At 68.9% G+C, this 53,643-nt stretch carries 67 protein-coding genes and 1 pseudogene (2 of these 68 cut by a window edge); 22 read left to right on the top strand and 46 right to left on the bottom strand.

Going from position 1 to position 53,643, the window contains the following annotated elements; translation table 11 throughout:
• Both OG595_RS14940 and OG595_RS14935 read right to left on the bottom strand, forming a co-directional pair.
• Positions 1–536, bottom strand: the 5' portion of a protein-coding gene (locus OG595_RS14940) for a L,D-transpeptidase family protein (RefSeq protein WP_443073032.1). The gene continues 298 nt to the left of window position 1, outside the view; only the first 536 of its 834 coding nucleotides appear in the window; it begins with the start codon at positions 534–536; the stop codon falls past the left edge of the window.
• Positions 537–809: 273 nt separating this feature from the next.
• Positions 810–2,240, bottom strand: a complete 1,431-nt coding sequence (locus OG595_RS14935) for an FAD-dependent oxidoreductase (RefSeq protein WP_329272149.1) — start codon at positions 2,238–2,240, stop codon at positions 810–812.
• A 74-nt stretch (positions 2,241–2,314) separates the two neighbouring features.
• Here OG595_RS14935 and OG595_RS14930 point away from each other — a divergent pair, with 74 nt between their 5' ends.
• From OG595_RS14930 to OG595_RS14920, 3 genes are all read left to right on the top strand, one after another.
• Complete coding sequence (locus tag OG595_RS14930; RefSeq protein ID WP_329272147.1) at positions 2,315–3,004, top strand: TetR/AcrR family transcriptional regulator C-terminal domain-containing protein; 690 nt, start codon at positions 2,315–2,317, stop codon at positions 3,002–3,004.
• 124 nt (positions 3,005–3,128) lie between these two features.
• Entirely contained in the window at positions 3,129–4,115 is a 987-nt protein-coding gene (locus OG595_RS14925; protein WP_329272145.1) for a glycosyltransferase family 2 protein, read from the top strand.
• A complete protein-coding gene (locus OG595_RS14920) occupies positions 4,112–5,461 on the top strand; it encodes a polysialyltransferase family glycosyltransferase (protein WP_329272143.1) in 1,350 nt (449 codons plus the stop codon). Before OG595_RS14925 ends, OG595_RS14920 begins: the two co-directional genes overlap by 4 nt.
• A gap of 66 nt (positions 5,462–5,527) precedes the next feature.
• Here OG595_RS14920 and OG595_RS14915 read toward each other — a convergent pair whose 3' ends face one another.
• The 3 genes from OG595_RS14915 to OG595_RS14905 all read right to left on the bottom strand — a co-directional run bounded on the left by OG595_RS14915 (position 5,528) and on the right by OG595_RS14905 (position 9,374).
• The gene (locus OG595_RS14915) at positions 5,528–6,724 is read right to left on the bottom strand and encodes an acyltransferase family protein (protein WP_329272141.1); all 1,197 of its coding nucleotides are present in this window, start codon (positions 6,722–6,724) and stop codon (positions 5,528–5,530) included.
• A gap of 284 nt (positions 6,725–7,008) precedes the next feature.
• Complete coding sequence (locus OG595_RS14910; protein WP_329272139.1) at positions 7,009–8,388, bottom strand: polysialyltransferase family glycosyltransferase; 1,380 nt, start codon at positions 8,386–8,388, stop codon at positions 7,009–7,011.
• Positions 8,388–9,374 carry a glycosyltransferase family 2 protein gene (locus OG595_RS14905; protein WP_329272137.1) on the bottom strand — a complete coding sequence of 329 codons (987 nt, stop codon included), beginning with the start codon at positions 9,372–9,374 and terminating at the stop codon, positions 8,388–8,390. Before OG595_RS14905 ends, OG595_RS14910 begins: the two co-directional genes overlap by 1 nt.
• A 198-nt stretch (positions 9,375–9,572) precedes the next feature.
• Here OG595_RS14905 and OG595_RS14900 point away from each other — a divergent pair, with 198 nt between their 5' ends.
• From OG595_RS14900 to OG595_RS14885, 4 genes are all read left to right on the top strand, one after another.
• The gene (locus OG595_RS14900; protein WP_329272133.1) at positions 9,573–10,889 is read left to right on the top strand and encodes a DUF6716 putative glycosyltransferase; all 1,317 of its coding nucleotides are present in this window, start codon (positions 9,573–9,575) and stop codon (positions 10,887–10,889) included.
• A 50-nt stretch (positions 10,890–10,939) separates the two neighbouring features.
• Positions 10,940–12,256, top strand: a complete 1,317-nt coding sequence (locus OG595_RS14895; protein ID WP_329272131.1) for an N-acylneuraminate cytidylyltransferase — start codon at positions 10,940–10,942, stop codon at positions 12,254–12,256.
• Positions 12,257–12,268: 12 nt separating this feature from the next.
• A complete protein-coding gene (locus OG595_RS14890) occupies positions 12,269–13,204 on the top strand; it encodes an N-acetylneuraminate synthase family protein (protein ID WP_053745842.1) in 936 nt (311 codons plus the stop codon).
• A 101-nt stretch (positions 13,205–13,305) separates the two neighbouring features.
• Complete coding sequence (locus OG595_RS14885) at positions 13,306–14,541, top strand: hypothetical protein (protein ID WP_329272127.1); 1,236 nt, start codon at positions 13,306–13,308, stop codon at positions 14,539–14,541.
• Between the two features lie 30 nt (positions 14,542–14,571).
• On the opposite strand, the gene OG595_RS14880 is transcribed toward OG595_RS14885, so the two are convergent.
• The gene (locus OG595_RS14880) at positions 14,572–14,958 is read right to left on the bottom strand and encodes a VOC family protein (RefSeq protein WP_329272124.1); all 387 of its coding nucleotides are present in this window, start codon (positions 14,956–14,958) and stop codon (positions 14,572–14,574) included.
• A 40-nt stretch (positions 14,959–14,998) separates the two neighbouring features.
• The gene (locus OG595_RS14875; protein WP_329272122.1) at positions 14,999–15,706 is read right to left on the bottom strand and encodes a class I SAM-dependent DNA methyltransferase; all 708 of its coding nucleotides are present in this window, start codon (positions 15,704–15,706) and stop codon (positions 14,999–15,001) included.
• A 315-nt stretch (positions 15,707–16,021) separates the two neighbouring features.
• Between OG595_RS14875 and OG595_RS14870 the strand changes: the two genes are divergently transcribed.
• On the top strand, positions 16,022–17,278 hold the full coding sequence (locus tag OG595_RS14870; RefSeq protein ID WP_329282882.1) for a M20 family metallopeptidase: 1,257 nt from the start codon (positions 16,022–16,024) through the stop codon (positions 17,276–17,278).
• 244 nt (positions 17,279–17,522) lie between these two features.
• On the opposite strand, the gene OG595_RS14865 is transcribed toward OG595_RS14870, so the two are convergent.
• The gene (locus OG595_RS14865; RefSeq protein ID WP_329272119.1) at positions 17,523–18,230 is read right to left on the bottom strand and encodes a DUF6445 family protein; all 708 of its coding nucleotides are present in this window, start codon (positions 18,228–18,230) and stop codon (positions 17,523–17,525) included.
• 745 nt (positions 18,231–18,975) lie between these two features.
• Here OG595_RS14865 and OG595_RS14860 point away from each other — a divergent pair.
• From OG595_RS14860 to OG595_RS14835, 6 genes are all read left to right on the top strand, one after another.
• Complete coding sequence (locus tag OG595_RS14860) at positions 18,976–20,037, top strand: BMP family lipoprotein (RefSeq protein WP_329272118.1); 1,062 nt, start codon at positions 18,976–18,978, stop codon at positions 20,035–20,037.
• Between the two features lie 168 nt (positions 20,038–20,205).
• Entirely contained in the window at positions 20,206–21,789 is a 1,584-nt protein-coding gene (locus OG595_RS14855; protein WP_443073339.1) for an ABC transporter ATP-binding protein, read from the top strand.
• Positions 21,786–22,913: an ABC transporter permease gene (locus OG595_RS14850; RefSeq protein ID WP_329272115.1), complete on the top strand. Its 1,128-nt coding sequence runs from the start codon at positions 21,786–21,788 to the stop codon at positions 22,911–22,913. The genes OG595_RS14855 and OG595_RS14850 overlap by 4 nt, the downstream gene beginning before the upstream one ends.
• Positions 22,913–24,199, top strand: coding sequence for an ABC transporter permease (locus OG595_RS14845; protein WP_329272112.1), 1,287 nt, complete (start codon positions 22,913–22,915; stop codon positions 24,197–24,199). The genes OG595_RS14850 and OG595_RS14845 overlap by 1 nt, the downstream gene beginning before the upstream one ends.
• On the top strand, positions 24,196–24,597 hold the full coding sequence (locus tag OG595_RS14840; RefSeq protein ID WP_329272110.1) for a cytidine deaminase: 402 nt from the start codon (positions 24,196–24,198) through the stop codon (positions 24,595–24,597). Before OG595_RS14845 ends, OG595_RS14840 begins: the two co-directional genes overlap by 4 nt.
• A 96-nt stretch (positions 24,598–24,693) precedes the next feature.
• Positions 24,694–25,977, top strand: a complete 1,284-nt coding sequence (locus OG595_RS14835) for a thymidine phosphorylase (RefSeq protein WP_329282877.1) — start codon at positions 24,694–24,696, stop codon at positions 25,975–25,977.
• A gap of 80 nt (positions 25,978–26,057) precedes the next feature.
• Here OG595_RS14835 and OG595_RS14830 read toward each other — a convergent pair whose 3' ends face one another.
• Positions 26,058–26,978, bottom strand: a complete 921-nt coding sequence (locus OG595_RS14830; protein WP_329272108.1) for an AEC family transporter — start codon at positions 26,976–26,978, stop codon at positions 26,058–26,060.
• A gap of 129 nt (positions 26,979–27,107) precedes the next feature.
• Here OG595_RS14830 and OG595_RS14825 point away from each other — a divergent pair.
• Positions 27,108–27,380 (top strand): annotated as a pseudogene (locus OG595_RS14825) (hypothetical protein); the annotation flags it as partial.
• 30 nt (positions 27,381–27,410) lie between these two features.
• Here the strand turns inward: OG595_RS14825 and OG595_RS14820 are convergent.
• Together OG595_RS14820 and OG595_RS14815 are read right to left on the bottom strand one after the other, a co-directional pair.
• The gene (locus OG595_RS14820; protein ID WP_329272106.1) at positions 27,411–28,451 is read right to left on the bottom strand and encodes a sigma-70 family RNA polymerase sigma factor; all 1,041 of its coding nucleotides are present in this window, start codon (positions 28,449–28,451) and stop codon (positions 27,411–27,413) included.
• 320 nt (positions 28,452–28,771) lie between these two features.
• Positions 28,772–30,052 (bottom strand): MFS transporter, encoded by a 1,281-nt coding sequence (locus tag OG595_RS14815; protein ID WP_329272103.1) that lies wholly within the window; start codon positions 30,050–30,052, stop codon positions 28,772–28,774.
• Between the two features lie 63 nt (positions 30,053–30,115).
• Between OG595_RS14815 and OG595_RS14810 the strand changes: the two genes are divergently transcribed.
• Entirely contained in the window at positions 30,116–31,069 is a 954-nt protein-coding gene (locus tag OG595_RS14810; RefSeq protein WP_329272100.1) for a LysR family transcriptional regulator, read from the top strand.
• Positions 31,070–31,159: 90 nt separating this feature from the next.
• On the opposite strand, the gene OG595_RS14805 is transcribed toward OG595_RS14810, so the two are convergent.
• On the bottom strand, positions 31,160–31,921 hold the full coding sequence (locus tag OG595_RS14805) for a prolyl oligopeptidase family serine peptidase (RefSeq protein ID WP_329272098.1): 762 nt from the start codon (positions 31,919–31,921) through the stop codon (positions 31,160–31,162).
• A 146-nt stretch (positions 31,922–32,067) separates the two neighbouring features.
• On the opposite strand from OG595_RS14805, the gene OG595_RS14800 reads away from it, so the two are divergent.
• The 6 genes from OG595_RS14800 to OG595_RS14775 all read left to right on the top strand — a co-directional run bounded on the left by OG595_RS14800 (position 32,068) and on the right by OG595_RS14775 (position 36,707).
• A complete protein-coding gene (locus OG595_RS14800; RefSeq protein WP_329272096.1) occupies positions 32,068–33,234 on the top strand; it encodes an adenosine deaminase in 1,167 nt (388 codons plus the stop codon).
• Positions 33,153–34,844 carry a recombinase family protein gene (locus tag OG595_RS14795; protein ID WP_329272094.1) on the top strand — a complete coding sequence of 564 codons (1,692 nt, stop codon included), beginning with the start codon at positions 33,153–33,155 and terminating at the stop codon, positions 34,842–34,844. The genes OG595_RS14800 and OG595_RS14795 overlap by 82 nt, the downstream gene beginning before the upstream one ends.
• Positions 34,845–35,075: 231 nt before the next feature.
• Complete coding sequence (locus OG595_RS14790) at positions 35,076–35,357, top strand: hypothetical protein (protein ID WP_329272092.1); 282 nt, start codon at positions 35,076–35,078, stop codon at positions 35,355–35,357.
• Between the two features lie 123 nt (positions 35,358–35,480).
• Positions 35,481–35,843 carry a hypothetical protein gene (locus OG595_RS14785; protein ID WP_329272089.1) on the top strand — a complete coding sequence of 121 codons (363 nt, stop codon included), beginning with the start codon at positions 35,481–35,483 and terminating at the stop codon, positions 35,841–35,843.
• Positions 35,844–35,923: 80 nt separating this feature from the next.
• Entirely contained in the window at positions 35,924–36,316 is a 393-nt protein-coding gene (locus tag OG595_RS14780; RefSeq protein ID WP_329272088.1) for a hypothetical protein, read from the top strand.
• Positions 36,317–36,386: 70 nt separating this feature from the next.
• Positions 36,387–36,707, top strand: coding sequence for a hypothetical protein (locus OG595_RS14775; RefSeq protein WP_329272087.1), 321 nt, complete (start codon positions 36,387–36,389; stop codon positions 36,705–36,707).
• 47 nt (positions 36,708–36,754) lie between these two features.
• Here the strand turns inward: OG595_RS14775 and OG595_RS14770 are convergent, their stop codons facing one another.
• The 34 genes from OG595_RS14770 to OG595_RS14605 form a co-directional block, all read right to left on the bottom strand.
• Positions 36,755–38,266: a hypothetical protein gene (locus tag OG595_RS14770; RefSeq protein ID WP_329272085.1), complete on the bottom strand. Its 1,512-nt coding sequence runs from the start codon at positions 38,264–38,266 to the stop codon at positions 36,755–36,757.
• The gene (locus OG595_RS14765) at positions 38,263–38,460 is read right to left on the bottom strand and encodes a hypothetical protein (RefSeq protein ID WP_329272083.1); all 198 of its coding nucleotides are present in this window, start codon (positions 38,458–38,460) and stop codon (positions 38,263–38,265) included. The genes OG595_RS14770 and OG595_RS14765 overlap by 4 nt, the downstream gene beginning before the upstream one ends.
• Before the next feature lie 2 nt (positions 38,461–38,462).
• Entirely contained in the window at positions 38,463–38,669 is a 207-nt protein-coding gene (locus OG595_RS14760; protein ID WP_329272081.1) for a hypothetical protein, read from the bottom strand.
• Positions 38,666–38,905 carry a hypothetical protein gene (locus OG595_RS14755; RefSeq protein WP_329272079.1) on the bottom strand — a complete coding sequence of 80 codons (240 nt, stop codon included), beginning with the start codon at positions 38,903–38,905 and terminating at the stop codon, positions 38,666–38,668. Before OG595_RS14755 ends, OG595_RS14760 begins: the two co-directional genes overlap by 4 nt.
• Positions 38,902–39,372 (bottom strand): hypothetical protein, encoded by a 471-nt coding sequence (locus OG595_RS14750; protein ID WP_329272078.1) that lies wholly within the window; start codon positions 39,370–39,372, stop codon positions 38,902–38,904. The genes OG595_RS14755 and OG595_RS14750 overlap by 4 nt, the downstream gene beginning before the upstream one ends.
• An 8-nt stretch (positions 39,373–39,380) precedes the next feature.
• Positions 39,381–39,677, bottom strand: a complete 297-nt coding sequence (locus OG595_RS14745) for a hypothetical protein (protein ID WP_329272076.1) — start codon at positions 39,675–39,677, stop codon at positions 39,381–39,383.
• A gap of 8 nt (positions 39,678–39,685) precedes the next feature.
• On the bottom strand, positions 39,686–39,934 hold the full coding sequence (locus OG595_RS14740; protein WP_329272074.1) for a hypothetical protein: 249 nt from the start codon (positions 39,932–39,934) through the stop codon (positions 39,686–39,688).
• A complete protein-coding gene (locus OG595_RS14735; protein WP_329272072.1) occupies positions 39,931–40,428 on the bottom strand; it encodes an HNH endonuclease signature motif containing protein in 498 nt (165 codons plus the stop codon). The genes OG595_RS14740 and OG595_RS14735 overlap by 4 nt, the downstream gene beginning before the upstream one ends.
• A complete protein-coding gene (locus OG595_RS14730) occupies positions 40,425–40,940 on the bottom strand; it encodes a hypothetical protein (protein ID WP_329272070.1) in 516 nt (171 codons plus the stop codon). The genes OG595_RS14735 and OG595_RS14730 overlap by 4 nt, the downstream gene beginning before the upstream one ends.
• A gap of 9 nt (positions 40,941–40,949) precedes the next feature.
• A complete protein-coding gene (locus OG595_RS14725) occupies positions 40,950–41,663 on the bottom strand; it encodes a transglycosylase SLT domain-containing protein (protein WP_329272068.1) in 714 nt (237 codons plus the stop codon).
• An 83-nt stretch (positions 41,664–41,746) separates the two neighbouring features.
• Positions 41,747–42,028: a hypothetical protein gene (locus tag OG595_RS14720; protein ID WP_329272066.1), complete on the bottom strand. Its 282-nt coding sequence runs from the start codon at positions 42,026–42,028 to the stop codon at positions 41,747–41,749.
• The gene (locus tag OG595_RS14715) at positions 42,025–42,774 is read right to left on the bottom strand and encodes a peptidoglycan recognition protein family protein (protein WP_329272064.1); all 750 of its coding nucleotides are present in this window, start codon (positions 42,772–42,774) and stop codon (positions 42,025–42,027) included. The genes OG595_RS14720 and OG595_RS14715 overlap by 4 nt, the downstream gene beginning before the upstream one ends.
• Complete coding sequence (locus tag OG595_RS14710; RefSeq protein WP_329272062.1) at positions 42,774–43,079, bottom strand: hypothetical protein; 306 nt, start codon at positions 43,077–43,079, stop codon at positions 42,774–42,776. Before OG595_RS14710 ends, OG595_RS14715 begins: the two co-directional genes overlap by 1 nt.
• A 14-nt stretch (positions 43,080–43,093) precedes the next feature.
• The gene (locus OG595_RS14705) at positions 43,094–44,599 is read right to left on the bottom strand and encodes a fibronectin type III domain-containing protein (protein WP_329272059.1); all 1,506 of its coding nucleotides are present in this window, start codon (positions 44,597–44,599) and stop codon (positions 43,094–43,096) included.
• A 24-nt stretch (positions 44,600–44,623) separates the two neighbouring features.
• Positions 44,624–44,794 carry a hypothetical protein gene (locus tag OG595_RS14700; protein WP_329272057.1) on the bottom strand — a complete coding sequence of 57 codons (171 nt, stop codon included), beginning with the start codon at positions 44,792–44,794 and terminating at the stop codon, positions 44,624–44,626.
• Positions 44,791–45,195: a hypothetical protein gene (locus OG595_RS14695; RefSeq protein ID WP_329272054.1), complete on the bottom strand. Its 405-nt coding sequence runs from the start codon at positions 45,193–45,195 to the stop codon at positions 44,791–44,793. The genes OG595_RS14700 and OG595_RS14695 overlap by 4 nt, the downstream gene beginning before the upstream one ends.
• A gap of 1 nt (position 45,196) precedes the next feature.
• Positions 45,197–45,445, bottom strand: a complete 249-nt coding sequence (locus OG595_RS14690) for a hypothetical protein (protein WP_329272053.1) — start codon at positions 45,443–45,445, stop codon at positions 45,197–45,199.
• Positions 45,446–45,557: 112 nt separating this feature from the next.
• The gene (locus OG595_RS14685) at positions 45,558–45,809 is read right to left on the bottom strand and encodes a hypothetical protein (RefSeq protein WP_329272050.1); all 252 of its coding nucleotides are present in this window, start codon (positions 45,807–45,809) and stop codon (positions 45,558–45,560) included.
• A 1-nt stretch (position 45,810) separates the two neighbouring features.
• Positions 45,811–46,104, bottom strand: a complete 294-nt coding sequence (locus OG595_RS14680; RefSeq protein WP_329272048.1) for a hypothetical protein — start codon at positions 46,102–46,104, stop codon at positions 45,811–45,813.
• Positions 46,105–46,109: 5 nt separating this feature from the next.
• Positions 46,110–46,670: a hypothetical protein gene (locus OG595_RS14675; RefSeq protein ID WP_329272045.1), complete on the bottom strand. Its 561-nt coding sequence runs from the start codon at positions 46,668–46,670 to the stop codon at positions 46,110–46,112.
• Entirely contained in the window at positions 46,667–47,407 is a 741-nt protein-coding gene (locus tag OG595_RS14670; RefSeq protein ID WP_329272043.1) for a hypothetical protein, read from the bottom strand. Before OG595_RS14670 ends, OG595_RS14675 begins: the two co-directional genes overlap by 4 nt.
• 5 nt (positions 47,408–47,412) lie before the next feature.
• Positions 47,413–47,604, bottom strand: a complete 192-nt coding sequence (locus OG595_RS14665; protein WP_329272040.1) for a hypothetical protein — start codon at positions 47,602–47,604, stop codon at positions 47,413–47,415.
• On the bottom strand, positions 47,601–47,873 hold the full coding sequence (locus tag OG595_RS14660; RefSeq protein WP_329272039.1) for a hypothetical protein: 273 nt from the start codon (positions 47,871–47,873) through the stop codon (positions 47,601–47,603). Before OG595_RS14660 ends, OG595_RS14665 begins: the two co-directional genes overlap by 4 nt.
• A gap of 2 nt (positions 47,874–47,875) precedes the next feature.
• The gene (locus OG595_RS14655; protein WP_329272037.1) at positions 47,876–48,244 is read right to left on the bottom strand and encodes a hypothetical protein; all 369 of its coding nucleotides are present in this window, start codon (positions 48,242–48,244) and stop codon (positions 47,876–47,878) included.
• A gap of 117 nt (positions 48,245–48,361) precedes the next feature.
• Positions 48,362–48,649: a stage V sporulation protein S gene (locus OG595_RS14650; protein ID WP_329272035.1), complete on the bottom strand. Its 288-nt coding sequence runs from the start codon at positions 48,647–48,649 to the stop codon at positions 48,362–48,364.
• Between the two features lie 65 nt (positions 48,650–48,714).
• Positions 48,715–49,293: a hypothetical protein gene (locus OG595_RS14645; protein ID WP_329272033.1), complete on the bottom strand. Its 579-nt coding sequence runs from the start codon at positions 49,291–49,293 to the stop codon at positions 48,715–48,717.
• Position 49,294: 1 nt separating this feature from the next.
• Positions 49,295–49,762, bottom strand: a complete 468-nt coding sequence (locus OG595_RS14640; RefSeq protein WP_329272030.1) for a hypothetical protein — start codon at positions 49,760–49,762, stop codon at positions 49,295–49,297.
• On the bottom strand, positions 49,759–50,667 hold the full coding sequence (locus tag OG595_RS14635) for a hypothetical protein (protein ID WP_329272028.1): 909 nt from the start codon (positions 50,665–50,667) through the stop codon (positions 49,759–49,761). The genes OG595_RS14640 and OG595_RS14635 overlap by 4 nt, the downstream gene beginning before the upstream one ends.
• Positions 50,649–51,014 carry a WhiB family transcriptional regulator gene (locus OG595_RS14630; protein ID WP_329272026.1) on the bottom strand — a complete coding sequence of 122 codons (366 nt, stop codon included), beginning with the start codon at positions 51,012–51,014 and terminating at the stop codon, positions 50,649–50,651. Before OG595_RS14630 ends, OG595_RS14635 begins: the two co-directional genes overlap by 19 nt.
• Positions 51,014–51,328, bottom strand: coding sequence for a hypothetical protein (locus OG595_RS14625; protein WP_329272024.1), 315 nt, complete (start codon positions 51,326–51,328; stop codon positions 51,014–51,016). Before OG595_RS14625 ends, OG595_RS14630 begins: the two co-directional genes overlap by 1 nt.
• Positions 51,328–52,374 (bottom strand): hypothetical protein, encoded by a 1,047-nt coding sequence (locus OG595_RS14620; RefSeq protein WP_329272022.1) that lies wholly within the window; start codon positions 52,372–52,374, stop codon positions 51,328–51,330. Before OG595_RS14620 ends, OG595_RS14625 begins: the two co-directional genes overlap by 1 nt.
• 202 nt (positions 52,375–52,576) lie before the next feature.
• Positions 52,577–52,987: a hypothetical protein gene (locus OG595_RS14615; RefSeq protein ID WP_329272019.1), complete on the bottom strand. Its 411-nt coding sequence runs from the start codon at positions 52,985–52,987 to the stop codon at positions 52,577–52,579.
• Positions 52,984–53,316: a hypothetical protein gene (locus OG595_RS14610; protein WP_329272018.1), complete on the bottom strand. Its 333-nt coding sequence runs from the start codon at positions 53,314–53,316 to the stop codon at positions 52,984–52,986. Before OG595_RS14610 ends, OG595_RS14615 begins: the two co-directional genes overlap by 4 nt.
• Positions 53,317–53,380: 64 nt before the next feature.
• Positions 53,381–53,643, bottom strand: the 3' portion of a protein-coding gene (locus OG595_RS14605; RefSeq protein ID WP_329272016.1) for a DNA polymerase. The gene runs 1,621 nt beyond the window's last position; 263 of the gene's 1,884 nt are visible here — the last part of the coding sequence; its start codon lies beyond the right edge, outside the window; its stop codon occupies positions 53,381–53,383.

Here is a 53,643-nt window from a genome sequence, read left to right as displayed (position 1 = left end):
ATCATCCAGCGCAGCGTCCGGCTCGTCTTGCTGATGCACAGCACCCGGCCCGTGAGACAGCGCGGGTCGGGGTAGGCGGCCGGCTGCCCGCCCATCAGATACAGCTCCCACTGCCCTGGCTCGTGCGTCATCCGCAGCAGCCGCTGCCAGGTGACGGTGTCGGTCCGTCCGGTGCGCGGCAGCCCGCGCTTGCCCTGGAAGCCCTTGACGGCGGTCTCCGTCAGATCGTCGTACGAGCCGGTCGGCCCGTCGAAGAGCCAGGCGACCTGACGCAGCCGCGCCTGGAGTTCCCGCACGTCCCGCCCGCTGTCACCGCGCGACCAGAGGACGGCGGCGGGCGGCGAGGTAACGGGATCCGCCTTCTTGGGCGTGGACGTGGACGGGGACCTGGGCGCCGGTGTGGCCGTGGCGCCGGGTCTGTCGTCGGAGGGCGGGTGCGAGACCTGGATGTGCACGGGCGACCGGGGGTCGCCGTCCGGGTCGGTGGTCTGCACCGTGCAGCCGCCCACGACCAGAACCGTGAGAACGGCGGACATCACCTTTCGCATGCCCCTGGTACGCAAGCCGGACCCCCCGAAGCTCATCGCCTGACCCCCGTGCAAGTTACGCCGAGGCACACACCATGACGCGCGAGTCGGCCCCAGGACTACCCGTCGAACCGATGTACAGGCCCGCCGCGCCTTCCGATGCCCCCTGAGCTGGGCGCTTCATTCGAATGGGTGATCGGAAGGGGACTCTCCGTGGACACCCTCCTCGACGGCTGACCGTGGGCCTGTCGTCCGCGCCGTGAAGATGTCGCCGGCCCGTTCCTACACCGGGCCCTGGACGCCCAGCCCCGCCGCGTACTCCCGCAGCCCCTCCGCCGTGGCCCCCGCCCAGCCGACGTAGCCGTCCGGGCGGACGAGGAAGACGCCCGTGCCGTACGGCCCGTACGAGCGGAGGCGGAGCGTGGGGACCGGGAGCGTCGGAAGCGAAGTGGCCGTGCCCACCGTCAGCAGGGTCCAGTGCGGGCCGCGGAACGCGTCGAAGAGGCGTACGCCGTCCACCGTGCCGTCCGGGGCGCGGTCGCCCGCGTGGACCGGGCCCGGGGACGGGCGCGTCTCCACCGTCAGCGACGAGTCGCGGTAGCCGAGGGCGAGCTGCCGGGTCGCCTCGCCGCGCCTGATCTCGCCGCGGTGGACCCCCGTCGAGATGCCCAGCATCTGCCCGGCGATCGGCCGGCGCTCCTCCTCGTACGTGGCCAGCAGGGACTCGGCCGCCCCGCCCCGCAGCACCGCGCCCAGCTTCCAGCCCAGGTTGTACGCGTCCTGGACGCTCGTGTTCAGGCCCTGGCCCCCGGCGGGGGAGTGGACGTGCGCCGCGTCCCCGGCGAGGAACACGCGGCCGGCGCGGAAGCTGTCCGCCAGTGCCGCGCGCGGGCGGAAGTCGGAGGCCCAGCGGACCTCGGTCACGTCCTCGGGGGCAAGGTGCGAGCGGGTCGCGGCGACCTTGCGGATGCCTTCCAGGGACAGGTCCGGGTGGTCCCCCTCCGGAAACTGGGCCACGAGCTGGAAGTCCTCGGTCCCGGCCAGCGGGCAGATCGCCATGAACCCCTCGCCCGCATCGCCGGGCGGGAAGACATGCCAGTTGTCGCGGTCCAGCCCGGTGATCCGTACGTCCGCCACGAGGATCGGGTTCGGGTCGACGGTCTCGCCCGTCATCCCGATGCCCAGCGCCCGGCGGACCGTCGAGCGGCCACCGTCGGCCGCGACGACGTACCGGGCCCGGACGGGCTCCCCGGCGGCGAAGGCGACCGTCACGCCCTCCGCGTCCTGCTCGAACCCCACGACCTCGCGGCCGAACTCCACCCGACCGCCCAGCTCCGTCAGCCGCGCGGACAGGATCTCCTGAGTCCGCCACTGCGGCACCATCCACGGCTCGGCGCCGTACGGCGAGTCCCCGTCCGTCCCCGACTCCTCCGCCGGGTCGAACATCCGGTGCTCGCCCGCCCGCTCGCCGTCCCGCCAGATCATCCCGACCGGGTACGGGCCGCCGGCCGCCCGGATCGCGTCCACCACCCCGAGGTCGTCGAAGACCTCCATCGTGCGCGGCTGGATGCCCTTGCCCCGCGATCCGGGGAACAGCCTCCCGGCCCGCTCCACCACCACCGCGTCCACCCCGCGCCGCGCGAGGTCCACGGCGAGTGCCAGTCCGGTGGGACCCGCGCCCACCACCAGTACGTCAGTCAGTACGGCGGCCATCACGACCATCTCCTTAACGTTGTTAAGTCACCTTGCTCTCCGAGAGTGGACTTAACGGTGTTAAGTTGTCAAGCGTGAGCACGGAACCAGCGGAACCAGAGCGACGACCCGAACGGCCCGGACGCCGAGCCCCCCTCGACCGCAAACGCGTCGCGGACACCGCACTCAGACTCCTGGGCGAGGTCGGCCTCGACGGACTCACCCTGCGTGCCATCGCCAAGGAACTGGACGTCAAGGCGCCCGCCCTGTACTGGCACTTCAAGGACAAGCAGGCACTGCTCGACGAGATGGCGACCGAGATGTACCGGCGGATGGTCGCCGGCCCGCCCCCTGGCCCCGACGTCCCCTGGGACGAGCGGCTGCTCGCCGCCAACCGCGGCCTGCGCGACGCCCTGCTCGGCTACCGCGACGGCGCCAAGGTGTTCAGCGGCTCCCGTTTCACCGGTGTCGAGCACGCCGTACAGATGGAGGAGAACCTCCGCTGCTTCGTCGAGGCGGGCTTCACCCCGGCCCAGGCCGTGCGGGCGAACATGACGGCGTACGTCTATACGATTGGCTTCGTCACGGAGGAACAGGGCGTCCAGCCGCTGCCCGGCGAGCGCCGGGAGGGGTACGACGTCGAGGAGCGGGCCCGGCGGATGGCAGACTTTCCCCTGTCGGCCGCGGCCGGCGCCGAGGTCTTCCAGGACTACGACCGACAGTTCGAGGAAGGGCTGGGGCTGGTGCTCGCAGGGATCAGGACGACGTACGGCAAGTCGTCATGACGCGCTGGGAGTTCGGCCCGGCCCTCATCCTTCGAGCGCTGTCCGGCCGGGACCGAGTTGACATCCGGCGCCGAATAACTCTTACTGTCGCGGAATCTGCAGCTGAGAGAGCCCAGGTGTGCGCGTGACCAACCGATCCCCGATACTGTCCGTCATCGTCCCTTGTTACAACATCGAGACCTACGTCTCGGACACAGTGGCGAGTCTCGTCAACAACGACCAGGACGACTTCGAGTTCATCTTCATCGAGGACCGCTCGACGAAGGACAAGACCTACGAGGCGTTGCTGGAACTGACGAAGCGGCTGAAGCACGGCAGGGTGATCCAGCACGAGCAGAACGGCGGCCTGGCCACCGCGCGCAACACCGGCATCGACGCGGCCGAAGGCACCTACCTCACCTTCCTCGACGGTGACGACTGGCTGGCCCCGGGCTATCTGAAGGACCTCGTCGACTCGATCCAGCGCCACGACGTCGACTTCGTGCGCACCGACCACGTCCAGGTCAACGGCATCGAGCGGGCCGTCCACCGGGCGCCCGAGGGCCGCCGGAACGTCCCGCTGGACCCGCGCACCTCGATCCTCCCGGTCGACGACACCACGATGGTCGACTACCCCTACGCCTGGGCCGGCGTCTACCACCGCCGCCTCCTCGACAAGAGCCTGCTGCGCTTCCACGACGGTCTCAAGACCGCCGAGGACCGCCCCTGGATCTGGGACCTGCACCGCAGGGCCGAGTCCTACGCGGTCGCCAGCCTGCGCGGTGTCTTCTACCGCCGGGGCGTCACCACCTCCCTGACCCAGATCGGCGACGTCCGCCAGCTGGACTTCTTCCGGTCCTTCGACCTCGTACTCGCCGAACTGGCGAACGACCCCGAGGTCGGGCTGCTGCGCAAGAAGGCGCTGCGCAACTACTGCGTCGTCATCGCCCACCAGCTGCTCCAGCGCAGCCGGTTCGACCGGCCCACGGCCGCGAAACTGCGGCAGATGAGCGCCGACGCGCTGAACAAGATGTCCGAGGACGAGCTCCAGGCCGCCCTCATCGGGATGGGCGAGCAACGCGTCCATCTGCTGCGGCGCGTGCGCGGCGGTATGAAGGGAATCGCGGCATGATCCAGATCTTCTTCTCGGCGACGCAGTACGCCGCGGCGACCGTCACGGCCGCCATCCGCGCCGGCCTCTTCGGCCCGCGCGAGGACCACCGCCGCATCCTGGTCGTCAGCAACACGGCCGCCATTCCGGAGGTCGGCACCCCGCTCGACAGGATGGCCGGCTTCGAGAAGCTGCGGCCCGAGTTCGACGAGGTGCGCTCCTGGAACGAGTTCATCTCCCCGCACCACCCGGCCGGCTGGTCCCCCCGCGCGCAGGACGCCATCATGTGGGAGAAGGCCGTACGTCTGGCCTGGGACCTCGGTGACGAGCCCGTCGAGATCGCCTGCGAGTCGATCCAGGCGAACCCCTCCCGAGCGGTCGCCGAGATCTTCGCCGACAGCCCGATCCACGTGTACGCGGACGGCCTGATGAGCTACGGCCCCACCCGTAACCGCGTCCCGCACGGCATGAGCAGCCGCATCGCGCGTGTTCTGCACCTCGACCTCATACCGGGCCTTCGGCCCCTCCTCCTCGCCGAGTACGGCGTGGAGCCGGTGCCGATCCCCAACGAGCCGATCGTCGGCGTGCTCAACGAGATCGGGGAGCAGGGCGCCGACATCCTGGCCGCCCGCATCCCGGCCGAGAACCCCCCGACGGCCGTGCTCCTCGGCCAGTACCTGTCCGCCATCAACCTCATCACCCAGGAGGAAGAGGAGGAGCTGCACGTCCGGATGCTCCGGGCGGCGGCAAAGGCCGGTCACACGGCCGTCCTGTTCAAGCCGCACCCGAGCGCCCCGGCGGCGTACTCCACGTCCCTCCAGTCCGCCGCCACGGAACTCGGCGTGCACCTGAGCGTGCTGAACGAGCCGGTGCTCGCCGAGACGGTGTTCGCGTTCCTGAAGCCGCAGCTCGTCGTGGGCTGCTTCTCCACCGCGCTGATGACCGCCGCGACCTTCTACGGCATCCCGGTCGCCCGCGTCGGCACGGAGACGCTCCTCGACCGCATCACGCCGTACGAGAACAGCAACCGCATCCCGCTCACCATCATCGACGCGGCCCTGCCCGACGCCGAACGCGACCTCGCGTCCAGCATCGGCACACCGTCCGACGACCCCGGGCTCGTCGAGCGGCTGTCGCCGCTGGTGAAGGCGGTCGGGTACTGCATGCAGTCCCGCAAGCACCCGCAGCTGCGCGACGAGGTCGCCGCCTGGCTGTCGACTCACCTCTCGGAGAACGCCCACTACTTCAAGCGCCGCCGCCTGACCAGCCTCCGCCTCCCCGGCGGCAGCGCGGTCCGCGCGGAGACGCTGCGGCGCAACCCGACGGTCCGCAAGGTCGTGAAGAGGGTCAGGGCCGCACGGTCCTGACAGGCATGAACACGAGGAGGCCCGGGGTCGGTGTCCGACCCCGGGCCTCCTCGTGTCCGCTGTCCGCTACGCCTGCTTCAGCTTCTCGCCCAGCTTCTTCGACTGGAGCGTCATCGTCCGCTTCAGCCGGGAGCCGAACGGTTTCTCGACGAACCGGTGCATCAGCCAGGCCAGCGACAGCAGGCTCGCCACCGTCGCGAGGATCGTCAGGTACGGGTCGAGGCCCCAGCCGCGGTGCAGGACCCGGATGAAGAACCAGCCCAGGTGCTCGTGGATCAGGTAGAAGGGGTACGTCAACGCGCCCGCGACCGTCAGCCAGTTCCAGTTCGCCCAGCTCGTCCAGCCCAGCGCCACCACCGCGACGGACGCGAAGGCGACCAGCACGATGGCCTGGATGACCAGCGGGTTGCGCACGAAGTCGCCCTGCGCGCCCGGGTGCCACAGCGCCGTCACCGAGTAGCGCTGGCCCAGCAGGTACGACATGCCGACGATGCCCCACAGGAGCAGGTCGCTGCCGTAGCGGTGGATCAGGTAGAGGGCCAGGCCGCCGATGAAGAAGGGGGCGTGGTCACGGAAGGTGAGTTCCGAGATCAGCGGGTTGTCCGCGACGCGGGCGAAGGCGCCGGCCAGCGTCCACAGGATGCAGAACGTCACCACCCGGCGGTAGGTGACGCCCTTCCAGACCACGAACAGCGCGAACAGCACGTAGAACTTGAGCTCCACCCACAGCGTCCAGCACACGCCCAGGACACGCGGCACGCCCAGCGGCTGCTGCATCATCGTGAGGTTGACCAGGAACTCGTCGCCGCGCACATGGTGCACGACCACCGGCATCAGGAACGAGGCGGCGGTGACCATGACGATCGCGACCCAGTACGCCGGGTAGAGACGGGCGATGCGCGAGCGGAAGAAGTCGCCCAGCGTCTTGCCCCAGCTGCTCATGCAGATCACGAAGCCACTGATGACGAAGAAGAACTGCACCCCGAGGCTGCCGTAGGTGGCGAACCGGGACAGGGTCGGGAACATCACACCGGGCGACTGGTGCCAGGACTCGGCGACCTGGCCGTTCTTGCCGGCGAAGTGGTACATGCAGACCATCAGGGCGGCCACCAGCCGCAGTCCGTCCAGCGCCTTCAGCCGGCTGACCGGGCGGCGCTTCACGGTTTCGGCGGCGGGCGCGGCGGCCGGTTCGGCACTCCCGGACCGCGGGGCCGGCGGCGGGCCCGGTAGCGGGGGGGCCATGGTCTGATCGGCCGCGGTCATCGGGTGGCCTTTCGCAGCTGGGACAAGAGAACGAGTGCACAGCAGAACAAGAGAAACTGACTCATCGACGGCAACCAGGAGAGTCAGGGGCAAGCCAAAGAGGTAGCACAGAACTCTCACGGATGAACAACCGGTCAGGTCATTGACGTATGCACGCACGCGTACGGGCGGGGACGCCCACGCGTACACACACCTACGCGTCGCCACCCGTCCGTATACGAAACGGGGGGCGACGCGTTCGGCAGATTAAATCTTCGCAGTGCCCGTTGTCACAGATTCACCGGTCACCGCTTGACGGTCCTGCTGAGCGCCCGCGCCCTGCGCGCGATCCGGCGCACGGTCGCGTTGCGCGGGATGAACGACAGCTGGGACGGCAGGGCGCCGGGCAGTGCCAGCGAGGTCAGACGGCGGCGCTTGAAGTAGCGCCAGGTCTGCTCGGTGAGGTGCTTGGAGAGGTAGCTCTCCGCCTCCGGGCGCAGCCGGGGATAGATCCGGGGCTGCATGCAGAAGCCGATCGCCTTGACGAGCCCGGCCAGGTTCTTGCCGACCTGCTTCTCCGACGGCATCGCCCACTTCTTGACGGCCTTGGCGTCCGCGAGGTCCGGCAGCAGCAGGTCGACGATGGTCAGGGGCACACGGTTGCTGTTCTGGTACGGCGTGATCTTCTCCAGCACGGTGTCCGTGCCGACCCGGGCGACCGGGATGCCGTAGAGGCCGGCGGCCGTGAACAGGCCGGTGGAGAAGCAGCCGACGACCAGCGCGGGACGCAGCCGCTGGAAGATGACCTCGGCGAGCACGGGCCGGTCCAGGACGGTGAGTTCCGCGCCGAGCTTCTTCGCCTCCGTCTCCAGGGACCGCGACCAGGCCGTGGGCGCGGTCGGGTGCGGCTTGAAGACGAGCGAGAGGTGTCCGGCCTTCACGGCGCCGCGCACCATGCGCAGATGCAGCTCCTCCTCCTCGCGCGGGGTGAGGATGCCGAGCGCGGAGAGGTACTGGCCCAGGAGCAGCGCGGGCCGGCCCTGCGGGAGGTTCTCCCAGTTCACCGTCTCGTCCCCGGCCTCGGCGAGTTCGCCCAGCACCTTCAGGAACGCCTCGGACGGCACGAGTTCGGCGGGCACGCCGAACTCGGTGAGCAGCAGCGGGGTGAGGCCCGGGACGAGATCGAGGTGCAGCAGGCGCCCGATGCGGGTGCCGACCAGCGCGTCGATCTTGTCGCGCGTGGGGCCATAACTTATGAGGCCGTCCGCGTAGACGTCGACGGGAGCGCCGGTGAACAGCTGGCACAGCGCGAGAGCCGGGTTGACCTGCACGGACTCGACGACCAGCTGGATGTTGTCGTCCCCGAGGTTCCACAGCAGCCGCAGGTGCCGCTCCCACAGCGGGACGTCGTCGGCGCGCGGGCCCCAGCCGCTGGGGTGGAACGGGGCGATCGTCTCGTTCCAGGAAAGGACCTCGTCGAACCGCCCGCTCACCCGGTCGAAGCCGGACATCGCGTCGAGCCCGGGGGTGATCTCGGGGTTGGCCGCGTTGTTGGTGATCACCAGCAGTCTTCGGTCGGCGGGGCCGAAGAGCCCGGCGTCGAGGGCGGCGGCCAGCGTGGCGGCGCCGTACAGCGTCGACGCGCAGAAGATCTGCGTGGTGCGGGTCTTTTTGCTGCCGGACATCAGACGGACACCGTCCCGGCGGACGCGGAGACGGGCCTGCGCCGCACCTTCCGCAGTCGGTTGGCCCGCTGGGCGTCCATCGAGTCGATGGCCTCCGCGAGGACGTCCTGCGGCATCCGCTTCAGCGCGGCGGCGCTCAGGGAGCGCAGTTTTCGGGCCACGGCGGGTTCGAACCTCTCGATCGCTCCGAGATGATGAGCCATGATCGCGCAGTAGGTGCGCACTGCTTTCGGCAGCAGCCTATCCGCCTCGGGGTCCCGGGCCGTCTCCTCGATGACCTGGTCGAAGGCCCTGATGAAGTCGAGTTGGCGAACATCACCGATTTGGGTGAGCGAGGAGGCGACCCCACGCCGGTAGAAGACGCCGAGCAGCCCCACCGCGGCGAACGACTCCGCCTCCCGGTGCAGCTTCCAGATCCACGGCCGGTCCTCCGCCGTACGCAGCCCGTCGGTGAAGTGCAGGATGCCGCGGTCGACGAGCCGGCGGTGGTAGATGCCCGCCCAGGCGTAGGCGTAGTCGACGGAGGTGGTGCGGTCGGTGGGCAGGATCGCGTCCCGCGGTGACATCACGACCCCGCGCCGGCCGTGCGGGACCCGATGGATCGCGCGTGCCCTGTTGGTGCACTGGACATGGTCCGTGCGAACGAAATCGCAGCCCAACTCCTCAATAGATTCGAGGAGTTGAGGGAAATAGCCGGGCGCGAGCCAGTCGTCGCCGTCGAGGAACGTGAGGTATTCGCCACGCGCTTTGTCGATACCGGTGTTGCGGGCGGTGGCCAGGCCTCCGTTCTTCTCGTGGCTGACCAGCACGGCGCCCGGCAGCTCGCGCTCTGCGCGCGCGAGGATGTCCGGAGTCTCGTCGCGAGAACAGTCGTCGACGAGGATGAACTCGAAGTCCTCGCGCGCGTTGGCGCGCAGGCTCTTCAGAGTGTCGGGCGCGTATTGCTGCACGTTGTAGAACGGCACGATGACGGAGAGCTTGACCACGAGTCCGAGGTTAGAGCCTCTCCGGTGGTCTCACTTTACCCGGGGTTTGATGTCGGGTGAACTACATGTGTCCGCCCGGTGAATCAAGGGGGTTTCTGCACGTTTGACGTCTTGATTCAAGTCGACGCGACCCTTTGTTAACCCTTTGTTGCCTTGGGATTGGGTGGAAGCCCCCCATGTCGGCTTAAGGTCTTGGGCGTGCCAGCCAGTACCACGAGCCCCATGAGGGTCGCCGTCCTCGCCGATTCCGACACTCGGTGGAAATGGGGTGCGCTCACAGCCAGCCGTATTTCTCCTGATAATTCCGACATTCATCTTGACGGCTACCTCCTCCGAGGCAGAGCCACCCCCACCGCCCGCCAGCTCCAGGAGGTGGGCGTCAGGGCGGACTCGCTGCGCGAGGTGACCGCCCTGGAGTTCCTGCGGGCCATGGACCAGGAGGAGCCGTACGACATCCTCGTGCTCGCCCTCGTCGGCGGTGGCGTCCAGGCGATGCTGCACGGCCTGGCACAGGTGTGGGACGACACGGCTCTGCGCCCCGTCGTCGTCACCGGCTATGTCGGGGTCGTCTACGAAAAGCTCGCCGACGGGCTCCTGCTGCGGCACGGCGCCGACCTGGTCCTCGCGAACTCCCGCCAGGACGCCGACCGCTTCAAGGCCGTGTACGACGGAGTCGGTGCCGATTCGTCCTCTGTGACCGAAGTCGCACTTCCGTTCCTGGGTGGCGCGACTTACACGGGTGAGCATGGTCACCCGTACACCGTGGTGTTCGCCGCTCAGCCCTCCGTCCCGGAGAGCCGCAAGGACCGTACGTATCTCCTCGACCGGCTCGTGCAGCACGCGAGGCTGCACCCCGAGCGCGAGGTGCTGCTCAAGCTGCGCTCCAAGCCCGGCGAGCACACCACCCACATCGAGGAACTGCCCTACCAGAAACTGGCCCAGCGCGCCGACCTTCCGCCCAACTTCAAGCTCGTGTACGGGCACATGGGCGAGGTCCTGGACCGCACGGACCTGCTGGTCACCATCAGCTCCACGGCCGCTCTGGAGTCCCTGCACCGCAGCATCCCGACCGTCGTGCTGAGCGACCTGGGCGTGCGCGAGGCACTCGGCAACCACCACTTCATCGGCTCCGGCTGCCTCGCCTCCTGGGAGCAGCTCGACGCCGGTCACCAGCCCGTTCCCGACGCCGGGTGGGTGGCCCGCCAAGGAGTCGCCGCCGATGGCTCGTACGAGACGGCCTTCGACGCCGCACGCGACAGGATCGACCGTCTTCTGGGATCCTCGAAGCTTCCGCCCCTGGCCCCGTACTACACACCGATGACGGCTCCCGGATATTTGCCGGGTATTCTCGCTCGGCACCACCTCGGCCCCGACGGCGTTCCGCTGCCCGGAGCGCCGGCCGCCGACAAGGAGCCGGGAGCGGTGCGGCAGATCGTGCGTCGCGCGGCCCGCGGCGCCTACCGGCACGGCGTGCAGCGCGTCGCGCCCGTGATCCGGCGGATGGGGGAACTGTGACCCACCGGATCCCCCGTCAAACACGCGAAGAGCGTCAAGGAGTACAGGCAATGTCCAACCCGGAGTCCAACCTGGAAGCGGGCCGAGCGACCGCGCGGCCCCGCGTGCTCGCAGTGATCCCCGCGAGAGGGGGCTCCAAGGGCGTGCCCGCGAAGAACCTGCTGCCGGTCGGCGGGGTCCCGCTGGTCGCCCGCGCGGTGCGCGAGTGCCTCGCCGCCAAGCTGGTCACGGACGTCGTGGTCTCCACGGACGACCAGGCGATCGCCGCCGCAGCCCGGCAGGCCGGCGCCGAGGTCGTGCTGCGTCCCGCGGCCATCGCCGGTGACACCGCGACCTCCGAGGCCGCCGTCCTGCACGCCATGGACGCCCACGAGACGCTGCACGGCGCCACGGTCGACGTGGTCCTGCTCGTCCAGTGCACCAGCCCGTTCATCATCCGCGAGGACGTGGACGGCGTAGTCAACGCGGTCGTGCACAACGGCGCGGACAGCGCGCTGACCGTCGCGCCCTTCCACGGCTTCATCTGGCGCGACGCCGCCGACGACCCGCAGCCGGTGCCCGGCGAGCGCACGGCCGTCGAGGGCGGCACCGGCTCCGTGGCCACCGAGACGGTCACCGTCGGCGGCGGCTATGGCGTGAATCACGACAAGTCCTTCCGGCCCCGCCGCCAGGACCGCCCCCAGGACCTCCTGGAGACCGGCGCCGTCTACGCCATGAACGCGACCGGCTTCCGCCGGTCGAAGCACCGTTTCTTCGGTCACACCGAACCCGTGCGCACCGACCCGGCCCGTGTGCTGGAGATCGACGACCCGCACGACCTCGCCCGCGCCCGGGCCCTCGCGACGCTCTTCGACGCGAACCGCCCCGGCGCCCTCCCGACCGCCGACGACATCGACGCGGTCGTACTCGACTTCGACGGCACCCAGACCGACGACAGGGTGCTGATCGACTCCGAGGGACGGGAATTCGTCTCCGTGCATCGCGGTGACGGACTCGGCATCGCCGCTCTGCGCAAGAGCGGCCTCACCATGCTGATCCTGTCCTCGGAGCAGAACCCGGTCGTCGCCGCCCGCGCACGGAAGCTACAGCTGCCCGTGCTGCACGGCATCGACCGGAAAGACCTCGCGCTGAAGCAGTGGTGCGAGGAGCAGGGCATCGCGCCGGAGCGCGTGCTCTACGTCGGCAACGACGTCAACGACCTCCCGTGCTTCGCCCTCGTGGGCTGGCCCGTGGCGGTCGCGAGCGCCCACGACGTTGTGCGCGGCGCCGCACGCGCGGTCACCACCGTTCCCGGCGGCGACGGCGCGATCCGAGAGATCGCCAGCTGGATCCTCGGCCCCTCTCTCGACCCCCTCAACAAGAAGTAAGGAACCCCCAGAATGACCTCCACCCGCTTGCGCTCGTTCGGTTCCAAGACCGCCGGCCCCGGCCAGCCCGTCTACATCTGTGGCGAGATCGGCATCAACCACAACGGTGACCTTGAGAACGCCTTCAAGCTGATCGACGTGGCCGCCGAAGCCGGCTGCGACGCGGTCAAGTTCCAGAAGCGCACCCCGGAGATCTGCACCCCGCGCGACCAGTGGGACATCGAGCGCGACACCCCCTGGGGCCGCATGACCTACATCGACTACCGCCACCGTGTGGAGTTCGGTGAGGACGACTACCGCCAGATCGACGAGCACTGCAAGAAGCGCGGCATCGACTGGTTCGCCTCCCCGTGGGACACCGAGGCCGTCGCGTTCCTGGAGAAGTTCGACGTCCCGGCCCACAAGGTCGCCTCCGCGTCCCTGACGGACGACGAGCTGCTCGTCGCCCTGCGCAAGACCGGCCGTACGGTCATCCTGTCGACGGGTATGTCCACCCCGAAGCAGATCCGTCACGCGGTCGAGGTGCTGGGCAGCGACAACATCCTGCTCTGCCACGCGACGTCCACCTACCCGGCGAAGGCCGAGGAGCTCAACCTCCGCGTGATCAACACGCTGGAGAAGGAGTACCCGAACGTCCCGATCGGCTACTCCGGCCACGAGACGGGCCTGCAGACCACGCTGGCCGCGGTCGCCCTCGGTGCCACCTTCGTCGAGCGTCACATCACCCTCGACCGCGCGATGTGGGGCTCCGACCAGGCCGCCTCCGTCGAGCCGCAGGGCCTGACCCGCCTCGTCCGTGACATCCGCACCATCTCCGAGTCCCTCGGCGACGGCGTCAAGAAGGTCTACGAGTCCGAGATCGGCCCGATGAAGAAGCTCCGTCGTGTCTCCGGCGTCATCGCCGACGCGGAGATCGCGGCTGCGGCGGGCGAGCCCGTCACCGCCTGATCCGCACCACTCAGCGGCCTCACCGGCGCCAGCCGCCGGTGACCACTGTCGTCCACGCGGATCCCCCAGTCCGTACTCACGGAAGCGACGGTCGTACGTCGATGAGCCCACGCGCCGGTACCACCGGCCCCCAAACTCTCGCCTTCGTCGAGAGCCCGGTCCAGCTTCTGAACGTGCTGGAATGGGCGCATGTGCACGCGCATGCGCTCAGCCCGGAGGGGGCCGGCGGTCCGGCGTCGGCTGTTTCCGCCCGCAAAAGGGGCAAACTCTCCGGAAGGGTCCCCGGACAGGCGTCGCGCCGCTGGCGCAGGGGCCAGAGCCGGCCGGAGGTCCACCGGGAACCCTCCCGTGGCGGACTGACCCTGGTGGTCCTCTCCCCGGTCGACCCGATGACCCGGGGCCAGCTGCGCCGCATGGCCGAACTCGCCCGCGAGGAGGGCCACGAGGTCCGCTGGGAGGACGCGCGGGCCGGAACCTCGGCCCCTTTCCGCACGATCGGCGGTCTCGCCCCCCTGCTGCGCAGGACGGAACGGATCGTCATGGGAGACCCGTTCTCCCGCTATGTCCAGGTACTCCTCAACATCACCAAGGCCCGCGACCTCGTCGTGGTCGACGACGGCACGGCGACCATGGAGTTCGTCTCCCAACTCGCGCGCGGTGAGCGCCTGGTGCGCTGGCACCGCAAGTCGCAGCGCCCCGGGGCGCGGGACCTGCTGTTCATCCCGGTGTCGTCGAAGGCCCGCCGCCGGCTGACCCCGGGCGGCAGGCGCCGGGTCGAGATCTTCTCCTCGATGCCGATCGAGGACACCCCCAAGGGCGTCGAGGTCACCTCCAACGACTTCGCCTGGACCCGCTCCCGCTTCGGCCCCCCGGTCATCTCCGAGGGCGCCGACATGGTCGGCACGTCACTCGTCGAGACGGGTGTGGTCGACGCCGACCGCTACCGCGACGCGGTCCGCGCCCTGGCCAAGGCCCACGGTGTGACGCGCTACTTCGCCCACCGCCGCGAGAGCGCCGAGAAACTCCACGACCTGGCGGCCTGCACGGGCCTTGAGGTGGTCCGCCCGGACCTCCCCCTGGAACTGATCGCCCGCCGCGGCCCCATCGGCCGTACGATCCTCAGCTTCCCCTCGACGGTCGTGCACACCCTCCCCCTGGCCCTGGCGGGCACAGATGTCAAGGTCGCCGTCTGCGACATCGACCCGGCCTGGCTGACCGCGAACGCTTCCCCGCGGGCGCAGGGGTTCCTCTCGGGCGTCACCGGTTCGGCCCGGGACGTGCAGCGCGTGTCGACGGAGTCGGGCCGCCCGACGAAGGAAGCGAAGGCGACGGGCTGAACGCCCGTACCCCGCACCCCCTGAGGGCTTTCAGGCGCCCTCCGCCACACAGAACTCGTTGCCCTCCGGGTCCAGCAGGACCACATGGGCCTCGTGGCGGGAGAGGACGGTCGCGCCCAGCGCCGTGAGCCGGTCGAGCTCGGCGGCCAGGTCGGGCGCCGTCAGGTCCAGGTGGAGCCGGTTCTTGCCGCGCTTGGGCTCCGGGACGCGCTGGACCCACAGCCGGGGACCGCCGTCCAGTGGTTCCAGCAGGACCGTCGGGTCGTCCTCCGGACCGTCGATCCCCAGCGCCCGCAGCCGGGCGAGTTCGGCCTCGTCGTACGGGGCGATCGCGTAACCGTCGAGCGCGGCGGCCCAGAAGCGGGCCAGTGGGGCCGGGTGGGCCGAGTCGACGACGATGTCATGGAGGCGCGCCATACGCCCATGATGCGGGCGCGGCCCGGGAGTCGTCCCCGGGCTACGCCATCGGCTTGCGCGCCAGCAGGTACACGCGCTGGCGGGTCTCGTCCTCGTACGGTTCGCGGACCGTTTGCGCGTGCAGGGTCAGGCCCGCCTTGGCCAGGAGTTCGGCCACCCGGTCCGGCGTACGGAACCAGTAGTCCAGCGACATCTCGTGGCCGAAGCGTTCCGCGAGGTGCAGGGGGCCGTCGTCGGGGCCCGCCTGGAAGCCGAGGAGGACATGGCCGCCGGGTGCCAGGACACGGTGGAACTCCGCGAACACCGCGGGCAGGGCGGCGTCCGGGACGTGGATGATCGAGTACAGGGCCAGGACCCCGCCCAGCGTCTCGTCCGGGAGGTCCAGGGATGTCATCGAGCCCACGTGGAACCGGAGTTCGGGGTGGGCCTGGCGGGCCAGTGCCACCATGCGCGGGGACAGGTCCACGCCGAACACCGGGACGCCGAGGGCGTGCAGTCTCGCGGTGACGTACCCGGGGCCGGAGCCGATGTCCGCGACGGGCGCGGTGCCCTGCGCCCGCACCAGCTCGGCGAAGGCGGCGAGAAGGGCGCGGTCCAGGGGAAGGTCCGTCAAGTGGTCCGCGTATCGCTCTGTGTAGTCGGCGGCCATGGCGTCGTAGGACGCGCGGGTGGCCTGGAGGAAGTCCGGTGAGTCCGGTACGGCGGCCTGTATGGAGTCCGGAACGGACACCTGGTTCGGGGCGGTCACGGGGGTGCACGTTACCCGGGGGCGGCGCGGCCGAAGGCGCGTTCACGCGGGCGGCGGTGCCTGTCGGCCAATGTTCATGTGCCGTGAACCCGGCTGTTTCGGTGGGTGGACAGTTCCCGCGACGCGGTGGACGGCGTGGCAACCTGGACACGGGTGGACGCGAGTGGCTGCCGGGAAAGGGCCACTATTTTACCCATTCCAGTTCGCGAGTATGCCTCCGGCGGTCAGATTTTCTTCCTCTAACAGGTTGAAATTTTGTTGATCCTGGTCAGTTGACCGCTCGGGCGTCCTACCCTTCATGGGGTGAACCAATTGATGTCCCGAGAGTCCGAGGCCGATCTCCCCGGGGAAGCCGCGCTTCCCGGCACGCTGCCGGAGGCGTTGCGCGCCGAACTCGTCGCGTTCCGACGTGACCTGCACATGCACCCGGAGCTCGGCAACCAGGAGTTCCGCACCACCGCCGCCATCAAGGCACGGCTTGAGAAGGCCGGCCTCAAGCCGCGCGTGCTCGCCACCGGAACCGGACTCGTCTGTGACATCGGTGACATCGGAGTCGACCCCGACGGCCAGGACGGCGGCACCGCTGTGCCCGTGCTCGCCCTGCGCGCCGACATCGACGCCCTTCCCATCCCGGACACGAAGAGTGACTGCGCGTACCGCTCCACCGTGCCCGGCCGCGCCCACGCCTGCGGCCACGACGTGCACACCACCGTCGTCCTCGGCGCCGGGCTCGTCCTCGCCGAACTGCACCGCCAGGGCGCTCTGCCGCGGCCGGTGCGGCTGCTCTTCCAGCCCGCCGAGGAGGTGCTGCCCGGCGGCGCCGCCGACGCGATCGAGTGCGGCGCGCTCGACGGGGTCGGCCGGATCATCGCCGTGCACTGCGACCCGAAGGTCGAGGCCGGGCGGATCGGCCTGCGCCACGGTCCCATCACCTCCGCCTGCGACCGCCTGGAGATCTCGCTCGACGGCCCCGGCGGCCACACCGCGCGCCCCCACCTCACCACCGACCTCGTCACCGCCGCCGCCCGCGTCGCCACCGAGGTGCCCGCGCTCGTGGCCCGGCGCGTCGACGCCCGCAGCGGGCTCTCCGTGACCTGGGGCCGGATCGAGTCGGGGCACGCCTGCAACGTGATCCCGCAGCACGCCGAACTCTCCGGGACGGTCCGCTGCCTCGACCTCGACACCTGGCACCAGGCCCCCGACCTCGTCCACGCGGCCGTCGACGAGATCGCCGGCCTGTACCGGGCCAAGTCGGAGATCACCTATGTGCGCGGCGTGCCGCCCGTCGTCAACGACGCGGAGGTCACGGAGCTGTTGCGCGACGCCATGACCGCCCGGCGCGGCACCCACTCCGTCGAGGACACCGCCCAGAGCCTCGGCGGCGAGGACTTCTCCTGGTACCTGGAGCACGTGCCCGGCGCGATGGCCCGGCTCGGCGTGCGCAGGCCGGGGGAGCGGGGAACGCGCGATCTGCACCAGGGCGACTTCGACGCAGACGAGTACGCGATCACGGTCGGCGTGGAACTGTTCACCGCCGCCGCGCTGCTCGACGCCCAGGAGCGACAGAAGTAGCTACAGAAGCAGGAAGGCCGGGGAGGGGTCCTTCCGGCCGTCCGGCAAGGTCCGGTGCCTCACCCGGCCGGCCCGGGCCGGCCGCGACCGGGTGGTGTGCGTTGGCTCCGTCCATGCGGCGGCCGTCCAAGCGCAAGGCGATGACGGACGCCGTGGCCTCGGTCGGACAGCGGAAACGAGCAGCGCCCCGGTCCACGCGACCGGGGCGCTGCTCGTACGGAAGGGCACGGAGGTGAGAAGAGGCTCACGCCATCCAGAAGAACACCGCCGTCATCCGCTTCTCCTCCAGGGTCGTCCCGCAGTAACCGGTCGCGCTGTGCACGAGGTTGGCGTTGTAGAGGAGCAGGCGGTTGTACCTGTGCGGGACCCGTACGTCCTCCTCGAAGGCGTCCGGTGTCACGAACCGGGTGCCCAGCGCCTCGACCAGGTTGTTGTGCGGGGCCTGGACCGTGTTGCCGCCAAGACGCCCGCCGGGCAGGGACTGGCGGTAGAAGCTGGTGCCGCAGTCCTTGTGTACACCCGGGTTGAGGTAGAGCACGGCCGCGTACCGGCACAGTGCCCGTGAGTCCGTGTGGGGGCGGGGCGTGCTCTCGCCCTCGCCGACCACCTGGACGCAGTTGTGGTTGAGGGTGCCGCCGCCGGGGGCCTTCTGTACCCAGAGCTCCTTCGCCCCGGTCGCCTGCCGCACCAGCCGCTCGATCCGCCCCAGCTCGGCTGGTTCGAGACCCGGCATGGCCCGCAGCCCGGGCCAGCTCTCCGAGGTGTAGGGGTGGCCCTTCGTCCAGTCGTCCTTGGCGAGACACCGCTCGCGTACGGCGTCCACGCCGGGCAGGACATCGTCCAGCACCCAGTAGTCGCGGCCCTTGGTGGGCTTGCGGTAGGGCAGCACCGGGAGGTTGGGGGAGGGGCGGGCGGCGGCAGCCCGGGGAGGAGACGGTGGCTGTGGGGGCATGGGTCAGAAGGTAGGGCGGGCCTGGTTTTGCCTTTGTCCGTGCTCGGTCAATTTTTGCCCGGCTTCGGTCAATCTTCGGTCAGCGGACGTCTCTCCCGGCGTGCCTTGACATGCCTTGACGTGCCCTGGCGGGCCCGACCGGACACGGTTTCCCGCGCATGCGTCGCTTGGGGTTCCACACGAGGGGATCCGGCCCCGTTCACGCGCCGCGTGCCCCGTATCGCCCTGGCGGGTGCTGCGGTCGCAGCCCTCGCCGTCACGGTGTCCGCCCGTGGTGGCTCGTCCGGCGGGCCCACCGGTAATGTCGGCAAGAACCCTGAGGGTGGCCCTGGCCTGTGGCGTCGGTGGCAAGGGTGACCAGCCCTTGTCCGCGCCGGGACGACTTCGGTGCCGACGAGTACGTGGTCACGGCCGGTGCGGAGAAGCTCACGGCCGCGGCGCCGGTCGAGGCGGGGGCCGCCCGAACGGGCGGCGGCTCCTTCGGGAGCCGCTCCTTCGATTGGCGCAACACGGTTGTAAGCCAATCGTGCGCCATCGGAAACCATCGGCCCGGAAGCCGTAAGAGCGGGAGTTCAGAAGGCGTTTGCCTCGAATCGATAACGGCTTCCCCATGGGTTATTTTCTGACATCTACGCGCGTTACGATGCCGCGAAGCCGACGCCACCAGGGCGTCCGGGCCCGAGCACTGGCATGGTGCTCACATGAAGCGCCGACTAGGCGCTCAGGTCAGGTGAAGGAGCCTCCCGTGCGCCGGGTAGCCAAGCTTTCCGCTGCGTGTATCGCAACCGCAGCTCTCGCACTGACTGCCACAGCCTGTGGCAGCACCTCCTCCGAGAACGACAGCCCGTCCTCCTCGTCGTCGGACGGCGCCAAGGGCGGCGTCAAGATCGGCCTCGCCTACGACGTCGGCGGCCGTGGTGACCGCTCCTTCAACGACTCCGCCGCGCGCGGCGCCGACAAGGCCGAGAAGGAGTTCAGCGGCTCCCTCAAGGAGCTGACCGCCAAGAGCTCCGACACCGAGGCCGACCGTGAGCAGCGGCTGACCGACCTGGCCGACGCCGGCTACAACCCGATCGTCGCCGTCGGCTTCTCCTACGCGACCTCGGTCGACAAGGTCGCCGCCAAGTACCCGAAGGTCAGCTTCGGCCTCATCGACGCGGTCGCGACCGCCAAGAACGTCGACAGCATCACCTTCACCGAGGAGCAGGGCTCCTACCTGGCCGGTGTCGCCGCGGCGCTGAAGACCAAGAAGGACCACGTCGGCTTCATCGGTGGCGTGGACACCCCGCTGATCAAGAAGTTCGAGGCGGGCTACGTCCAGGGCGTCAAGGACACCAACCCCAAGGTCAAGGTCGAGGTCCAGTACCTGACCCGCGGCTCCGACTTCTCCGGTTTCGCCAGCCCCGACAAGGGCAAGGAGGCCGCGTCCGGCCAGCTCGACAAGGGCGCCGACGTGATCTACAGCGCGGCCGGCTCCTCCGGCAACGGCGCGATCGAGGCCGTCTCCGGCGTCAAGGGTGCCTGGGCCATCGGCGTGGACTCGGACCAGTACAACATCCAGGGTCTGAGCAAGTACAAGGAGTCGATCCTGACCTCGATGGTCAAGAACGTCGACGTCGGCGTCTACGACTTCGTCAAGTCCGTCCACAACGGCACGCCGCTGACCGGCAACCAGATCTACTCCCTCGCCAAGGGCGGTGTCGGCCTGGCCACCAGCGGTGGCTTCATCGACGACATCCAGACGCAGCTGGACGAGGCGAAGAAGAAGATCGTCGACGGCACCATCACGGTCAAGACCACCGTGTGACCTGACGGTTCCCGCAGGAACCCCGGCTCGGCGAGACGGCGCACCTCAACCCTCTCGCCGAGCCATAACAATGTGTCAACTCTACGCGTGTAGCATGGAGTTGCCGCGCTAGCGTCGCCGACGCCTGCCCTCCCTTATGCAGCCCCTTTCCCCCGAGGAGAGTGCGCCATCAACGCGTCCAGCCCTCCCGCTGCCGTCGAACTGCGCGGCATCACCAAGCGATTCCCAGGCGTCGTCGCCAACAAGGACATCGACATCACCGTCCGCACGGGCACCGTGCACGCCCTGTGCGGTGAGAACGGCGCCGGCAAGTCCACCCTGATGAAGATCCTCTACGGCATGCAGCAGCCGGACGAGGGCACCATCACGGTGAACGGCGAGACGGTCACCTTCCACAACCCCGCCGACGCCATCGCCCGCGGCATCGGCATGGTGCACCAGCACTTCATGCTCGCCGACAACCTCACCGTCCTCGAGAACGTGGTCCTCGGCGCGGAGAAGCTGTTCGGCATCGGCGCCAAGGCCCGCACGAAGATCAGGGAGATCTCCGACGCGTACGGCCTGAACGTCCGCCCGGACGTCCTCCTGGAGGAGCTCGGCGTCGCCGACCGGCAGCGCGTGGAGATCGTCAAGGTCCTCTACCGCGGTGCCAAGACCCTCATCCTCGACGAGCCCACCGCCGTCCTCGTACCGCAGGAGGTCGACGCTCTCTTCGACAACCTGCGCGAGCTCAAGGCCGAGGGCCTCACCGTCATCTTCATCTCCCACAAGCTGGGCGAGGTTCTCTCCGTCGCCGACGAGATCACCGTCATCCGCCGCGGCACCACCGTCGGCACGGTCGAGCCCGCCGGTACGACTCCCAAGCAGCTCGCCGAGCTGATGGTCGGCAGCGAACTGCCCACCCCGGAGACCGAGGAGTCCACGGTCACGGACGTCCCGCTCCTGAAGCTGGACGGCCTGAGCCTGGCCCAGACCGACCTCGACGGCGTCGAACGCATCATCCTCGACGACATCTCCTTCACCATCCACAAGGGCGAGGTCCTCGGCATCGCCGGCGTGGAGGGCAACGGCCAGTCCGAACTGGTCGAGGCGATCATGGGCATCCGCGGCCTCGACGCCGGCGCCATCACCCTCGACGACACCGACATCTCCCACGTGCCCACCCGCCGCCGCCGCGAGGCCGGGGTCGGCTACATCCCCGAGGACCGCCACCGCCACGGCCTGCTCCTCGAAGCCCCGCTGTGGGAGAACCGCATCCTCGGCCACGTCACCGAGAAGCCCAACTCCCGCGGCCAGCTGCTCGACATCAAGGCGGCCCGCACCGACACCGAGCGCATCATCGAGGCGTACGACGTCCGCACCCCCGGCATCGACGTCACCGCAGCCTCCCTCTCCGGCGGCAATCAGCAGAAGCTGATCGTCGGCCGCGAGATGAGCCACGGGCCCAAGCTGCTCATCGCCGCCCACCCCACCCGCGGTGTGGACGTGGGCGCGCAGGCCGCGATCTGGGATCACATCCGCGAGGCCCGCCGAGAGGGCCTGGCCGTGCTGTTGATCTCCGCGGACCTGGACGAGCTCATCGGGCTCTCCGACACCCTGCGGGTGATGTACCGCGGCCGTCTGGTCGCCGACGCCGACCCCGCCACGATCACCCCCGAGGAGCTGGGCTCCGCCATGACGGGTGCGGCCACCGGCCACCTGGAGCACACAGAGGCCTCCGGCCCCCGGAGCGCGGAGGACGACGCCCGATGAAGAAGCTGACGCAACGCATCGACAGGGAGCGGCTGCTCCTCGGTATCGCGGCGCCGGTGCTGGCGGTCGTCGCCGCGCTCGTCGTCACCACCCTGGTGATCCTCGCCACCGGCAAGAACCCGGGCGCCGCCTTCAGCGACATGGTGACCTACGGCTCCGCCAGCGACAGCCAGGTCTACATCCTGAACAAGGCGACGACGTACTACCTGGCGGGCGTCTCGGTGGCCATCGGCTTCCGGATGAACCTGTTCAACATCGGCGTCGACGGCCAGTACCGGATCGCCGCGTTCGTCGCCGCCGTCCTCGGCGGCGCGCTGACCACGCCGGGCTGGATCTCCATCCCGCTCATCATGCTGTGCGCGATGGCGACCGGTGCCCTGTGGGCGGCCATCGCGGGCATCCTGAAGGTGACCCGCGGGGTCAGCGAGGTCATCTCGACGATCATGCTCAACTCGATCGCCACCGCGATCATCGCCTACCTGCTCCAGCCCGGAAAGCTCGCCGAGCTCCAGGCCGGCGGCACGGTCGTCTCCACGACGCCGCTGCCGGAGTCGTCGTACTTCTTCCAGATCGACACCGGCGCCGCGGGCGAGCTGTGGGGCTTCATCGTCATCGCCGTGGTCGTCGGCATCGCCTACTGGTTCGTGCTCGGCCGGACCCGCTTCGGTTTCGACCTGCGCACCGTCGGTCAGTCCGAGTCCGCCGCCGCCGCGAGTGGGGTCTCGGTGAAGAGGATGATCGCCACCAGCATGGTGATCTCGGGCGCGGTGGCCGGTCTGATCGGTATGCCGACCCTGCTCAACGACAGCCACCAGTTCAGCAACGACTTCCCCGTAGGCATCGGCTTCACCGGCATCGCCATCGCGCTGCTCGGCCGCAACAACCCGGTCGGTATCGCTCTCGCCGCCCTGCTGTGGGGCTTCCTGGAACGCACCACCAACCACCTGGAGTTCGAGGGCTACGACAAGGAGATCCTCGGCGTCATCCAGGGCGTCATCGTCCTGTGCGTCGTCATCGCCTACGAGGTCGTACGACGCTACGGACTCAAGCGCCAGCAGCAGCGGGTCGGCGCCGAGCTCGCCGCACAGGCCGCAGCCCCGACCCAGAAGCAGGAGGTGGCGTGATGACTGCCACGATGACCGACACGCCGCCCCCCGCGGCACCCAAGGCGGGCACCGCCGCGACCCGGTCGAGCCGTTCGCTCGGCCAGATCCTGATGATCGTCGCCGGAGCGCTGCTGCTCGTCGCCGCGGTCCGGGTCATCTCCGGATCCGACCAGCTCACCTCCGAGGGCCAGGTCTCCGCCGCGCTCAGCCTCGCCGTGCCGATCGGCCTCGCCGGCCTCGCCGGTCTGTGGTCCGAGCGGGCCGGTGTGGTCAACATCGGCCTCGAAGGCATGATGATCCTCGGCACCTTCGGCGCCGGCTGGATCGGCTGGCAGTCCAGCCCCTGGCTCGGCGTGGTGTGCGGCGTCGGCTTCGGTGTCCTGGGCGGCCTGCTGCACGCGGTCGCGACCGTCACTTTCGGCGTCGACCACATCGTCTCCGGTGTCGCGATCAACCTGCTCGCGCTCGGCTTCACCCAGTACCTCGCCAAGATCTTCTTCGTGGACGGCAAGGCGGCCGACGCGGGCGGCAACCCCAAGCAGTCGCCGCCCGTGGACTCGCTTCCCAGCTTCGACGTCCCCGGCCTGTCCAGTGGGCTGCACTCCGTCGAGAACCATCACTGGTTCCTGATCTCCGACATCGCCGGCATCCTCGGCGGGCTGGTCACCGACCTGTCCGTGGTGACGGTCCTGGCGATCGCGCTGTTCGTCGCCAGCTGGTGGCTGCTGTGGCGCACGCCGTTCGGCCTGCGTCTGCGCTCCTGCGGTGAGAACCCGATCGCGGCGGAGTCCCTCGGCGTCAACGTCTACAAGTACAAGTACGCGGCCGTGGCCGTCTCCGGTGGCCTCGCCGGCCTCGGCGGCGCCTTCCTCGCGCTGGTCACCTCGCACACCTACCTGGAGGGCCAGACCGGTGGGCGCGGCTACATCGGTCTCGCCGCCATGATCTTCGGCAACTGGCGGCCCGGCGGTCTCGCCATGGGCGCGGGCCTGTTCGGTTACTCGGACGCGCTTCAGCTGCGCAGCGGGGGCGAGACCGTCCACGCGCTGCTCCTGCTGCTGTTCGTGCTCCTCCTGGCGATGGCCGGCTGGAAGCTGTACAAGAAGGCTCTCGTCCCGGGTGTCATCAGTGCCGTCGTGGCCGTGGCGGTCCTGGTCTGGTACCTGACCACCGACGAGGTCCCGAGCGACTTCGTGGGTGCCACCCCGTACGTCGTCACGCTGCTGGTGCTGTCGCTGTCCGCGCAGCGTCTGCGGATGCCCAAGGCGGACGGCATGCGCTACCGGAAGGGCCAGGGCAAGTGACGGACGACGACGGGGTCGACTGGGAGAAGCTGCGGTCGGTGGCCCGGGACGCGATGTCCCGGGCGTACGCCCCCTACTCCGGCTATCCGGTCGGTGTCGCGGCCCTGGTCGACGACGGCCGCACGGTCTCGGGCTGCAACGTCGAGAACGCGTCGTACGGCATCGGCCTGTGCGCCGAGTGCGGCCTGGTCTCCCAGCTCCAGCTCACGGGCGGCGGCCGGCTGACGCACTTCACGTGCGTGGACGGCAAGGGCGACGTCCTCGTCCCCTGCGGTCGCTGCCGGCAGCTGCTGTACGAGTTCGGCGGCGCGACCCTGCTGCTGGAGACCCCGGCGGGCATCCTGCCCCTCTCGGAGATGCTGCCCCAGGCCTTCGGCCCGGACCATCTCACCAAGTAACTCCCGTACGGCCCCCCTGAGTCGGCGATCACTCGGTCTCAGGGGGGCCGCACAGTTTCGCAGAACCACCGGAAGGAAGCCAAAGCCATGACGCTGCTGTCGATGGATGTCATCTCCGTCATCCGCACCAAGCGGGACCGCGGTGAACTCAGTGACGAGCAGATCGACTGGGTCATCGACGCGTACACGCGCGGCGTGGTCGCCGACGAGCAGATGTCCGCGCTCGCCATGGCGATCCTGCTGAACGGCATGAACCGCCCTGAGATCGCCCGCTGGACGGCGGCGATGATCGCGTCCGGTGAGCGCATGAACTTCGCCTCCCTGTCCCGCCCGACGGCCGACAAGCACTCCACGGGAGGCGTCGGCGACAAGATCACCCTCCCGCTCGCCCCCCTGGTCGCGGCCTGCGGCGCCGCCGTACCGCAGCTCTCGGGCCGCGGCCTCGGCCACACGGGCGGCACCCTGGACAAGCTGGAGTCGATCCCCGGCTGGCGCGCGCTGCTCTCCAACGAGGAGATGCTGCATGTCCTGGACACCACGGGCGCGGTGATCTGCGCGGCGGGCGACGGCCTCGCCCCCGCCGACAAGAAGCTGTACGCGCTGCGGGACGTCACCGGCACGGTCGAGGCGATCCCGCTGATCGCCTCGTCGATCATGTCGAAGAAGATCGCGGAGGGCACCGGCTCCCTGGTCCTGGACGTGAAGGTGGGCACGGGCGCCTTCATGAAGACCATCGAGGACGCACGGGAGTTGGCGTCCACCATGGTGGGCCTGGGCACCGACCACGGCGTGAAGACGGTGGCGCTGCTGACCGACATGTCGACGCCGCTCGGCCTGACGGCGGGCAACGCGCTGGAGGTACGGGAGTCTGTCGAGGTCCTGGCCGGCGGCGGCCCGGCCGATGTGGTCGAACTGACGCTCGCCCTGGCCCGCGAGATGCTGGACGCGGCCGGCGTTCGCGACGCCGACCCGGCGAAGGCGCTGGCCGACGGCTCGGCGATGGACGTCTGGCGCCGGATGATCGCGGCCCAGGGCGGCGACCCGGACGCCACCCTGCCGACGTCGAAGGAACAGCACGTCGTCAAGGCACCGTCCTCGGGCGTCCTGACCCGCCTGGACGCGTACGGCGTCGGCGTCGCCGCCTGGCGGCTCGGGGCGGGGCGCGCGCGCAAGGAGGACCCGGTGCAGGCGGGCGCGGGCGTCGAGCTCCACGCCAAGCCGGGCGACACGGTCACGGCCGGCCAGCCCCTCCTGACCCTCCACACGGACACCCCGGAACGCTTCGAGTACGCGCTCCAGGCGGTCGAGGGTTCGTACGACATCGGCGCGGCGGGGACGGACTTCACGGCGGCCCCGGTGGTGCTGGAGCGGATCGCCTGAGCCGGTGGCCGGTGGCCGGTAGCCGGTAGAGCGTGGCGCGCCCGGGTGGGGGAGTCCCCGCCCGGGCGCGGCTCGTTCGCTCAGCCCAGCAGGGCCGCCACGACCACCAGCACCGGTACGGCCAGGACGGTCGACAGCAGGATCGACTCGCGGGCCAGCGTCTCCCCCACGCGGTACCGGCTCGCGTACGTGAAGAGGTTCTGGGCGGCGGGCAGCGCCGAGGTCACCACCACGTCGAGCAGGGGCGCGCCGTGCAGCCCGAAGACACCCGCGGCCAGCGCCCACGCGGCCACCGGCTGGCCCACGGACTTCAGGGCGACCGACAGCAGTACGGGAGTCCGCTCGGAGCCGCGCAACGGCCAGGTGCTGCCGGACAGCGAGATGCCGAACGCCATCAGCACCGCCGGGACGGACATGTTGCCGATCAGGGTCAGCGGGTCCATGACCGGCGCGGGGACGGTGAGCCCCGTCGCCGCCACCAGCACCCCGGAGAGCGTGGCGACGGCGATGGGGTTGCGTATCGGAGTGATCAGCTGCCGCCACAGCGGGCCCTTCTCACCGGCGCTCGTCAGATCGAGGACGGTCAGCGCGACCGGCGTGACCACGAGCAGCTGGAACAGCAGCACCGGCGCGACGAGCGAGGCGTCCCCCAGCACGTACACCGCGATGGGGATACCGAGGTTGCCCGAGTTGACGTAACTGGAGCAGAGGGCGCCGATCGTCGTACGCCCGGCACCCCAGCGGCGTACGACGCCCACCGCGACGAAGACACTCGCCGCCGCGACCGTGCTCAGCGCGGTGATCAGCAGTCGGCTGGAGAAGATCACCGACAGGTCGGCCCGGGCGAGCATGGTGAACAGCAGGGCCGGGGTGGCGACATGGAAGGCCAGCTTGGTCAGGACCTCGCGTCCGTTGTCCCCGAGGTAGCCGCGCAGCCCGATCACATAGCCGACGCCGATGACCACGGCGATCACCGCGAACCCGGTCAGCACCCCCTGCACGGAGCCTCCTTCGTGGGCCGGGAGGAAGGAGAGCCGTGCGACAGCAGGGGCGGGGACGGTTCATGGGGCATACACGCAACCCTCCGGGGGAGGAGGGGGACACGTCAAAGTGATCTCAACGGGTGGGCGATGAGTTACGGGCGGACGTCCGGTCTACCGTTCGTGGACGCCATGACACCCCCTGTACTCGTGCTGGCCGGCCCCGTCACCCGCGAAGGGGTGCCGAGGCTGTGCGAGGACGTGCGCGCACTGTTGGGGGCCGGCGGCGGTCGCGGTGGCGGCGGGGGAAGCAATGGCCGTGGCCCGGTCGTGGTGTGCGATGTCGCGGGGCTCGGACCACCGGGGCTGGACGCGGTGGAACTGCTGGCCAGGCTCCAACTGGCCGCCCGCCGGGCCGGAGGCCGGATACGCCTCCGGGACCCGGCGCCCGCCCTACTCGCCTTCCTGGACCTGGTCGGTATCGGCTTCGACGTCGAGAGGGAGCGAGAGGGGAAGCCCGAACAGCGGGAACCAGCGCTCGGTGTCGAGGAAGCAGTGGAACCCGGTGATCCGGCCCTCTGAGATCTCCAGCACCTGGACCGCCCAGGGGGCGTAGCCGCCCGTCTCCTCGTCCGGCTTGTACTGGGCGAAGCCCGGCAGCCCGTTGACGGCGACCGGCACCAGGTGCGAGCCCGCGCAGGCGGCGCCGAGCGTCGTCATGAAGCCCGTGATGTCCTCCGGCCCGGTCAGCCACAGGTCGAACGGCGGCATCGTCATGACGGCGTCCTCGTGCAGCAGCGCCGTCAGTGCCGTCATGTCGTACCCCTCGAACGCGGCGACATAGCGCTCCAGCAGCTTCTGCTGCTCTTCGCTGAGGGGGTCGGAGACGGCGGCACGGCTACCGATGCCGCTCCCGTCCCGGTCCCGCTCGGCGAGGGTCGCCCGGGCCCGCTGAAGGGCACTGTTGACGGACGCGACCGAGGTGTCGAGGAGCTCGGCGACCTCGCTCGCCTTCCAGGCCAGCACCTCGCGGAGGATCAGCACGGCCCTTTGTTTCGCGGGGAGTTGCTGCAACGCGGCCATGAAGGCGAGCCGCACGGACTCCTTGGCCACGGCGGCCTCCGCCGGGTCCTCGACGGTCGGCAGCACGCGGGCGTCCGGCATCGGCTCCAGCCAGGTGTTGTCGGGGCGGGGGGAGAGGGCGGCCCGGGCGAGGGGAGTGGAGTCGGTGAGGTCCATGGGGCGGGCGCGCTTGTTGCCGGCGGTCAGCATGTCCAGGCAGACGTTCGTCGCGATCCGGTACAGCCACGAACGCAGACTCGACCGCCCCTCGAACTTCTCGTGGTTCCGCCAGGCACGGACCATGGTGTCCTGCACGGCGTCCTCGGCCTCGAAGGAGGAGCCGAGCATGCGGTAGCAGTACCCCGTCAGCTCGACGCGGTGCCGTTCCAGTTGTACGTCGAGGTCTGTCGCAGTAGCCGTACTGTCACCCATCGCCAACCCACCCCATGGCTGCCTTCGTCGCCCCATCGCGACCCAACACGATGAAGCTAGCGCAGGCCACTGACAACGGCCCGGGGAGTGGGAAAAGGTGCAGGTGAGAAGGGTTTCGCCCCCGCCGCCCCTACCCGTCCCGTCCTGTTCCTGGGGGCTGCGCCCCCAGACCCCCGCTTTCGGCCCTGAAGGGGCCTCGTCCTCAAACGCCGGACGGGCTGACAATCCAGCCCCTCCGGCGTTTGAAGAGCGGGGTCTGGGGCGGAGCCCCAGAAGGATGGGACGGGTAGGGGCGGCGGGGGCGAAGAAGAAAGCCTCGGTCACGCCGCCGCGGGCACCCGCACGCTCCGCGCCGCCCGGGACCCCATCACCGTCACCGTCACCACGCCGAGCACCGCCAGCAACCCCATCGCCACCGTCCCCGACCAGCCACCCGCGTGGAACGCCACCGCTCCCAACGTACTGCCGGCGCTGGAGCCCAGGTAGTACGCCGACTGGTACAGCGCCGACGCCTGCGCACGCCCCTCCTTCGCCGTGTGGCTCACCGCCGACGACGCCACCGCGTGCCCCGCGAAGAAGCCCGCCGTGATCAGCACCAGGCCCAGCAGAACCAGCGCCAGGGAGTCCGACAGGGACAGCAGCAGGCCCGTCGTCGTCGTACCGCCGGCCAGGTACAGCGCACCCCGCCGCCCGAGCCGGGCGACCAGCCTGCCCGCCGTGGACGCCGACACCGTACCCACCAGGTACACCAGGAAGATCGACCCGACGACACCCTGCGGCAGACTGAACGGGGCCTCCGTCAGGCGGTACCCGATCACCGTGTAGACGCCGCCGAACACCGTCATGAACAGCGCGCCGATCGCGTACAGCCGCCGCAGCAACGGGTTCGCCAGATGCGTACGGACCGTGCGCGCCAGCACCCGGGGCCGCAGCGAGCCCTTGCGGAAGTGCTGCGGCGCGGGCAGCAGCAGCCGGAACGCCACCGCGCAGCCCACGGCCACGACGCCGATCACGGCAACCGCGACCCGCCAGCCCCACTCCTGCGCGACCCAGCCGGTGATGACCCGGCCGCTCATCCCGCCCACGCTGTTGCCGGCCACGAACAGACCGATCGCCGTGATCAGCGCCCTGGGACGGACCTCCTCGGCCAGATACGCCGTCGCCGACGCGGGCAGCCCCGCCAGCGCGGCACCCTGCACCGCCCGCAGCGCGACCAGCGCGCCCAGCGACGGGGCGAACGGCACCAGCAGCCCGACCGTGGTCGCCACGGCCAGCGACCCGGTCATCACCGTACGCCGACCGAACCGTTCCGACAGCGCGCTCATCGGGAGGACGAACAGGGCCAGCGCACCGGTCGCCGCCGACACCGTCCAGCTCGCGTCGCTCGCCGCCGCCCCGAACTCGCCGGAGATCAACGGCAGCAGCGCCTGCGTGGAGTAGAGGAGGGCGAAGGTCGCCACGCCCGCGAGGAAGAGCGCGAAGCTCATCCGCCGGTAGCCCGGCCCGCCCGGGGCCATACGGGAGTCGGCGGCGGGGGACGAGGGGAGCGACGGAGGGGCGGCGGCCACGATCGTGGACGCCCCGGTACTGGCAGCAGGCATGCCTCGAAGTTACGTACGCCCCCGTTCATCCGTCCAATGCACGGAAACCCCATAATCGTTCCCATGGTGCATCAGCAGAGGTCAGCAGCCAGCCTGTCACCGTCCAGTGACACGGAAGACATCGTGACCGCCCTCGCCCCGCGGCTCTCCTACTTCGCCGGAGTCGCCCGCACGGAGCACGTCACCCGCGCCGCCCAGGAGATGCAGGTCCCGCAGTCGACGCTCTCCCGGGCGATGGTCCGCCTCGAACAGGACCTCGGCGTGGACCTCTTCGCCCGCCGGGGACGGACCGTCTCCCTCACCCCCGCGGGCCGTACGTTCCTCGCCTCCGTCGAGCGGGCCCTCGCGGAGATCGAACGGGCCGCCGACGAGGTACGCGCCGACGCCGACCCCGCCACCGGCAAGGTCGCCTTCGGCTTCCTGCACACCATGGGCGCCGAGACCGTACCCGGCCTGCTGCACGCCTTCCGCGCCGACCATCCCCGCGTCCGCTTCACCCTCGTACAGAACTACGGCGAGGCCATGATCGAACGCCTGCGCTCCGGCGAACTCGACCTCTGCCTCACCTCGCCCGTGCCCGACGCCCCCGACCTGGTCGCCCGCCGCCTCGACGAACAGAAACTCCGTCTGGTGGTCCCAGCCGACCACCGTCTCGCCACCCGCAGACGGGTCCGCCTGGCCGAAGCGGCCGACGAAACCTTCGTCACCCTGGAACCCGGCTACGGCCTCCGCCGCATCACCGACGACCTCTGCCAGCAGGCCGGCTTCCGCCCCCGGATCGCCTTCGAGGGAGAGGAGGCGGAGACGTTGAGGGGCCTGGTGGCGGCTGGGCTGGGCGTAGCCCTGCTCCCTCCACCGGCTGTCCCCCGCCCGGGAGTTGCCGAACTGACGGTCACCTCACCAAGAGCGGCGAGAGAGATCGGTGTCGCTTGGCTGGACGGCCATCCGGACACCCCGCCGGTGGCCGCCTTCAAGAAGTTCCTGCTGTCCAGAAGGGGCAACCTGCTGCCTGCGTGAGGGTGACACCCCTGCTTCGAGGGGCGCGGGGAACCGTGCGCCCGGCCCCCGCTGACCCGCGCTCCGAACACAACCGGTCCGCCCCGGAACCTAACGTCGCAAAGACCTGCCGAACCCCGCGGCCAACGGCATCCTCAGCCCCAGCGGCGGCGGAGCCATCAGCGCGTCCTGAACGGGACGGGAGAACCCCCGCCCGAACAGCACCCCCATCACGAAGTCCTCGGCCAGCGCGTGCACTTCCTGCCGGTACTGACGCAACCCGTGCCCGTCCGCGTGCACTTCGAACCGGCAGATGTCCCGGTTCGCCTTCTTCGCGCGCGCCGCGAACCGGAACGACAGTTCGGGATCGGTCCGTTGGTCGTTCGTGCCGTGCACGATCAGCACCTGCCGCCCGGTCAGCTGCCGTACCGGCTCCTCCGGTGCTGCCACGTCCTCCTCGGGCAGCCAAGGGGCCAGCGCCAGTACGGAGTTGACGGCCTCGTGGTCCGCCGCGCGCAGCGCCGCCCGGCCGCCCATGTCGACGCCGGCGAGGCACACGGAGACGTCGCCGTACCGCCGTACGACCTCGTCGACGGCCCATCGCGCGTCGTGCGCGAGCTGCGCGTCGCTGCCGTTCCAGCCGCGGTAGCGGTAGTGGACGACGTGCACGGCGAGCCCGTCCGTACGGCCCGCGCGGGCGAGCCGTCGGCCCAACGTCCGTACGGAGGCGGCGGCCAGCATCGGCGACGGCCTGCGGGTCGATACCTCGTCACCGCCGGGTAGCAGCAGGACCACGCCACTCACCGACGTCGGCTCCGGGCCCAGCGCCTTTCCGAGCCGGGCATGCCGTACCGGCGTCACTTGGTGTGCCATGACAGAACAGTGTCAGAAGCATCGGTGTACGCGACCCGTCCTCGCGGTCACCGTTACATATCGACGGAAACGTACAGGCGAAGAAAGGGAGAAAGAGGAGCGAGGGAGAGCAGGTGATCTACGCGCGTAGGAGTTAGAGTGCGGAGATGACGAGCCAGAGTGATCGGACGACGAGTCGGACGAGTCGGAAGACGGCCCAGGGTGTGCGCGCCGGCGCCGGTGCGAGCCCCGGTCCCGGTCCCACCCCGGACCAGATCCGGCGGGCCCCCAAGGTTCTCCTGCACGACCACCTCGACGGCGGCCTGCGCCCCGGCACGATCGTCGACCTGGCCCGCGACACGGGCTACACCCAACTGCCCCAGACCGACCCCGACAAGCTCGGCGCCTGGTTCCGTGACGCCGCCGACTCCGGTTCCCTGGAACGGTACTTGGAGACCTTCGCCCACACCTGTGCCGTCATGCAGACCCGTGATGCCCTCGTCAGGGTCGCCGCCGAGTGCGCGGAGGACCTCGCCGAGGACGGTGTCGTCTACGCCGAGGTGCGGTACGCGCCCGAGCAGCACCTCGAAGGCGGGCTCACCCTCGAAGAGGTCGTCGAGGCCGTCAACGAGGGCTTCCGCGAGGGCGAGCGGCTGGCCCGGGAGAACGGTCACCGGATCCGGGTCGGCGCCCTGCTCACCGCGATGCGGCACGCCGCCCGTTCCCTGGAGATCGCCGAACTGGCGAACCGGTACCGCGATCTGGGCGTCGTCGGCTTCGACATCGCCGGTGCAGAGGCCGGCTTCCCGCCCACCCGGCACCTCGACGCGTTCGAGTACCTCAAGCGCGAGAACAACCACTTCACCATCCACGCCGGCGAGGCCTTCGGGCTCCCCTCGATCTGGCAGGCCCTCCAGTGGTGCGGCGCCGACCGGCTCGGCCACGGCGTGCGCATCATCGACGACATCCAGGTCCAGGACGACGGCTCGGTGAAACTCGGCCGCCTGGCCTCCTACGTGCGGGACAAGCGCATCCCCCTCGAACTGTGCCCCAGCTCCAACCTCCAGACCGGCGCCGCCTCCTCCTACGCCGAACACCCCATCGGGCTGCTGCGCAAGCTGCACTTCCGTGCGACGGTGAACACGGACTGCATGTCAGACAGTGCACTCATATGGCCGACGCGAGCGCCGCCGAGTGCCCCGCAACATGGTGGCCAGCCGCTTGTCCGTCGCGCTGGCCGCCTAGGAGAACGATGCAGCAGACCATGGGCGGGCTCCCCTTCACCCTGGCCTCGGGGAGGGTTGTCCGGACCGCCATCGTCTACATCCGCGTGAGCACCGCACGCGAGGACATGAAAAGCCCTGAGCAGCAGCTCAATATCTGCCAGTTCTACGCCGCGTCAAAGAACATCCAGATTGTCGACGTGGTCCCGGACCTCGACCTGTCCGGCGCCGATTTCGCCAAGCGGAAGATCGGCGACATCATTGAGCGAGTCCGCGCCAATGAGGCGGACGCCATCATCGTCTGGGAATACAGCCGCTTCGGCCGCACGCTCGTCGGCTCGCTGTACTACATCAAGCAGCTCGAAGCCGCAGGCGGAGAACTGCTGTCGGCCACCCAGGACATCGACGCCACCACCCCCGCCGGCCGCTACATGCGAGACCAGTTCCTTCGCCTGGCGGAATACCAGCTCGACCAGATCACCGACGGCTGGAAAAGCACCCACAAGCGACGCATCGCAAACGGCTTGCCTCACGGCGGTCAGGAGCGCTTCGGTTACCGCCGCTGCCGCGGTTGCTTCCGTCCCGAGGAGAACTCCCGTAGCTACGCCTGCAAGGAAAAGTGCGGCGGCCTGCTGGTTCCTGATTACCTCGCCGACGACGAGGAAGAGCGCACGCTGCGCAGCGTCCAACTAGACCGCGGATTCGACATGTTCGTGCACGGCGCTTCGATGTACCAGGTCGCGAAAGACGCGTGGCAAAAGGGTGTTGTCTCGCTGCGAGGCAACCGCATGGACGAAAGCGCCTGGCGGGCCGTCATGGACAGCGGGTTTTCCGCCGGCCTCTTGCGGGGCCGTAGCGACAAGACGACGCGCCCAACGTCCACGCGCCCCGATGTGTACGACATTTGGGGGGACGGGGCGCACGACGCGATTATTTCTCAGGAAGTCTGGGATGCGTACGTGGAGCGGCGTATCCGTCAGGCGAATGAACACCAGCGGCAGAGCACGCCCAAGTTCGCATACTCCGGCCTGGTTCGTTGCGGCGACCTCAAGCACGACGGGACGCCGTGCAAGCACTCGATGAAAATCATCGGGCAGACCCGCAAGGGTAAGGAGACGATCCGCTACTACACGTGCACTCGTGACGAGCTTCATGCACGTGGCAGTTTCCTCAGCATGGCGTTGCATCGCATCGAGAAGGTTGTGCTCGACTGGATCACTCAAATGTCCAAGGGTGGCGAGCACTTGGCGCAGATCAGCATGGAGCGTGCAGCCAAGGCGGAACAGAGCGCTTCCGAGATCCCGAACGTGCAGAAGGAACTGGCCACACTGGAGCGAAAGAAGGCCCGGATCAACGAGGGCTGGGAGGCGGGCCTTACCGAACTGGACGAGGCGAAGGCGAAAATGGCCGCCGTCAAGGTGGAAATCGCCGACACGAAAGCGAAGCTGCGGCGCCTGGAGACGGAGGCGGCCACGAACCGCATCCCGGAGAAGGAAGTCTTTCAGGGGCTGCTTGCGGTGTGGGAGCGTGCAACCCCGACAGAGAAGCGGCGGGCCCTGTCGCAGGTGATTGATCACGTGCGCATCACACCCCCGAAGAAGTCCGCCACCCAGGGCAGCGACGCGACGATCATTCCCCTGTGGGCTGACGACTCAGAGCGAATCCTCAATCAGCCCTTCCGTAAGAAGGACGCTGCCGCCGCCGAGGCTGCCGCCGCCTGAGTTCGGGTGATCGTCCACCCAAACGCGGTGGGCGATCTCTCCGATGACACGCCAAAAGTTCGCCCAGCACTCTTCCTCAGTGCTGCGAGTGGGTGAAGAACCCGGGGAATGGTCGTGGGTCAACATGCCATCGACTGTTCCCCGGGTACTTTTATGCTCGCCATCGACCAAATGGGTGGTGCATTTCATTTCTAAAATGGAGGTGGTGTGGTGCGCCCTCGGTACACACGAATGGCGGGCACCCTGCTGGCCCTGATCTCGCTCGCAGTGGTCGCCTACCTCGCGGTGCAGGGCATCGAGGCGGAGCCGGAGATGGACCAGCGGAGCTATGAGCACGGCTACCACGCCTTCGCCGGTTCTTACGTGGTGACCGACGAGGAACGGGCGGCTGACGAGGCGCGGTGTGAGGAGCTGTGGGGCGCGTTCCCGTCCGACGAACTCGCGGGCCTGAAAAAGGACGACTGGGTGGCCGGCTGCGCCGACTACATCGAAAGAAAGGACTCCCGCTTTTAGCCCGAATGGGCAGGGCGGTCGGAAAGTGCACGGGCCCCTGCTTCTCCCGAGAAGTGGGGGTCCTTGTCAGTGGGAGCACCTACGCTGTGCGCCCTAAGCAAGAAGCGAGGGAGGAGACGCCTGGTGAGTGAGGTCATGGGCGCTGGCCAGATGCCGGTTGGTGATCCGTTCGAGGTGATCCTGCGGCAGGGAGCGGTGTGCGCGGAGTGGATGACCGGCCTACGGACGCAGTTGGAACAACTGGACGTGCTTGTCGAGTCAGGCACGGCCGGCGCAGCGAAGGGGCTGGACGCGTCGGACGGCGCACTTGAGGAGCACACCCTGGCACTCCGCGAAGAGACGCTGAAGTCGCTTCGGTACCTCCAGAACTGCGTTCGTGAGGTGGAGCTGCACCTGGCGAACAAGGTCGGGAACGTGTACCAGATCCTGGGGGTAGAGAAGGTGCCGTTGGAGGTGGTCGACGAGTACCGCAGCCGACAAGGCTGATCACACAGCCGTTTCGCGGGCCCCGCTCCTCCTGGAGTCGGGGCCCTTTTTCATGCCCGAAAACAGGAGGGGAGATCGAAATGACCGAGGAGCAGAGGAAGCCGCACGCGGGAGGCATGGGGTGGGCGACGTGCCTGGCGGACCCACGGTGGGACGCCAACGAGTTCGTTCAGAACGTGGGCTACGCGCTGATCGGCCTGGTTCCGCTGAAGATGCTCGACCTGAGCGGAACGGGTGAGGCCGAGCTGCTGAGCCGAGCGAAGGCAGCCGCGAAGACGATCACGGAGAAGGGGGACATCTTCCAGTTCCAGAAGGACCAGCTCAAGAAGGGGAAGTCGAGCGGGGTGCTGAGCGCGCTGGTGGAGGCGGCTGCGGTCCTGGCGCTGAACACTCCCGACACCGGGGTCACGTTCTTCGCGTTCCATGCGTGCTTCTGGGAGCACGAGGGCTGTCCGAGGGATCGTGACCGGTAGCCGTCAGTTCCTGTGTTCTGCCCCCGCTGTCCGTCCTGGAGCGGGGGCTTCGTCATGTCTGGAGGTAGTGGTGGGAAGTGTCCTGGAGTTGATGTTCGGGAGTGACCTGTCGGTGGTGGTCTCGGCGACCGTCATGACGCTGATGCTGTTCGGTGCTGCGGTCTGGGGCATGGGGCGGGAGGACCGTCGGCGGCAGAAGAAGCGCCGGCCGAAGCGTCCGCGTAAGACGCTCTACGTCCTGGGGGTAGCGGTGGCCGCGGTCGAGGGGGCGGTGACCGTCATTTACTGGTTCCGTGATGAGTACGCGCTGTGCTGGTTGTTCGGTCTGCTCACCGCGGTGGTCGGCGGTTGCACACAGGTGCTTCACCGCCGTCGGGTGGGGCGCGCGTAGCAAGCCGTGCTAGGACGTGGGTCCGCCGGTAGCTGGCCTTGAGGGGGTTACTCCCTCGGTGCTGGCTCCTCGACGACCTCGACGTCCACGATGCCCATCTGGGAGAGGGCGTCTTCGGTTGACACTGTCCCGGCCGGTGAGAGGGCGGGGGGCCCATCGGAGCGTGCTCCGAAGAGGCGGGAGATGATCCCGACCTCGTTTCCGGTTCCCTGCCCCCCTCGGCCCTCCATCTTCATCGAGAAGGTGAATCCCGCCTCCTCGATGTCCGCCTTGAGCTTGACGTATTTGGCGAGGCGGTCCATCTCGCCGGAAAGGTTGGGGTCGGCGTATCCGCCTTCTACCTCTTCTGACATGCGCATTGAGAAGACGCGCATGGCTTGCATGGTGATGAGTGAGTCGAGCAGTGCGATGTACTGCTCTTTGGTTTTGACCTTGACCGGCATCTCGTAGACGCATGACTCCCCGGGGGAGTACTCGGGGCATTTCTTGGCGAGGAAGCAGCCGTCGCAGACCCGGACGTTGGGGTCGACGGCGTTGATGCGGTGCTCGGTGCGTGTCTTTCGTTCCCCGGTGTCGGGATCGGTGTAGCGGTGGGTGAACTCTTCGGTGGCGATGCCGGGGAGGAGCTTCTTCACTCGTTCGGAGGGGGCCTGAGTTGCTCGCTCGTTCCCGGCTTCCTGGTGGATCGCCGTAACTGACGCGAGGTGTTTTTCCCCGTTGCGGGGTGTGGCTGTTTCGGTGGTGGGAGTTACTCCGTTTCCATGGCGCTGCGAGATGTGCGCGATCTGCTGCTGCCATGACCACAGGGACAGCCGGAGGTTCTCGGTGGCGTCGTCGGCCTCGATCTTGTCGATGTCGAAGCCGGCGCCGGTGACGAGGGTGCGGTGGCGCTTGCGGGCCTGCGCCTTGTAGCGGGTGGGGTAGCGCTTCATCTCGCTGCCGGTCCAGATGAACGTCTCGCCGTGTTGGGCGGCGGAGAGCCAGGTGGTGGAGGAGACGGAGTACCAGTCTGCGGAGAGCATGAGGGGCGGGGAGCTGAAGCCCATGCCGTGGAGCCTGATGCTGCGGCTGATGGAGCGCAGCAGGGGGATGATGTCTCTGTCGCCGCAGGTGGCCTGGCCGACGGCGATGTAGGGCCAGTGGTCGGCCATCTGCTTGAGGACGTCGATGCCCCATTCCTCGTGCCAGACGACGATGGCCTTTTCGGGGTCGAGGTGTTGCCGGCGTTGCGCGATCCAGTCGCGGCCCATGGGGAGGGCGTCGAATTCGGTGTATGCCTGGACGCGGTCGAGGTTCTGCTCTACGAACTGGTCGTAGTGGTCGGCGATGTCCTGGATTTCTTCGGGGGTGACCTCGACGCCGGCCCGGTTGAGGGTGTGGCAGCCACTGTCTAGGAACACGGACTGGGCCGGGGGGTAGTGGTCGTTGATGAGCCAGGGCTTGGAGAATTTGACCCGTCGGCGCAGCCCCATGTAGCTCATGCCGACGTGGGTTGCCTCTTCGGCTTTGAGGAGGTTGCGGTGGGAGGGAATCTCCGCGCCGGCGAAGTACATGATCACGTCTGGTCCTCGAAGATCGCGTCCATGAAGGTGGACCGCCGGAAGGACGAGTTGTCCCGGGCGAACATGGAGGCGAGACCGTCAGCGATTTCCCGGACGGTCGCGCTTCTGGTGGGTTGCCGCTTGCCCTTGGGCGGGAGCGCGGTGCGCAGCAGCGCGGCGGCTTCGCGGTAGTGCTTGCGGGACATGGCCACGGTCAGATGTCCTTTTCTGCCTCGCGTTCGGCGCGGGTGCCTTGGAAGGCCGACCAGTGGGCGGCGACGTTGGCGTAGAGGCTCATGAAGGCGACCCAGAGGATGGACTCGCGCCACCAGACGAGGGTGGGGATGGCCAGCAGTGCCCAGATGATGGTGAGGGTCAGGTGGAGGCGGCTGAGGAGGCGGGCCTGGTGGGCGCGGTTCATTCGGGGTCGGTGAATTCCACCCGTGTGGCGCCGTCGTGGCCGTGGATGTGCTCGACGTGCTGGACCTGGTCGTAGAGGGCGTGGGTGGCGACCTGGGTGCGCCAGCGCAGGGCGCAGGTTCCGTCGGGCCACTGGACGCCGTCGGCGACGTGGCCTTCGCCGGAGACGCCGGTGACGTCGGTGCGGCGGATGAGCTTGAAGCGGCGGGGCGCCTTGTCGGCGGGGATGACGGTCATGAGGTCTCCTGTGTGCGGGGGTCGGTGAGGCGGAGGGCGGTTTGGTGCTCGATTTCTCCGGTGAGGTCGTCCCAGGGGCGTGGGGTGCCGTCGTAGTCGGGCCGCCATTGGGGCTGGGTGTAGGCGGAGTGGGTGAGGACGGCGGTGTTCCAGCCGGCGCGCAGCAGGGCGGCGGCGATGCTGGGGTTGGGTTCGAGGACCAGGCCGATGTGCCAGGAGCGGATGCGGTTGAGTGCTTCGAGGCGGCCGGCGGTGCTGGGGATGGTCTGGTGCAGATAGCCGATGTGGCCGCGGAGTTGGCGTTTGGCGAGCCAGAGGGCGCACTGGTCTTCGGTCCAGGTGGCCGAGAGCAGGTAGAGGCGCGAGTTTTTGGCGAGGGCCTGGTAGAGGCTCCAGCCGGTGTCGTAGTGGGCGTCGCCGTCGGGGGCGCGCAGGACGCCTTCGACGACCATGACGGCGGCGAGCATGGCTGGCCTTAGAGCTTGAGCTGGTCGGCGAGGGAGCGGTGGCTGGCGGCCTGCTGCATCTGCGCGGTGACGGCCATCAGTTGGTGTGCGGTGATGGCTGCCTGCTTGCTGGCCTCGATGTCGGAGACGACTTCGCTCGCGCCGAACTTCATCTCGATGACGGTGGCGGGGTGTTCGGCGGTGATGGGCGTGCCGAAGTCGGTCATGGCCTCCCACTCGCCGTTCTCGTGCTGGACCACGAGGAAGGCGGTGCGGACCTGGAGGGTGCCGTCGGGGCCGTTGGGGGTGGGGGTGTCGTAGGGCATGGGGGTTCCTAGATGAGGGTGTCGGGGATGCGGTGGGGGTTGGGGCCGGTGCACTGGCATTCGTCGACCGGGCTCCATGTGGGGCAGGTGCTGCGCAGACCGGCGGTGTGGCCGCAGGGTGCGTTCCAGAACGACGCTTCGCTGTTGCAGCCGCATCTGTCGCGGTTGTGCCAGCGGGGTACGGGCTGGTGGCACCGTTCGCAGACGATGTAGGGGTTGGCGAGGTCGTCGTACACGTGCGTTCTGGTGTGTGTCACTGCCAGCCCTTTCGTGTGGTGCTCCAGGTGCTGTCTTGTTTTTCCGCGCGTTTCGCTGCTCGTCGTTCGCGGTCGCGGGCTCGAATGCAGGTGATGCACTCGCGCCGGCCGGAGTGCCAGCGGGTGTTTTCTTCGGTGTACTCGTGGCCCTTTGGGCAGTGGGTCTTTCGTGCGTTGCGGGCCGAGAAGGATTCGCCGCGGGCGACGTTCTCGGTGGCCGGTACGGGCTCCAGGTGGTCTGGATTGCAGCAGCTTCGAATTCGGCAGCGGTGGTCGACGTGCCAGCCCGGGGGGACGGTCTTTTGGTTGGCCAGTTCCCAGGCGATGATGTGGGTGCCTTTGGTGTGGCCGTTCGGCATTCGGAATTTTCCGTAGCCGTAGTCGTCCTTGGCGCCGAGCCAGATGTGGCAGTCGTCGAATTCGGTGCCGGGGTCGACCTTGTCGAAGAATCGTTTCGTCCAGTCGCGCTCGGCGGGTCGGCGGTGTGCGCTCACTGGTAGAGCCCCCGCTTGGCGCGGACCTTCTGCTCGTTGACGCTGCGGATGGGGCAGTAGTCGCAGAGGTAGCGCTGGTTGGTGGGGTTGGACTTGTCCCACTTCGGCAGGCCCTCGGCCTTGCGGTCGCCGGCGGTGGGAGGGGTGATGAGCTTCTTCTCCGAGTGGAAGTCGGAGCAGGTCTCGGGCCGGTGCCGGCTGCGCCAGCACTGCATGGCGTCGGCCTTGAGGGTGTCGACGGCCTGGTAGACCCAGGGCTCCATTCCGGTGGCGCCCTCCTGCTGCCAGACCCGCTTGAGGATCTCGTCGCGGATTTCTGCTGAGGAATGCCAGCGGTCCTCGTCTACGCCGTCGATCGGGTAGAGCCGACCGAAGTGCCGTTCACCGTTGGGGTACTGGTGCTTGGCTACGGCGTATTCGAGGACCGAGTCTCCGCGGGGATCACCCTGATATGCGGGAAGCACTTCAGTGGTGCGGCAGTCCTTGCAGAGGAGGAGGCGGATCTGCGTCATGTGGGGACGCTAATACCACCTATTTTTTGTCCAGAAATCCCAGGCTCCGCACGGGCTTCCGTACCTGGCGTTCATATAGGAAATCCCCCACCGCATCTGGGTGAGGGGATTGCTTTGCCAGTCGCTGCCGGCGGACGACATCTTCGATCCGGGCAGTGCCTGGAAGAGCCCGTAGGCGCCGGAGGAGGGGTTCGTGGCCCGGTGGTTCCATCCGCTTTCCCGGCTGACCACGTTACTCAGGCACTGGTACTGGGCGGAGGAGAGTCGGGAGCGTGCGTAGCCCTGGGCGCCGGAGACGGTGGCGGAGGGGGCGGCCAGGGTGGCGGCCTGCTGGCGCTGGGCGCTGCGGGCGGCTCGCTGCTCGGCCTGCCGGGCTCGTTCGCGCTCCTGTGCCTGTTCTCGCGCGTGTTCGCGGGCGGCGGCTGCTTGGGCTTCGGCGCGTTCGCGGGCCTGGCGTTCCTGCTTCGCCTTTTCGGCCTTCTGGACGGCCTGGAGGTGGGCGGCGGCCTGGGCGTTGGCCTGGGCGGTGATCGCGGCGCGTGTGTCGATGGTCAGCGGCCGGTCGAGCATGGTCATCGACGGGGCGGCGACGGTTCGCGGAGGAGGGTCTTCGGCGTCTGCTGGCTGGGCGAGGTACGCGGCCGTCAGGAGGAGGGTGAGGGCGGCTGCTGAGGCGACGCGGGCCTGACGCCAGGAGAGCGTGGGGAACTTCGGGCGGGACACGGGGGGACCTTTCAACGGTGACAAGACCCCGGCCATCCCGCAGGCGTTCCGGCGTCGGTCACCATAGAGGCCCCGAAAATGAATCAGGTAGCCGGCGGCTTCCCCCAGGGGGTCACCGTCGGGTCGGGCTTGGTGTAGGCGGGCGGGCGGGCCAGCCCCAGGAGCCAGCCGAAGGCGGGGCTGACCTTGGCTTCGAGCAGGCGGAACAGGCCGTAGTAGACCACCGCGAACACGGCGGCCAGGGACTGCGAGAGAGCCTGCTCATCGACGTCGATGTAGATGTGCGCGAGGAGCGCGCCCACCCAGCCGACGATGATGGGTACCGCGGTCCGCCACAGCGAGACCAGAACGTCGTACACGGTCATTTCGGGGCCGCTTTCTTTTCCAGGGCGACGATGCGCTTCTCCTGCGCCGCGACGAGCTTTTCAAGAGCTGCCACCCTCGTCTCGATGGTGGAAACCGGGGGAGGGGTGGGGGTGGAGGGGTTCCAGTTCGCCGAATGCTTGAGCCGCTCGGCGACGCGGTCGCGAATCGAGGGCATGGTGAACCCGCGAGGGTCGCTCTTGTCGTCGGACCACTCCAGGTGGCCGATGGCGGACTTGGCGCTCCAGCCGTGCGCGCGGCATACCGCGGTGGCGGCCCGGACGATGGCCTCCACCTGCTTGCTGGGCCATGGGTCTTTGCCGTCGCCCATGTTTTCGCACTCGAAGCCGTAGAAGTGGCGGTTGCCGTCCGTGCCGTCCAAGTTGCCCTTGGTCGGCTTGGTCGGAGCGGTGCCGTAGTTCTCGGCGGTGACCTGCTTGAGGACGTTCGGGTCGCCTCCGCCGGCGTGGTTGGTGCGGCCGTAGCCGACGAGGTAGACCACGCCGTCCTTGCCGATGACGCCGTGGCAGAGAGGGCCGGGGAGTCCGGAGTAGCCGTCGCGGCAGATGGAGACGGAGTTCTGAGTGCCCCGGGTCACGGTGTGGTGGATCAGGACGCCGTGGACAGGGCCCCAGGGGCGGGATTCCGCGGTGCGGGTGTGGGTGCGCCAGGAGCCGACCTCGACGACGGTGATGCCCTCCGCGCGCAGGGCGTTGAGGAAGGCGGTGGCGGTGAGTGGGGGGGCCATCAGCTCACCCGCTCCGGCCAGGCCCACTTACCCGGTTCCTCGCCCTCCGAGCGGGAGGTCGCCCAGAACACGTCGTTGCCGTCGAGGAGGACTTGCAGGTTGACCGAGCCGGTCCAGACACGGACGACGATGGCCGGGAAGATCTGCCCTTCGGCGACGTCGTTGCCGAGGTGGGCGATCGTGCCGTCTTCCTGGGCGTAGGCGCCGCTCGTGTAGGCGTCCTTGCGGCGCTTGTTGATCCGGACCGCGTCGTCTGCGGAGGCGCGGTAATGGACGTTGCGGCCGAGGGTGGGGGGTTGGGGCACTGTCTGCTCGTTTCCTAGGAGGCGGGGGTGGTGCCGGTGACGGCCGGCGTCGACTTGGAGCCCTCGCCCGCCGAGTTCACGGCCGCGACCTGGATGGAGTAGGCGGTGTCCGGGCTGTAGCCGGTGAGGTTGGCCGTGACGGTGGGGGCGGTGATGGTGGCCTTGACCGTGCTGCCGTCGTAGACCTTGTAGGAGGTGACGGGTGGGTTGGCGCCGGCGGGGGCGGTCCAGTTGACGGTCATGCCGGTGGTGGTGACGTTGGTGACGCCGACGCCGGTGGGGGCGCCCGGGGCGGCCGGCGTGGGCACTGTGCCCGTGAGCGCTGTGGAGGCTGCGCTGACGCCGACGCTGTTGCCGGCGGCGACCGTGAAGCTGTAGGTCTGCGCCGCGGTGTACTGGAGCGTGACGTGCGGGGCGGTGCCCAGGGGGGTGTAGACGACGGCGACCTTGCGGGTGCCGTCGTACACGGCGTAGTACTCCGGGGCGCCGTGGGTGGAGTCGATGGTCGGCGGGGTGATGGTGAGCTTGACCTGGCCGCCCACGATCGGTGTCGTGGTCAGGGTGGGGGCGCCCGGGGTTCCGGGGGCGACGGTGGAGGCCGGGATGGTGCCGCGCAGTGGGGTGGAGAACTCCGAGACGGCGGTGCCGTTGTCGTCGGTGCGTACGGCCCGTACCTTCAGCGCGAACCGGCGGCGCGGGGCGGTGTAGTTGGGCGTGGTGTAGGTGACGGTGGTGGCGTTCGCGCCGGGCTGGTTGACCTCGCCGAGCTTGACGTCGGATTCGTTGAGCCCGATGCGGCTGGGGTCCATGGCCTCGGTGGTGTCCTGGCTCGTGTTGTCGAAGATCTCGTACTTGGTGACGTTCGCGATCTTCGTCCAGTGGAGCTGGATTCCACCGCCTGCGGCGGAGGTGATGACCGGCAGCGGGGCCGCGTAGGTGACGTCGTTCGGGGGCCGGGGCGGAAGGGTGAGGTGCTTGAACTCGTAGCCCACGGCCGGCGTGGTGACGGTCAGCGGGTCCGAGGCCGGCCCGTACTCGCCGGCCTGGTTGTGGGCGGCGACGGTGAAGGTGTACTCCGTCTCGGGTTCGATCTCGGTGAGCACCGGGTTTTCCGGGTCGGTGTTGTCCCAGTACTGGGTGATCGTGGCCGAGGACTCGCTGCCGGGCTGGTAGATCTCGCCGTCACCGTTGACGGTGACCAGGTGCCCGGCCACGCCGATGCCCTGGAGGCCCCGGACGCCCATGTAGTAGCTGTCGTCGAGGTCGGCGGCCATGTCGCCGATGTTGGAGCGCCAGAACAGCAGCACCTTGTAGGGCTCCGTGACGCCGTGGGAGTGCGGGTCGCCCTCCTGGTCGAGGTACCACAGCGGCTTGGGCGGAACGACCTGTTCGCCGTAGTCCTCGGGGCGAGCCGCTACCCGCGCGTCCGGGGTGAGCGGGGGGTTGACCAGGCCGACCGGGCTGCCGGGCTCGGCAGTCAGGGGACCCGTGGTGTTGAGGTTCCACTTCTCTTGCGCCATCAAGACGGCCTTTCACGTCGTGACTCAGACCTGCGCGTCGTCGTCGCTGTCATCGTTTTTCGCCGCCCTTCTGCGGGGGCGGGGGACCGGCTCGGGGTCTTCCGGCAGGTACTTGGCGATCACCCGGAAAATGACGAGGCCGATGGCGCTGACGAGGATCGAAAGCATCTGCGCCGCCACGTCGGACATCGTCATGGGCCCTCCCGCCGGTATCGGAGCCACGCCGAGAACGCGGCCAGCGAGATGCCGATGAACGAAACGACGTTGGCGAACTGCATCCACGCAGTCGCGGGGCTGTTGAACAGGCTGATCGAGGCGAACGCCAGGAGATACGCGCCGAGATACCCCATCAGTCGCAGGCTGGACGTCTTCACCGAGTACACCGCCGAGACCACTCCCAGAGCGACACCGAACGTGGTGTAGATGAGGGCGATGTAGTAGGCGCAACTGTCGCCCGGTGCGTCGACCACCGAGAACGGCGTTGAACCCAGGGCCTTTTGCAGCGCGGCGGCAGCGGTGAAGAGGCTCAGGCCCACGCCGAGCATGCGCTTTGTGAAGGCCGGTGGGTAGACGAGTACTTCGTAGTCGCGGTTCACGTCACATCCCGAAGTAGATGTGCGCCGGCGGATTCGGCACATAGCCGGGCGTCCGCGTGGCGATGCCGTCCGGGCGCCGCTTGACGGGCGTCTCATGCACGCCGTACCAGAGGTCGTTCAGGTCCTGGCGGACGGCGTAGGTGGTCGGCTCGACGCCTCCGCCACGGTCGGTGCTGATCTTCTTGTAGGTGCCGTCCGTCAGACCTTCGTTGAGTTCTCCCGCCAGAGGGCGGTTCGGTGCGTAGCTCATACCGGCGGGGCCTTTCTGCTCTGGTTGGCGCGGCGGCGGGCGCGGAATGCCGCCCACCTCGTCTTCAGCCGCTGGAAAACGGAGGCCAGGAAGCTGGACAGTGCTCGCATGCTCATTTCTTCTCTCCGAGCCGCCGGACGGCCGGTGCCGCCCGCTTTTTCGAGCCGCCGGCCGGGACCCCCTTGGCCATGGGCCGCCCCGCCGTGACGCCGGCTTCGAATTCCGACCGGGCCGACGGCGGCCTTGGCGAGTACCGGCCCACGGTGCGCTGGTCCTGGAGGTTGTTCTTCGTGCCGACGACGCCGCTGCTGTTGTCTCCGCGGCCGTGCTTACGGCGGTCGGTGAGGCTGGTCGCCTTGGGCATTTCAGATCACTCCCAGCGCTGGAAAAGAGGTCCCGGAATACCCGGACTGGCGCTGCGAAAAGTCCACGCGGGCGCCGGGGTACACGTCGTCGAGGCGTGCGATGTCCGTGATGGACAGCGTGTGTTGGGCGTATCCGAACCGCGGCGGTGTCCTGCCGATGTTCGGGATGGGCGGCTTCATGCGGCGAACGGCGTCCGGAGGCATGTCGGTCCACTCGCGCAGAGCGTCGCTGACCTGCTGCTCCCGGGCACTGGACCAGGGCCGGCGGGCGTAGATGGAGTCCTGTTGCAGCACGGCCGTCACCTCCAGGCCGGCTGGAAGCGCAGGAGCTGCTGACGGCGCTGCTCGTTGACGGCCGTGTAGGAGGGGGTGATCTCCTGCGTGTAGACCCGCTGTGCGGTCGCGAACCGGGCCTGGGTCGACACCAGCGTCTCGGACTTGCCGTCGTTGACCAGCGGCGAGCCGATCATCGAGCCGCGCTGCGTCCAGCGCTCGCCACGGGCCTGGGCCTGGAGGGCGGCGGCCGGGTGGACGTCCGTGGTCCAGTAGTAGTCGGCCGGGTCGACCCTCTCCCCCTTGTGCACACCACGCTGGTACGACCGCTGCGTGGCCCTGTTCCCGATGTTGTTCAGGAGCCGGTCCTGACGGCGAGTGCCGGCCCCGATCGTCCCGAGGTAGCCGTCGGGGTACTCCGCGCTGGGCACGTGGCCGGTGTCCATCAGCCGCCGCGCGTCGAGGATGTCCCGGGCGCCGGACATGAGCGTGCCGCCGGAGCCGCCGGTGTACGTGATCGCCCCGCCCACCGGAGCCTGGTAGGGCGGGTTGTACATGATGTTGGAGTTGGCGCCTGCGCGGTTCATCGCATCCACCCCTGATTCGTCTTGTAGCGGGGGTTGCCGGAGCGCTTGGGGTCGGTGGCGGGCCGGCTGATGGACTGAAGGGCCTTGGCGGCGACGAAGACGCCGACGCCTGCCGCGCGGCCGGCGCGGGCCATGCCCGGGGAGACGCGGCGGGTGCCGCTGGTAGGGGTGGGCGGGGCAGGCGGCCGGGCCGGCGAGGTCGGGCGCGGGGGGATGGTGGAGGGGGCGGGCTCAGGCGGCGCCGGGGGCGGGCCGAACCGCATGCTCGCGCTGCGGTACGCCAGGCTGTTGACGGGCGCCCGGCGTCCGGGCCCGCTGGGGGTGTCAGGCGTCCGGGGCGGGGTGAGGTCGGGCACCGAGCTGGGGTCCACGCGCGGGGGTGTGCGGGTGGCTTGTGCGGCGCGCTGCTGGGCCTGGGTCGCTCGGGCCTCTGCCGCACTCTGGCGGTGGGCGGCGGCCTGGGCGTTGGCCTGGGCGGTGGCCACGCGAGCCGTGCGGGCGTCGGCGCGGGCAGCGGAGATGTCGGCGCGTGCCTGGGCGGCCGGGGTGAGCCGGGCGGGGCGGGCTGGGGCGGCGGGCGGGTCGGGAAGCTGGGGCTGTGTCCAGCCGCTGGGCGTGCTGGCGGGCTGCGGGTCGCTGGCCGGCTGGGGCCGCGAGACGCGGTAGGGCCGCATGGGGCGCTCCCCGAAACCGTCGAACGAGTTCTGGCGGAACTGGTCCGGGTTGAACTCCGGCATGGGGGTCACCTCCCTGTGGTGGCTCCGTGGGCGAACTCGGCGGTTGCGGTGCTGTTGTGGGGTGCGGCGGCGGTCGTGGTGCTGCCCGCGTTCGTCGGTGGTGCGGGGGCGAGGGAGCCGTCATCGGTCGTGCCGGTCATGCGGATGGCGCTGCGGAAATCGGCTACCGGGCTGGGTGAGGTGACTGCGGTGCTCATGAGCGCAGCCACCCCGACTGGTCGCCTCCGGGGGCCTGTGGGCTCCCCTGCGACCGGTTGCTGCTGCTGGAGAACGCGTTGGCACCGGCGTTGGCGAACTGGGCGGCGGACAGCAGGCGGCTCCCCGAGCTGGCGCTGGTGGTGCCGGCGCTGATGGAGCCGCTCGACGCGGCCGAGGTCACGGCCGAGCGTGAGGCGGTGGTGGCTGCACCGCGGGTTGCGGTGGACAGCCCGACCCTCCCGGCGACGCCGGCGAGCAGAGGCCACATGGTCAGCCTCGCTTCCCGGTGGCCGCGCCCCCGGTGAACTGCTCCTGGCTGCCGAAGGCGCTGGGCATGCGGTAGCGGCCGGTGGTCGCGCAGCAGACGCAGCCGGGTCCGTGCAGGGACCGCTTTACCTGGACGACGCCGGCCGGGCCGAAGGTCTCGGCGGCCGAGGCCGTGCGGTTGCTGCGGTGCGTGTTGCGGCCGAGATCGCCGTCGCCAGACTTCGACATGCCCTGGCGGCTGACGGTCTGACCGTTCTCGGGGCGAATCCAGGTCACTCGGTGCAGCTCGTCGCCCATGGTGGGGAACTGACCCGTGGACAGCGGGCCGCCGAAGCTGGTCTTACCTCGGCTGGGGGGAGTCCAGTGCGTCATGATCTTCCTCCGCGCGGCGTTGCGTGGCCCGGGGGAGTCAGAACATGAGCAGTGTGTGAGTCAGCAGTGAGTGGGCCTGATGTGGCGAGTTTAGGTCTCGGATTTTCGGGCCGATATTCACGTGCCCATCACGCGGATTGAGATGCCCAGGATCTCGCCTTCCGGAGTCTTGCTGCGGAAAAAGGTGATCTCCTCGATCAGCCTCGTTCCGAAGGAAGACACGAACGACTGGGCGATGGGGATAGCCTTCACGGACTGATTGATGGCGCCGGCGCCAACGGCCTTGAGGACGACCTGATGGCCGGACTTGATTGCGTGGGCAATCGCGGAGCCAAGCTCTGGAGGCGGAGTCACGCTCTTGACGCGGAACTCCTTCTCCTTCACCTCGGCGGGCTGAGTCTGCACGACAAATACGCTCCCTGCATTTTAGAGCTGATGCAGGGAGCGTATGGCGGAAGAATTACCGTGCGTTATGCGGCGTTCTTGGCGCGGGTCTTCTTCGGGGGGTTGCGGATCGTGTCGAGGACTTCCTGCTGGAACTTCAGCTCCGGCGGCTCCGGGGTGGCCAGGGCGTCGGCGATCCGGGCCAGCGTGTAAGCGTCGGCCGCGTCGTTGCTGGACGGCTCGTGCTGCCAGCGCATGTACACCGCCAACATGATTTTGTCCTTGTCCGCCCTGCCGCTGCCGGTCACGAACTTTTTCGCGGTGGTCGGTGCGACGGCGTGGATACGGCGTTCGAGGTGCATGGGGAACTGCGTGGCCAGGGCGAGCTTGAGCGCGCAGCCGAGTTCGCCCAGCTCCTCCCGCCTGAACTTGGAGCCGTAGGAGTAGCCCTCGTAGCAGATGTGGGTGATCTGCCCGAGGCGCTCGATGGCGGCGAAGTGCTCGCGCAGCATGGCGTTCACGGTGACGAGGCGCGGGATGCCGGTGCCGACTTTCTTGGGTGAGAAGTCGAGGACGGTCTCGGATGCGCTACCGGTGGTGGCGTCGTAGTGGACGACAGCGCAGCCGGAGTAGGACTGGTCGATGCCGATGGAGATACGCGGCATGTCAGGTCCCCCACTTGCTGTAGCGGCTGTCGGCGCCGGAGTTCTGGCGGCGGGAGAGGTCTCGGGAGCAGAACTGGGCGCGGGCCTCTGCGTTCTTGTGGACCATCTCCAGGCCCTCGGCCAGCGCCAGGGCGTCGAGGTGGCGCTTCTCGTCCTCCTGGACGTGGTCGTCCGCGGCGGCAGCCGCTTTCCGGCCGGCGACCGTTTTCTCGGTGGAGGCGGCGAGCGCGGCGCGGGCGCTGCTGTAGTCGAGGTTCTGCTTGGCGGCGCGGACGTTGGTGCGGGCCTCGACCAGGCGCATGGCGGCGTAGGCGGTCCAGCTCACGTACTCGCCGTACAGCGTCATGAGCTGGCGGTCGTCGAGGGAGGTGATGTCCGCGGGGAGTTGCGGCATGAACCCGTCGGGCTTCTCCTCCTTTTCGAAGCCCAGCTTTTCCAGCTTTTCCCAGAGGTCGTCGGCAGCGCTCACTTGACGTACTCCTTGAATGTCAGGCACGCAGGGCAGCCGGAGCGGCCGTTGATGTTGCAGAAGGGCGGGGTGTCCGTCTGGAGGCAGTCGACGATCGCGGCGGCGGCCTCGATGAGCGGCTCGCTGAATGACTCGTCGTAGGTGACGGTGAAGGACTTCGTTTCCTGGGTGGATTTGAAGTCGTAGAAGAACACCGTGCGGTCACACGGCAGATCCTCGAAATGGTTGGCCAGGTACATGTAGAGCTGGGTCTGGCGTACCGCGGTGGGCAGCGGCCGGCGGAAGTCCCGCCAGAGCCGGGTCAGGTCGTGGACTTTGCCGTGCTCGGTTTCGGCTTCGTAGCGGGCCAGGAATTCGGGCCGCTCGAACCGCAGTGAGCCCAGACCGAGAGTCTTGATCTCGATCAGGGCGCCGTCCTGGGGGGCGTAGCCGTCCGCCTTGCCGCCGATCCGCAAGGGGTGGGCGTTCAGGGGGACTTCGGCGTACTGAAGGGCCGCGGGGGGTGCGTCGCATTCACCGCAGCCGTCAGGGGTGGTGTCGCACCAGAAGACGTCCTCGCAGTACAGGCAGTACCAGTCGCCGGCGAGGCGCCCCATCTCCTTGAGCCACTGCTGCCACTTGGCGTGGGTCTGGTGGCCCTCCTGGAAGATGTTCTCGCGGGTGAAGGTGGTCCGTTGCCGGTCCGGAGACTCGGCCAGCAGCCGCAGGCGGTGGAAGGCGGCGAGGTGGCACCAGTCGCTCTTGATCATCTCGCTGGGGTGGAGGACGTCCTGCCTGCGGCCCGACGGCTTGGCGGCCTTGTCCAGGACGTACTTTTGGAGGTCTCCGAAGAGGGGCTCGGCCAGCTTCGAGGCGGCGATGTACTCGGTGAAGGCTGGGCCGCCCTTCACGACGCGTGGGGCCACTGGGTCTCCTGCTGCTCGGGGGTGACGTCGCCGCTGGGCGGATGCCAGGTCCAGCGCTCAGGCATGGCCGGGTAGCGCATGCGCAAGGCGAGCCGGGCTTCGGGGGTCATGCCGCCCCAGATGCCGTAGTTCTCGCGGTTGACCATGGCGACGTGGAGGCATTCGGCGCGGCGGGGGCAAATGGCGCCGTCGTACGTGCCGTTGCACACGTCGAGGGCGAAGGACTCGTCGGAGAAGAAGATGTCGCGCCGGCGGCTGGGGGTGAGGGACTCGTCGCGGCACTTGGCTTCCCCGCGGTGGTGCTTGGGGGACCAGTCCGGGGCATTGATGACGGCGCGGATTCCCATTAGGTGTCCGCCTCCAGTTCCAGGAAGCGCAGGAAATTCGCCTCCGAGATGACGACCCAGTTCCGGCCGCACATCTGGATCGCGAAAGCCATCTCCCGCATGTCGAGGAGGGCGTGCCTTTCGGCGGACAGCAGATCCCGGTTGGTGAGTGCAAACCGGGCTGCCCCGGTCGTTTTGCACTCGATGGACCACTTGGTGTTCCGGACGTCGTTTTTCACCGCCCACCCGTTGCCGGAACCGGCCGTGGTGAAGCCCTCGACCTTGCGGGCGAGTCGCTTCTCCTGGTCGCGGGAGGCTTTGATGCGGCGGTCCATCAGGCCGCCCCGGGCTGCACCAGGGCCAGGACGTCCGCGGCGATCTGCTCTTGGAGGTCGAGGTCTTCCAGGAAGGCCGCCCGCATCTTTTTCTCGCCGTGCCACTGGTGGCCGGCGTACTTGTACCAGGTGCCGTCGAGCTTGATCAGGCCGTACAGGATGCCCATGGTGACCATCTCGGCCGCGGTGTCGTAGTCGCCCTTTTGGATGCCGGTGGCGGAGTCGGCGAAAAAGAAGCGGACGGTCGCGACCTGCTGGGGTGCGGCGGACTTGGACTTGATCGTCTTGAGCTTGATGACCTGACCGACGCGCAGGCTGCCACCGCCGGGGCGCTTCTCATCGATCCACTCCGTGCGGCTGGCCTCCAGCCGGGTGTAGTACGCGTAGTTCTTCGCCCGGCCCCCGGGGGAGGTCTTCGGTGTCATGCCTGCCGGTGACCACCCGCCGATCTGGTCCCGCCACTGGTTGATGATCAGCGCCAGGAGGGGGCGTTCGACGTCGACCAGGCTGCGGCGGGTGGCGGAGCCGGCCTTGCGGAAGAACCTCCCGGTGACCCTCGCGCCGGCGGAGATGGTGGCCTGGTCCATCTCTTTCTCGGCCTCGTCGTCCGCGACGAGGGCGGGGTAGGAGTCGAGGACCACTGCGTCGAATGCGCGGGATTCCGCCGCGTTCAAAAGGGCGGTGTAGGCGTCCTCCATCGCATTCGTGGAGTAGACCGCCACCCGGTCGACGTCCACGCCGAGCGCGGAGGCCCATTCGATGTCGTAGTGCTCGGCGGCGACCCAGAACGTTTGGAATTCCGGGTCTCGTTGCTGGTTGGCTGCGATCGTCTTGTGGACGATCGTGGTCTTCCCCGAGGACTCGGCGCCGAGGATCTCGTTCCACTGGTTGGCCGGCCAGCCCCCGCCGAGCATGACGTCAAGGCTGAGCGACCCGGTGGTGAAGCGCGAAAGCGTGGGCATCGTCGAGGCGACAATGACCGAGCCGGGGCCGTGTTTTTTATTGATCTGCGCCATGACGGCGCGGGCCTCATTGCTGAGCGGCATACGACGACCGTATGGACCGAAAAAATGACCGCACAGCGCCAAACGGGTGGCCTATTTTCTATTTACGGGCAGCCCGCCGGTTCATCGTCCGTTCCGACGCAGTGATACACCCGCGGATCGCGGGCCGTGTCCACGGCCGACCAGATGCCGAGGACCGCTCCGGCGACGAGACACACGGTGGCGCCGAGAAGGAGAATGCGGCTCACATCCGGCCCACGATGACGTCGGGCCGGTATCCGGCGCCCTTCGGCTGGTGCAGCGAGGCCCTCGCCGGCGCGTCCCGGTTGGAGATGGCCACGCCCTGGGTGGAGTTCTGGACGGGGTAGTGGCACTGGTTGCACCGGGCCTGGGCGTTGACGGTGGGCCGCCAGTACTCGTCGCTGCCGCAGGAAGGGCAGCTCTCGTGGGACTTGGCCGACTGCGCCTTCGTCGTCCGATAGGCCGCCTGGGGCTGCTGTGCGGGCTGCTGCGGCTGTGCCGGGGGCTGAGCGGGGCCGTAGGTGGGGTGGGCCCACCACGGGGCGCCCGTGGGCGTGAGGCCGGCCTGGGGGGCGGCCGGCGCGGATGCTGCTCCGCCTGCCTCACGGAGCTTGTTGAGCCAGAAGTCACTCATCTCGAAACTCCCAGGGTTCCCTTTTCGAGTAGGTGGCCGATGACGGCGGCTACCGCGGTGCGGCTGACGGCCGTGAACATGTCGCGTTCCGGGTCGTCCTCGTCGATCTCGCAGTCCTCGCCGTCCCGGTTGAGGCACGCCAGCCGGTACAACATGTCGGCCGCGATATCGGCGTGGGGGAAGACTTCCTCGGCCACCCTGTTGAACGCTTCGATCCGCATGTGCGACTGGTAGTGCTCGACCTGGTCCACTTCCGGACCGGCGGGCACCAGGCCGAGCATCCGGCACACCTCGTGATAGTCGCGGCATGGGACGACGTCGCGCAGCATTCCACGGAAGATGGCCGGTGCTTCGGAGACTGTTTCGGGCATGCTGCCAGAGTAGATCGAATGATTATTTGGCTTCACTCCAGCGATTGCAGATTTTCACGTCCGTGGTAACGGGCACGGAAAGGAGCTGCATGTCGGGGCCAGCCATCGCGTCGTGCAGCACCTTGGCGCCCTCTTCCGCGATGTCCACCGGGCACATGGCAGCGATTTCGTCGTGGACCGTGAGCAGGATCTGCATTCCGGGCAGGCGGCTCTTGTTCAGGCGCACCAGGGCCAGCTTGGTGATGTCCGCGTTCGAGCCCTGGATATGGCTGTTGACGACCTGGC

The organism is Streptomyces sp. NBC_01451 (assembly GCF_036227485.1).
Taxonomy (GTDB): Bacteria; Actinomycetota; Actinomycetes; order Streptomycetales; family Streptomycetaceae; genus Streptomyces.
The sequence above is the reverse complement of the archived record's forward strand: the minus strand, read 5'-3'. Positions and strand labels throughout refer to the sequence as shown.

What these genes read in the sequence shown, in the direction of transcription:
- OG595_RS14895 (WP_329272131.1), top strand. Translation starts at nt 10,940, where the DNA reads ATGTCCAACCCGGAGTCCAACCTGGAAGCGGGCCGAGCGACCGCGCGG.
- OG595_RS14880 (WP_329272124.1), bottom strand. Translation starts at nt 14,958, where the DNA reads ATGGCGCGCCTCCATGACATCGTCGTCGACTCGGCCCACCCGGCCCCA.
- OG595_RS14675 (WP_329272045.1), bottom strand. Translation starts at nt 46,670, where the DNA reads ATGAACCGCGCAGGCGCCAACTCCAACATCATGTACAACCCGCCCTAC.
- OG595_RS14645 (WP_329272033.1), bottom strand. Translation starts at nt 49,293, where the DNA reads ATGCCGCGTATCTCCATCGGCATCGACCAGTCCTACTCCGGCTGCGCT.
- OG595_RS14705 (WP_329272059.1), bottom strand. Translation starts at nt 44,599, where the DNA reads ATGGCGCAAGAGAAGTGGAACCTCAACACCACGGGTCCCCTGACTGCC.
- OG595_RS14910 (WP_329272139.1), bottom strand. Translation starts at nt 8,388, where the DNA reads ATGTCCGGCAGCAAAAAGACCCGCACCACGCAGATCTTCTGCGCGTCG.
- OG595_RS14760 (WP_329272081.1), bottom strand. Translation starts at nt 38,669, where the DNA reads ATGAACCGCGCCCACCAGGCCCGCCTCCTCAGCCGCCTCCACCTGACC.
- OG595_RS14615 (WP_329272019.1), bottom strand. Translation starts at nt 52,987, where the DNA reads ATGAGTGACTTCTGGCTCAACAAGCTCCGTGAGGCAGGCGGAGCAGCA.
- OG595_RS14745 (WP_329272076.1), bottom strand. Translation starts at nt 39,677, where the DNA reads ATGCCCTACGACACCCCCACCCCCAACGGCCCCGACGGCACCCTCCAG.
- OG595_RS14795 (WP_329272094.1), top strand. Translation starts at nt 33,153, where the DNA reads ATGCAGCAGACCATGGGCGGGCTCCCCTTCACCCTGGCCTCGGGGAGG.
- OG595_RS14625 (WP_329272024.1), bottom strand. Translation starts at nt 51,328, where the DNA reads ATGGACCGCCGCATCAAAGCCTCCCGCGACCAGGAGAAGCGACTCGCC.
- OG595_RS14630 (WP_329272026.1), bottom strand. Translation starts at nt 51,014, where the DNA reads ATGGGAATCCGCGCCGTCATCAATGCCCCGGACTGGTCCCCCAAGCAC.
- OG595_RS14810 (WP_329272100.1), top strand. Translation starts at nt 30,116, where the DNA reads ATGGTGCATCAGCAGAGGTCAGCAGCCAGCCTGTCACCGTCCAGTGAC.
- OG595_RS14755 (WP_329272079.1), bottom strand. Translation starts at nt 38,905, where the DNA reads ATGACCGTCATCCCCGCCGACAAGGCGCCCCGCCGCTTCAAGCTCATC.
- OG595_RS14800 (WP_329272096.1), top strand. Translation starts at nt 32,068, where the DNA reads ATGACGAGCCAGAGTGATCGGACGACGAGTCGGACGAGTCGGAAGACG.
- OG595_RS14665 (WP_329272040.1), bottom strand. Translation starts at nt 47,604, where the DNA reads ATGAGCACCGCAGTCACCTCACCCAGCCCGGTAGCCGATTTCCGCAGC.
- OG595_RS14850 (WP_329272115.1), top strand. Translation starts at nt 21,786, where the DNA reads ATGAAGAAGCTGACGCAACGCATCGACAGGGAGCGGCTGCTCCTCGGT.
- OG595_RS14890 (WP_053745842.1), top strand. Translation starts at nt 12,269, where the DNA reads ATGACCTCCACCCGCTTGCGCTCGTTCGGTTCCAAGACCGCCGGCCCC.
- OG595_RS14915 (WP_329272141.1), bottom strand. Translation starts at nt 6,724, where the DNA reads ATGACCGCGGCCGATCAGACCATGGCCCCCCCGCTACCGGGCCCGCCG.
- OG595_RS14660 (WP_329272039.1), bottom strand. Translation starts at nt 47,873, where the DNA reads ATGTGGCCTCTGCTCGCCGGCGTCGCCGGGAGGGTCGGGCTGTCCACC.
- OG595_RS14935 (WP_329272149.1), bottom strand. Translation starts at nt 2,240, where the DNA reads ATGGCCGCCGTACTGACTGACGTACTGGTGGTGGGCGCGGGTCCCACC.
- OG595_RS14920 (WP_329272143.1), top strand. Translation starts at nt 4,112, where the DNA reads ATGATCCAGATCTTCTTCTCGGCGACGCAGTACGCCGCGGCGACCGTC.
- OG595_RS14690 (WP_329272053.1), bottom strand. Translation starts at nt 45,445, where the DNA reads ATGAGCTACGCACCGAACCGCCCTCTGGCGGGAGAACTCAACGAAGGT.
- OG595_RS14655 (WP_329272037.1), bottom strand. Translation starts at nt 48,244, where the DNA reads ATGACGCACTGGACTCCCCCCAGCCGAGGTAAGACCAGCTTCGGCGGC.
- OG595_RS14780 (WP_329272088.1), top strand. Translation starts at nt 35,924, where the DNA reads ATGACCGAGGAGCAGAGGAAGCCGCACGCGGGAGGCATGGGGTGGGCG.
- OG595_RS14885 (WP_329272127.1), top strand. Translation starts at nt 13,306, where the DNA reads ATGAGCCCACGCGCCGGTACCACCGGCCCCCAAACTCTCGCCTTCGTC.
- OG595_RS14670 (WP_329272043.1), bottom strand. Translation starts at nt 47,407, where the DNA reads ATGCCGGAGTTCAACCCGGACCAGTTCCGCCAGAACTCGTTCGACGGT.
- OG595_RS14620 (WP_329272022.1), bottom strand. Translation starts at nt 52,374, where the DNA reads ATGCCGCTCAGCAATGAGGCCCGCGCCGTCATGGCGCAGATCAATAAA.
- OG595_RS14790 (WP_329272092.1), top strand. Translation starts at nt 35,076, where the DNA reads ATGGCGGGCACCCTGCTGGCCCTGATCTCGCTCGCAGTGGTCGCCTAC.
- OG595_RS14700 (WP_329272057.1), bottom strand. Translation starts at nt 44,794, where the DNA reads ATGACGATGTCCGACGTGGCGGCGCAGATGCTTTCGATCCTCGTCAGC.
- OG595_RS14820 (WP_329272106.1), bottom strand. Translation starts at nt 28,451, where the DNA reads ATGGGTGACAGTACGGCTACTGCGACAGACCTCGACGTACAACTGGAA.
- OG595_RS14870 (WP_329282882.1), top strand. Translation starts at nt 16,022, where the DNA reads ATGTCCCGAGAGTCCGAGGCCGATCTCCCCGGGGAAGCCGCGCTTCCC.
- OG595_RS14815 (WP_329272103.1), bottom strand. Translation starts at nt 30,052, where the DNA reads ATGCCTGCTGCCAGTACCGGGGCGTCCACGATCGTGGCCGCCGCCCCT.
- OG595_RS14685 (WP_329272050.1), bottom strand. Translation starts at nt 45,809, where the DNA reads ATGCCCAAGGCGACCAGCCTCACCGACCGCCGTAAGCACGGCCGCGGA.
- OG595_RS14750 (WP_329272078.1), bottom strand. Translation starts at nt 39,372, where the DNA reads ATGCTCGCCGCCGTCATGGTCGTCGAAGGCGTCCTGCGCGCCCCCGAC.
- OG595_RS14805 (WP_329272098.1), bottom strand. Translation starts at nt 31,921, where the DNA reads ATGGCACACCAAGTGACGCCGGTACGGCATGCCCGGCTCGGAAAGGCG.
- OG595_RS14865 (WP_329272119.1), bottom strand. Translation starts at nt 18,230, where the DNA reads ATGCCCCCACAGCCACCGTCTCCTCCCCGGGCTGCCGCCGCCCGCCCC.
- OG595_RS14720 (WP_329272066.1), bottom strand. Translation starts at nt 42,028, where the DNA reads ATGACCGTGTACGACGTTCTGGTCTCGCTGTGGCGGACCGCGGTACCC.
- OG595_RS14715 (WP_329272064.1), bottom strand. Translation starts at nt 42,774, where the DNA reads ATGGCCCCCCCACTCACCGCCACCGCCTTCCTCAACGCCCTGCGCGCG.
- OG595_RS14730 (WP_329272070.1), bottom strand. Translation starts at nt 40,940, where the DNA reads ATGACGCAGATCCGCCTCCTCCTCTGCAAGGACTGCCGCACCACTGAA.
- OG595_RS14610 (WP_329272018.1), bottom strand. Translation starts at nt 53,316, where the DNA reads ATGCTGCGCGACGTCGTCCCATGCCGCGACTATCACGAGGTGTGCCGG.
- OG595_RS14845 (WP_329272112.1), top strand. Translation starts at nt 22,913, where the DNA reads ATGACTGCCACGATGACCGACACGCCGCCCCCCGCGGCACCCAAGGCG.